The organism is Pseudoalteromonas sp. MMG010, from assembly GCF_018100905.1.
Lineage (GTDB): Bacteria > Pseudomonadota > Gammaproteobacteria > Enterobacterales > Alteromonadaceae > Pseudoalteromonas.
Window position 1 is genome coordinate 346,030 of sequence record NZ_JAGJEG010000001.1, and the last position, 57,671, is coordinate 403,700.

A 57,671-nucleotide genomic window follows, 5' to 3' on the forward strand; every position below is an offset into this window, starting at 1 on the left:
ATGTTTGAGGGATTTGACTCTTGTTTTAGCAATAGAATAACCGATTATTGCTCCAAAAATAGCCGCAATAATTTGCCACCCTTCACTTAATAGGCCAACTTGCGCCACAAATAAGGCACTTATTAAGCTCAAACAAAGAGGAAGCATATAAACCACGAATGCATGTTTTACCACATGGCTATCATCGAGAGACAAAGTGACTTTTTGTCCTATTTTTAGTGGTTGGGGAAATTTATATGGCAGTGTTTTTTTGGCTGTACCAAAGAGTTTGCTAAACACCTGAGAGCCGCATCGACCATTACAGCCTTCGCACGATTTTTTTTCGGGTGCTTCTAAAAAAGCAGTGAGGCCGTCAAGGGCCACCACAGTAAGAGTTTGCTCAATCATAATAAATACTTTTAAAGTGCAGGAGTAACTGATTCAGCTATCGTTTTTGCGGTTAAACTAGGGATGTTACCCACAACCGATACATCAAAGTTATTACCTTTATGCACATACACTGTTGAAGCACCTGAATTTAAAGCTCCGCTTAACGCGCCACCAGCTAATGGTCGCTGCACAAAAACAGAAATCTCTACAAAACCATCCGATAATAAGAAATAATCTGTTAATTCATTATTTAAATTAAGCTTATGGCGATCGGCTTTTAATAATTTGAACCCTTGAGGTAACCAGCCCATTTTCCAATTTGCCGTCGTTACGTGATCACTTTGCTCTATGCTGTTAGGTAGAGGTGTCGGAAACTCTTTTTTTAACATATCAACTAACATAGCCGCGGGCTTTTCTGACACGCTAATATGGGTTAACTGTAATTGTTCGATAGCTTCGCCTTGGTGATTAACATAAGCAGATTTTAAAATTAAGTGTGATTCCATATCAATCCACACCCAATAGTTATACTTATGCTCATCTTTAGATTCGATACGAACTAATTGAGCCGCTCTTCCTGCAATACGTCCTTTACCGCCTAAAACAAAATCATATTGTGGCGTTAGGCTTTCAATATTTTTAAAAAGTACTTCAGGAAATGGCCCTGCTATCGCATCGGTCTGTATTGAATAAGGTGCAGATTGGGGTTCGAAATAAGTAACTTGGTTATCGATTCGCACCATTTCGAGTCCAGCGCCGTTTAGCAAACTCAGATGTTCAAGTTCAGTGTCACCTTGTTTAGCATGAAGCCAACGATAAGGTTCCATACTGTTGCCTTTAACAACTACAAATGATGCATCAAAATTTCGTGAATGAACGGCATCAGCCATTTTGAGCATAAGATCTTTGGCGGGGGTTACGTCGTTAGCATAAGCAGAGGTGCTTAATACTAACGATAGAATAAAAGTTTTTACTTTCATTTAATTAGTTTTTTTCCTCATCATCGTTAGCCTCAGTTTGCGCTGTTGCTAACGAATGTGCAACCCTTGCTTGACGTTGATGTTCAAGTACAAGTGCACCAATGCGTTGTTGTTGTAATTCACGCAAACCTTTTTGGGCATTTTCAAGTGCTGGCTCTGTCGATAAACTCACCGGCGATGCTACACCTGTTAAAGGGGTAGATTGTAATTGCGGTATTTCGCTTTCTTGCTCACCATTACCCTGTGGTAATGTGTTTACACCAACAATAGCAAACATAGCGACACTTGCTGCAATAGCTAATTGCGCTACAGGTTTACGCCAATTAAACGCAACCACATTATCTTGTTGTGTAACGGGCTTATCAATGGTGTCGGAGTTATTTGTAAAGTCAGCGTATACTGGTTCTTTATCAATTGCTAAAGCAATGTTTTGGCTAATATCTATAGCAATATCATTGTTATTTTTTTGAGCACGCATTGCATCACCAATTAATGCATAACGACCAAACGTATCTACGTTTTGTTGCGCTATTACATCATCATGTAATGATTGTTCGCCGTCAAGAAGTGCTGATAATGCTTCATTATCTAGCTTGTTAACGTGTGCATTTGTCATACTAAGACTCGCCTATTAATGGGTTTAATTTATTATCGATTGCTTCGCGGGCACGAAATATACGCGAACGTACAGTACCAACAGGGCAATCCATTACCACAGCTATTTCTTCATAGCTCATCCCTTCAATTTCTCTTAGGGTAATTGCGGTTTTTAAATCTTCTGGCAAACTATCAATTGTGTTAAAAATTACCGCACGAACTTCGTCGCTTAATAATAAATTTTCAGGTGATGCATTAGAACGCATAGAATCTGCACCATCGTAAAACTCTGCCTCATCGGCATCTATATCATTTGCTGGCGGCTTTCGCCCCTGAGCAACTAAATAATTTTTCGCACAATTAACGGCAATACGGTATAACCAAGTATAAAAGGCACTATCACCTCTAAAGTTAGGAAGCGCACGATAAGCTTTAATAAAAGCTTCTTGTGCTACATCTGCAATATCACCTTGGTTCGAGACATAACGAGATATCAAACCGGCAATCTTGTTTTGGTATTTCTTAACTAAAAGGTTAAAAGCATTTTTATCGCCTTGCTGGACCCTTTTTACTAATGCTAAATCCAATTCCTGCTCGCTCATTCGAGCCGGTACTCCTATGTCTGATTTTGCTTGTTATTCATAATGTCGTTATTGCTTACAGGTACTGAGACTAACAAATGAATAAAAAGTTCTATTAAATATTAATTTTTTATAAAATAGTTGATAAATAACACCTTAAAGCTAGTAAAATCACTACAGGGTGTTACGCCAAATATGGTACAACTAACACTATTAAAAATATATATTGCTTATATATAGGCATTGTAACCGCAAAGTATCATTACATGAACCAAAATAAACACCATATTGCTGATGTCGCTATCATTGGAAGTGGCGCAGCCGGATTGTCTCTTGCACTTTCTTTAGCTAATCATTGCCATGTTACTGTTATTAGTAAAGGCGCATTAACCGAAGGCTCTACTTTATATGCCCAAGGTGGGATTGCTGCCGTTTTTGATAAAAAAAATGACAGTATTGAATCTCACGTTCAAGATACCTTAGATGCAGGCGGCGGATTATGTGATAAAGATGCGGTACATTATACCGCCAGTAATGCTAAAGATTGTTTACAGTGGTTGATCAGTCAAGGGGTTCCATTTGATATGGAATTTGATAGCAAAGGTAAAGAACGCTTTCACTTAACCCGCGAAGGTGGACACAGCCATCGGCGTATTTTGCATGCTGCCGATGCAACAGGCAAAGCAGTACAAACAACGTTAATTAGCCAAGTACAAGCACATAAAAATATCACCTTGTTAGAGCAATATAACGCGATTGATTTAATCAGTGATAAAAACCTAAATAAAGCCGGTTCGCATATCCATGGTATGTATGTATGGAATAAAAAGGCGAAAAAAGTTGAAACAATTTCCGCTAAGTTTGTTGCTTTAGCAACCGGTGGCGCTAGTAAAGTGTATTTATATACTTCTAACCCAGATGTGTCATCAGGTGACGGTATTGCAATGGCATGGCGAGCCGGGTGTCGTGTCGCTAATATGGAGTTTAATCAGTTTCATCCAACGAGCCTATATCACCCTGAACTACAAAACTTTTTGATTACCGAGGCCATGCGCGGTGAAGGCGCTTATCTGCGCCGCTCTGACGGTACTCGATTTATGAAAGACTTTGATGCGCGTGAAGAACTGGCACCACGTGATATTGTGGCCAGAGCTATCGACTTTGAAATGAAGCGCTTAGGCGATAACTGTGTTTATTTAGATATTAGCCATAAAGATAAAGACTTTATTATTGAACACTTTCCAACTATTTATGCTAAGTGCTTAAGTGTAGGTCTTGATATAACAAAAGAAGCGATTCCGGTAGTTCCTGCGGCTCATTATACCTGCGGTGGAGTCATGACCGACTTTAATGGTAAAACTGATTTAGATAACCTATATGCTATAGGCGAAGTAGCCTACACGGGTCTTCATGGTGCTAATCGTATGGCGAGTAATTCACTATTAGAATGTATTGTGTTTGCCCATGCTGCCGCTAAAGATATTTTGAGTAAAATAGATAAAGCTCCCGATACTCTCTCTTTACCCCCTTGGGATGAAAGTCGTGTTTCTAATTCAGATGAAGAAATTGTGATCACTCATAATTGGCATGAGCTAAGGTTATTCATGTGGGACTATGTCGGGATTGTGCGTTCAACTAAGCGTTTAGAACGGGCTTTACACCGGGTCGAACTGCTACAACAAGAAATCCATGATTACTATGCTAATTTTAGAGTGAGTAATAACCTATTAGAACTAAGAAACTTAGTACAAGTAGCAGAATTAATCATTCGTAGTGCGATGCAAAGAAAGGAAAGTCGTGGATTACACTACACTATTGATTACCCTGAACTGAGTGACAATCCAAGTCCAACTATTTTAAAGCCTGCTTAATAGTAACAATCGTACGTTTTAATCTTACAAAGCTTTGGCTATCAATCCCATTGGCCGAAATAATTAACCAGTGGGTGTGGCTAAAGCCTTGAAGGTTAAGTAAAACATAGGCGTTAAACACCCAACTCTTTTTTGTTATTTCACCCTGTAAATTTGATTGCTGATTACTAAAGCGTAATAAATTGGCATCAAGGACAATAATCCCATTGCGAGGAGTTATTGTATGTATTTTTTGCCAAACCCACCAAGCAGCAAATCCATTAATGATAAAAATAACAAATAAGGTTTTCCACGAAGGCGCCAATATCCCAGTCAGTAAGCAAATCAATAAAAAGAAGACCACGACAGGTTGGTGATCTACTTTATTATTTAAAACACTAAACCTATACACGAACTCGGTCTAAAATAAGTTGTACCATGGTATTTAATTCTTCATCTTTACACACTTCATGGCCCATAAACCAAGCAAATAAATCAGGGTCTTCTTCGGTCAATAAGCGTTGAAAAATAGCTTGTTGCTTTTCGTTTAACGCATCATAAGCTTCTTCAACAAATGGCATAAATAAAACATCAAGCTCTAACATACCTCTGCGACAAGCCCAACGAATACGTGCTTTACTATGAATTTCAGTCATTTTAAACCTCATAATTAATTGCCTTGAGTTTAGCAAATACAGTCTCACTTAGCAGCAATTAATGAATAATAAAACTCAGTGATACACAACCTGTACCCTAGCCTTTAACTGAGTTATTATGTTGACTCATTTGTATTGTACAGAAGGTTATTATGTCACGCATTTATGCTTGTCCGTTATCTCATCAGGTTATAAGCCTTACAGGGGCTGATAAACTCTCTTACCTTCACGGACAAATTACCCAAGATCTTAATAAACTATCACCGACACAATTTTTATGGGCTGGGCACTGTAACCCCAAGGGAAAATTATGGGGTGTTTTCAAATTATTTTCTTACCAAGACAGTTATTTTTTAACCGGTTCTCAAGATGAGATTGAACAATCTCTTAGCGAACTAAAAAAATATGCTGTTTTTGCAAACGTTGATATAACCATTTCAAGCAATCGCTTAATTGGCTTACTCGGTGATGACTTACTCTCGACACTCAATGAGCTTAACATTACCTTTGATAATGACGACACAGCGGCTGACTTTGCCAATGGTAAAGCATTAAAGCTGTCAGAAAATCGTGTTTTATTAATGGTCGATAACCAATTCTCGATGCCCGATGACGTGTCGATGTTAGATAATGATGCTTTATGGCAAAGCGCCGCTATCACTGCTGGTGAACCTCAATTAAATGCCCTTGCAATAGGCGAATATGTACCACAAATGGTAAATTTGCAGGCTATTGGAGGGATTAGTTTTAAAAAAGGCTGTTATACAGGTCAAGAAACCGTTGCGAGAATGAAATACCTTGGCAAAAATAAACGCGCCATGTATATCGTCAGTGCCCACTGTAACGGCGTATTATCAGAACCTGAATTAGAACTTCAATTAGGCGAAAATTGGCGCAGAGCCGGAAAATTAATTGCACAAAGTTATAATGAGCAAACAAATACCTTAACTGGCCTTATTGTGTTGCCAAACGATACTGATGCCAGTGCATCATTTCGTGCAAAACACGATCCAACGGTAGAGTTTAAAACTCTACCTTTACCCTACTCTCTAGAAGATGAATAAATAGGAATAAGTATGATTGTTGCAGCCAATACAGTTGTAAAAATGCATTATTCAGTAATGGATAACAATGATAACACCATAGATAACTCTTTTGATGGCGAACCCCTCATTTTTATAGTTGGTACTGGCTATTTAATTCCAGGACTTGAAGATGCACTACAAGGTAAAGCCGCGGGTGATACGTTAAGTGTAACTGTCGAACCTGAAAATGGTTACGGTGAACGCCATGAAAATTTAATGCAAGCTGTACCTAAATCTATGTTTGACGATATGGAGATTGAAGTAGGTATGCAGTTTCGCGCCTCGACTGATGATGGTGACCAATCGGTAATGATTATCGATATTCAAGATGAAGAAGTCATTGTTGACGGTAACCATCCCCTTTCAGGTATCACCTTAAACTTTGACGTTGAAATACTTGAAGTACGAGAAGCAACTGCACAGGAGCTTGCTCATGGCCATGTACATGGTGAAGGCGGCTGTGGCCACGATCATTAAGTACAAAAAAAGCGCTTTATAAAGCGCTTTTTTATTATAAGTAATTAACCTGCTGATTTTTCTCTGGTTGTTACAGGGGTTAAAATATGATTTTGTAATACATCTACTAAACCGGCTTGGTCGTTGGTGCCAATTCGGTAAAGAGTGCCATCTTGCAAAGTAATTTTTACAGCACTAAAACCCGAAACAGAATATACCCACCCATCGTGTGTTATACGGATCCCGATACCATGTCGGTATGAGTTTTGTACGGCTTCAACGGCGGTAATATCAGACAGTTGAAGTGTCTGCCCAGCAACACCAGGACCAAACTTCCAACTTAGCGTATCGCCATCTACTTTTACGGTTAAGCCATGAAATAAAAAACCCACTAAAACTAAAATTGCAGCAAATACCATTAAAGGGACATCGGCACCGATTAAATACCAAGCAAGTGCAACAAAACCGCCAATCCAAGCTAAAACAAAAAAGATAAAAGTCGCATACTGTTTATGCTTATACATATATTTCTCTATATTAAATAAATGACACTGATGAACGCGAAACGCGATGCGCAATAGTGCTTATTAGTTAAAACTGTAAACTAAGGTCGCACTTAGCTCGGTATCGTATTTTAAGTTGTCGTCTTCAGGTTTAGAGTTGTAACGATACATATACGAAAATTTAAGCGACACCGCGCCCATAACTTGGCTAATTAATGCCGTTTCTGACTTGAAACGTGAGTTAAGACCTGAAAGCGATTGCTCTAAACTCAGATCTTGATTAAATCGAGTGCGCTTTGATATTAGCCGCTCCCATTGCATGGCTATACGTAACAAATACCCTGCTTCGGTAACACCACTGACTATCTCGCTATCTTCACTGTCTTCGCTTTCTGGCTCAGCAACAGAGCGGTAGAGACCGGGGCCGATATCTATATCTACTTTATTTTTTATACCTTGAAAAACGCGCGTTCCATAACCGGTTGCTAATGTGCTTTTATAATCTAGCCCACTAAACTCATCATCTTCGTAATCACCATAAATAAAAAAAGACATATTTTTTAGACCAATCTTATAGTTACCTTGAGCTGAGATAAAAATACGATCTGCTGATACGTCTGATTCTCCGGTGTCGCTATCTGAATCACGTTTATATAATGAGTCGATTTTAAATTGGTTACGCCATTTGTCAAAATCTTGGTATAAATTGCCTCTTAGCTTGTAAGTAGATGAGTTTGTATTTCCTTTATTTAAAATAAACCCGAATTCAGTATCGCCATACAGCATATCGCCTTTATGTAATATATGTATTTCTTCTTCAGAAAGCTCGCCGTACTCTGTAAAATCTTCAAATGGATCTACAGCCCAGCAATGGGTACTCATTATTATAGAAAATAACAATAAATACTTACGCACAGTGAATACTCCGAAAACGGTTCATAAAAGCCTCATACCTACTTAATTTGGTTGTTTCCACAAAATATGGCAAAAAGGAGCATCTTTATCACGACTTATTAATATTTTAGCAAATAACACATCTTCGTTATCAAACTCTAAACCGACTAAAACCTGAATAAAGTGGTCTGATTCTATTTCTAAAGCAACAAACTCTTGCCACTGTTCATCAGGCTCATCTTCTTCGATAAAACCAAGCTCTTCACGATATTGATTAAAGTCTTCAACATCTTGTTCTGTTAAATTATTCGGCGCTAACTCTAAAAATATATCGTATGCCTGGTGAGTTGCCTCTTCTATACTAAATAAACGTGGACCGCTCATAGTTAACCCTTGTTATAATTGAGTTGCACATCATAGCAAACCTAAATACTTATTTGATAAAAAACATAAGCTAGGCAACATTTATTTTTAAAATCTTAAAGTTTCCCTTTCACCTTAGTCAACATCAAAATGAAATGATTCCTTTTTTTCGCCACTTTACTTAAATTTAATTCCAGCATAAGCTCGAAAAAATAAAAATGGAGTATGCCATGATTAAATTTACAGCAGAGCAAGGTATCGCCCGAGTAACATTAGCACGAGTAGACAAGCAAAATGCTCTGAATATGCTTATGTTTATGCAATTAAACAAAATAATTAAAACCATAAAAAAAGATAAATCTATCAAGCTTGTTGTGATCACGGGTGAAGGCGAGCACTTTAGCTCTGGCTTAGATATTAAATCGGTTATGGACAAGCCAATTAATATTTTTAAATTACTCTTTAAATGGTTACCAGGAAACCAAAACCTTGCACAAACCGTGGTACTTGGTTGGCAGTCTATTCAAGTGCCGGTGATCGCACATATTAAAGGCAATTGTTTAGGGGCGGGTTTACAAATTGCTTTAGGGGCAGATTATCGCATTGCTCATAGTGAGGCTAAATTAGCAATTATGGAAGCACGTTGGGGCTTATGTCCCGACATGGGAGCAAACGTTTTACTATCGGGTTTGATGAAACGCGACCAAGCACTTTGGCTGGCAAGTCATGCAACCACTGTTAGTGCAAATGAGGCGCTAAAACTGGGGTTAATTACACAAGTAAGTGACAACTCAAATGAGAGTGTTGATCGCATGATCACGACGCTTTTATCACGTTCACCCGATACATTAGCTGCAATCAAACGAGTTACTCAACTGAGTTTTAAATCTCAAACAAGAAAAATTTTAGCCACAGAAACATACTCTCAAATTAGATTATTGCTTAATCCAAATACTAAAAAAGCCATTGCCAACGCGAAAAACAAAAATTTGCAAAAATACGCAAATGCGAAAACCTGGTGAATCACACTATCTAGGTTACCTTAAGCAATCTTGTTAGTTTATATACGGCTAAAGCCTATTTTTACTCTAGCTTAACTAGCTCAGTGGCTGATAAACTAAATACTTCATTTTATTGAAGGTATAGTAATGAAATATCTTATTAGTAGCGCCATTATTTTATTTTCGTTAGCCTGTGCGAAAATGGTTTTATATGTCATTAACATTCAGTTTCCAGCGCCATTATTAGGCATGGTTTTTTTATTACTTTTCTTGTTAACGGGGTTAGTAAAAGAGCATCAAGTTAAACCATCCGCTTCTCCTTTATTAAATATAATGCCAATATTTTTCATACCTGCAGGTGTTGGTTTTATCGAACATCTAAATTTAATTGCTGAGCATGCTTCATTTTTAATGACCGTGGTGATATTAGTTCCTTTAACCACAATCATTTTGTTAAGCCAACTGGTTGGATCTTTTATTGGCCGGGAGAATAACGATGACTGCGAATGAGGGAGTAAGTTTGATTTGGTGGTTAAGTATACCGGCCATTAGTGCACTCTTTTTCTTCCTGCGCTTTTTAAACCAAAAAATAGATCACCCGATAATAAAACCGCTATCAAATCCCGTATTTTTAAGCATTGCAATCATTGCCTGCTTTTTATTGTTTTTCCAGTTGCCATATAAATCGTTTGCAGAACATAGCAAAGTGTTAACCTGGCTGCTTGAGCCCGCTATCGTTGCCCTTGCCTTACCTTTATATCAGCAATTTATACATGTTAAAAAACACTTTTTACTCATTCTATGTAGCTGTAGTTTAGGAGTTATTAATGCGACTGTAGTTGCCACCTTATTAGCCAAACTATTTAATGCTCCTGCTGAATTAAGTGCTTCAGTTGCGGCTTTATCGGTTACGACTCCTATTTCTCTGATTGTTACCAATTCTATTGGCGGGATCAGTGCTCTTGCTGCAGTTCTTGTTATTTGCATTGGGCTATTAGGTGCTTTGTTTGGTTTTTTATTATTTAAATTTATACGAATTTATAATCATGAATCTCAAGGCATCGCAATTGGCACTGCATGCCATGCCATAGGCACTGCTGCGGCCCTTAGTGAACACCCTAAAGCCGGTGCTTTTTCATCTGTAGCAATGGCAATAACGGCATTATTAACAGCATTAATAGTGCCGTTGGTATATCCGCTTTTAGCGTCATTTTTGTTATAGTTATTAACGTAAAATTCTAACTAAAAAGAGTAAAGCATGATCAGTTCAGAAATAGAACAGTTTGAAAAGTATTACACTATGCTCACAGAGTATTTAGTCACTTACAGTATGCAAATAGTCGGTGCCATATTTATTTTATGCATCGGCTTGTGGATAGCTAAAAAAATATCAAACATCGTCGCTAACTTAATGCAGCGCCATAATGTAGACATTACATTAACTAATTTTATTAGTAACGTAGTTAAAGTGTTACTAATCGTCATGGTTGTTATTATCGCACTAGGAAAAATAGGCATTAGTGTCACTCCGTTTGTCGCGGCAATAGGTGCAGCGTCGTTAGGGGCCGGTTTAGCACTACAGGGAATGCTATCTAACTATGGCGCAGGTTTAGCAATTATTGCCACTCGTCCATTTGTAGTCGGCGATACTATCGAGGTAAAAAATGTCAGTGGACAAGTTAAAACTATCGAATTAGGTCACACTGTACTTATTAATGAAGAAAAAGTTGAGATTACCATTCCTAATAAACACATTGTTGGAGAAATTTTACATAATTCATTTAGTTATTCATTAGTGAAAGGTGAAATTGATGTTGCTTACAGCGCCTGTACCGATACCGCTATCCGTTTAATTGAAGAGCAAATAAGTAATCACGAGTTGGTTGCAAGTTCACCTCATGCACAAATAGGAATAGAGAAATTTGCTGAAAGTGGGGTCACAATAAGTTATCGTTATTGGGTACCTACTACAAAAATAATTGAAACAAAGTTAGCTATTAATTCCCTGGTCTATAAAGCATTAAACCAAGCTGACATAGCAATTCCTTTCCCTCAACGAGTGATTACAATAAATAAGCCAGGTAACGATATTTAAATACTAAAAAACCGCAACATTATATGTTGCGGTTTAATTTTTGGTTTGCTTATTTCTAAATTTTAAATTGTCCAACTAACCCAGCTAAATTATCGCCTCGCCCAGCTAAATGCTGGCTCACTGACGACGTCGCTTTACTTGAGTGTGTTAATTCATTCACGATTTGCTGGATCGCTAACACATTTCGGTTAATTTCTTCTGTTGTGCTGCTTTGCTCTGTGGCGGCTGTCGCTATTTGTGTACTCATATCATTTATGGTTGTCACCGAGGTTGTCACGGCCCCTAAGCTTTCTGAAATAGCACGTGATGACTCAACTGAACGATTACAACTTTTTTGACTAGCGTACATAGCATCAACGGCTGCAGTTACTAAGTTATGAAGTTCGTTTAACATTTCACTTATTTCTAGTGTGCTATCTTGTGTACGGCTTGCTAAGCTTCTTACTTCATCAGCGACCACAGCAAAACCTCTTCCTTGCTCCCCTGCTCTAGCGGCTTCGATTGCTGCATTTAATGCTAATAAATTTGTTTGCTCTGCAATACCACCAATGACACTTAAAACACTATTAATTTTTTTCGACTGCTCGCTTAATGAGTCAACCTGCTCTGTTGCAGTATTTATTTCTGCCATTAAGTTTGAGACTTCACTTAAAGAAATATCAACACACTCTTGCGCTTTTACAACTTGTTCAGTTGCTGTGTGAGTTGATGCGGCCACTTGTGTTGTATTTTGTGCAACTTCATGTGATGTTGCTGACATTTCGGTTACCGCAGTCGCCACCAAATCGGTTTCGAGGTTATGATTAAGCAGTTGTTCTTCAATTAAATTTGTTTGTGACTTAATATCACTTGATGCTGTTTTTACATCCTCTGTAACCTCGGCAACATTACCAATAATACCATGCAGTTTACTAACAAAAACGTTAAAAGACTCACCAAGCTGACCAATTTCATCATTAGTATGAACGGTTAAACGCTTAGTTAAATCGCCTTCACCTTTAGCAATATCATCGAGGTTTTGTACCATGCTATGTATAGGTGTAATCATTTTTTTAGCTGCAATAAATACACATACGATCGTTAAAACGAGCCAAAATAAAGCAATTAAACAAAGTGTCGTTAATTTACTTTGCATATTTTCTTTCATCGTCATTTCATATTGCATTAACTCTGCATCAATATCATCCATATATGCACCAGTTCCCACCATCCAGTTAGTACTAGGAACCATAGCCGCATACCCCATTTTCTCGACTAAACCAGTGGTATTTGGTTTTTGAAAATGGTAATTAAATGCGCCACCACCTTGCTGTGCTTGTTGCAATAGCCCAACTATAATTTTTTTACCGTTAGGGTCTGTCATCGCAATTTTATTTTGCCCCTCTATTGCATCACCTAACAGAGCATGGAAAATATTGACTCCTTTTGTATCGTAAATAAAGAAATATCCCCCTTCACCAAATGTGATATTACGTAAAGCATTTTTCACATCTTCCTCACTACCTTGAGATAGTTCTGTTTGTATAATCTTAGACGCTATTTCAATTTCAGTTTTCAACAACGTTTTTTTATCATAAATAAGCTTTTCTTTAAGTGAAGCGAAACTCTCTTTTTGGGTTTTTGACTCCAAATAATAAGAGCTGACCATTAAACTTACGAGCAATAACGTAAGCGGTAAAACAGCCAATAATAGAAGTTTATTTTTTAAACTAAAATTGTTCATTACTTTTCCTTGTCGGTAAAATAAGTAATTAGACAGGTATCAATTAAATATAGTATGGGTGAGGTTTAGTGCAAGGCAGGTATATTCTCTCCACGGTATTAACGAATATTATATATGGGACGTTATAAATTAACTATCGGGAAAAAATATCGTTTTATTACCTAATAAAAGTACAAACCAACAACAAAAATACGTTTTTGCCAATTACATCGTCTCTTGCGCGCTAAAGCGACTTTGCCCGGTACTAATTAAGATGATTTATTTTGTATTAGGCTATAATTCCCCTTGCTTTGTTTAATAAACACTAAATAATAACGTAAAACAATTTAATGAGTACTATTAATAAATATGAACTATATTCTCACAACTCAATGCGCTGACGATACTGGCTTAATAGCTAAAATCACGGGTCTTTGTCATCAAAATAACTTAAATATTACGCGAAACAATGAGTTTGTAGATAAAGATGCACAACGCTTTTTTATGCGTACCGAATTAGAGGGTAAACCACACAGTGAGTTTTTATCACAATTACGTGCTGTATTACCCAAAGGCGCAAAAGTAGCCTTACATGATGGCGCAAAAACTAAAGTTGTTTTATTAGCCACGAAAGAAGCCCACTGTTTAGGGGGCGTACTCCTAAAGCAGTTCGAGCAGGCCCTTAATATTGAAATATTAGCCGTTATTGCTAATTATCCTGACTTAGAACCACTGGTAAAAGGCTTTAATGTGCCATTTCATGTTATTTCTCATGAAGGACTGACTCGAAGTGAGCACGATAAGAAAGTAGGCGATTTAATTGCAAGCTATACCCCAGACATTATTGGCTTAGCAAAATATATGCGTATTTTAAGCCCTGAATTTGTTGGCCGCTTCGATGGACAAATCATTAATATTCATCACTCTTTTTTACCAGCATTTATTGGTGCAAAACCGTATCATCAAGCTTTTGAACGTGGTGTAAAAATTATTGGTGCAACTGCCCACTTTGTTAATAACGAATTAGACGAAGGCCCCATTATTTTACAAGATGTTACTGGGGTTACTCACGCAAATACTGCCCAAATGATGGCTAAAATGGGGAAGGATGTTGAAAAAACCGTTTTTTGTAAGGCGCTACAATTAGCTTCAGAGCAAAAGCTGTTTATTAATGGTAATAAAACGGTGGTTTTTTCATAATTAAAATGATTTAAGGGCAGCGCTATAATTACTTTCTGCCCTTAGATTTTATTTTATCTAACACGCTGTCCAGGTATTGTTAGCATAACAAACGTAGTGATTATTATGCAGTACTGCTTTATGGCCTTTAAAACCTGTCACCGTTACTCCATCATAAGTTAAAGTGGCCCAAGCGATTTCATCTCGATTCATATCCCAACGACTTTCGGAATCTCCGGCATAAGTAAAGCCATCGTTTGGTAATGTCTTTTGTGCAATTAACCGATTAGCAATATAAAAGCGAATCGTTGTGCCTTGAGGTGCCCCAGGGAAGAAACCTTTTATTCCAGCAATGCTCTGACAATCGTAAGGGTTTTGTCCTTCACACCCAATCGATCCATTCCAATTAACAACCCCTCCTTCTGCGGCTTTTGTTAACTTAGTGGCGTTATCTTCATCGTTTTCTAAAATACTCCCTAACTGGCTGTCTTCGCCTGTCGCGTTTTCAATGCCCTTTGCATGTAAGGTGAGCGTTTTATCTTCTTCATACTCTGTATTATCTATTGTCGGGATCGATATCACTGCATTATTATCACCGGCCTCAATAGTGACTTGTTGAGCTTCGAAATCATAATCAGATTCATCAGCAGTGCCGTTATCAACAGCTAATAATATCGTGCTTGGTAAAGATGATACCGTTGATAAATTGACCTGATAACTCAGTGTTCCGCCCTCTTCTACACTGCCTTGGATTGCCGACAAAGTAATTGTAGGCGTATCTTCTACACTACATAACGGCACCTCATAGCACCCTGTACTTTCGCGTGTATAAGCTAAATCATCAATACGCGCTGGTAATTCAGCAACCAAACAACTTTTACCCGAGTATTCGTTTACTTTATAAAGCGTCGATGAGTTACTATTGCCATAATCAGACAGTTTAGTTCTGCTAAGCAACAAGTTACCTTGTTTATCTAACGCAGCCCCCGTCACTGGCGTTAAACCATGATCAGAGAGCTTCGTCGCCGATAAATTAGCAAGATTAATATTATAAATACTGGTTGAACTTACAAAAAGTAGCTGACTATCTTTAAAGACTAAATCACCCCGCCACAAACCAATATTTCCTAAACCAGATATCTCACCAACGTCTTCACTTTCCCCTGTACTAGGGTCAATCGAATAAATTTTGTTATAAGCCGAACCAATCAAACGTTGATTTTCGTTATCGAACACTAAACGGTGCACCAATTTAGTGTAACCAACAACGGTGTGTTCATTTGTTGCTAAATCAACATAGGCTAGTCGAGTGTAATATAAGTTACTTGCTGCAAGAGGTAATGAGGCTTGTTCGGTTGTATTTAGATCAAGGTGATCCGTTTCGACCTGATATTTATAAGCTCTAGGAGCCGATACATAATATAAACGATTTGTTTTTTCATCGTAAGCTAATGCTGCCGAACTAAATTCAGCTTTTGAGTCGGCCACTACATATTGTGAAAACTCATCTATTTTAAGAATGAGTCCTGTCTCCCCTCGCCCTGCATTAATACCATATAACTGCCCATGGCATTGTTGCGCTGCAACTTGTTGTGAATTGCAAAATAAGGTCGCTGATAATATAGATAGATATAACGTTGCTTTTTTCATTAATTACCTCATTTAGCCTTATTTAATAAGCTTCCTTGCGAAGTTATCTTAAATAAAGCGCTTTCCATTAGAGACACAGTTTAAAAATTAAACGGTGATATAAATTCCATTGCTTTATAATAAACAACCTTAATGAACCAAACAATTGTAAATTGATACATATTTTAAACATAAATATAATGATAAAGAACCGCTTTTTAGCTTTATCTTTGCACATTGCTCTTCTTTAAGTATTTCAAGAGTAGGAAAAGGGAAAGTAATATTAAATTTGAATAACCGTACTTAAGTTTTCTAAGATTGTGTCGCTGAGGAAGGTAATGAGGTGAAATCACAAAACGTTAATGTAGTTTGTGATTTCTTAGTTAGTTAAGGTTGCTCAATAGGTTCTAATTGTAGTTTTGCGGCAATCAACACGGCTTGAGTTCGGTTATATACGCCTAGTTTTCTAAATATAGCCGTAATGTGTGCTTTAACAGTTGCTTCTGAAATATTCAGTTCATACGCAATTTGTTTATTAAGTAAGCCTTCATGCAAATATTGTAAAACACGATATTGCTGTGGTGTTAAAGAAGCAACTTGCACCGCGATTTCTTTATCTTCACCTTCTATTGCCGCTACTTTATTTTTTAATTCACTAGGTAACCAACTATCACCTTCTAATATATGGTTAATAGCACTGGCTATATCATCTGATGATGAAGATTTAGGGATAAACCCCATAGCACCATAGCCCATTACTTTTGATACAATTGTTAGGTCTTCATTTCCAGATACCACTGCAATAGGTAAACTTGGATATTGTTCACGAATGCGAATTAACCCATATAAATCACCACTGCCTGGCATATGTAAATCAAGCAGTAAGATATCAAGCTCTTCTTCGGCATTTAACACTTGTAAGGTTGTTTCAAAGTCTGCTGATTCAAAAATTTCCAAACTATCAAACTTTGAAGCTAAAGCTCCTTTGAGTGCCTCACGAAATAACGGATGATCATCCGCTATTAAAAACTGGCTCATGCTTTACTCCTAATAAAATCGGCTGTTACTTTAATAAGTAACAGCCGATATACTACGTTTAGAATCAACTTGTGATCAAGTTTTTAACCTGTAATTATCGATTTAATCTGTTTTCTATTAACTCTTCGACAACACTTGGGTCGGCTAGCGTGGATGTATCACCTAACTGTTGGTGCTCATTTGCTGCGATTTTTCTTAATATACGACGCATTATTTTGCCAGAGCGTGTTTTAGGTAAGCCTACAGACCATTGGATCATATCGGGGGAGGCTATCGGGCTTAATTCTTTTCGTACCCAATTACGTACATCTTTAGTCAGTTCTTCACTTACTACAACACCTTCATTTGGCGTAAGATAAACATAAATACCTTGTCCTTTTATATCGTGCGCAAAACCAACAACCGCTGCTTCAGCAACAGCTTCATGTGCCACTAATGCACTTTCAATTTCGGCAGTACCTAAACGATGCCCTGAAACATTAAGCACATCATCAACGCGACCTGTGATCCAATAGTACCCGTCTTCATCACGGCGACAACCATCTCCGGTAAAATATACACCCGGATAAGCAGAGAAATACGTTTGTTCAAAACGCTCGTGATCACCGTATACCGTGCGAGCTTGTGATGGCCAGCTATCTAAAATAACCAAATTACCATCAACCGCCCCTTCTAGTGTATTCCCTTGTGCATCATACAGTGCTGGAGAAATACCAAAGAAAGGATGCGTAGCAGAACCAGGCTTAGTTTCTGTAGCCCCAGGTAATGGCGTGATCATAATACCACCCGTTTCTGTTTGCCACCAAGTATCAACAATTGGACAATTTGATTTACCAATGCTTTCGTAATACCAAGTCCACGCTTCAGGATTAATTGGCTCCCCAACTGATCCTAATATTCGTAAACTATTTCGATGAGAAGTTGCGGTTGGTTCATCGCCCTTAGCCATCAGTGCTCTAATTGCAGTCGGTGCGGTGTATAATATAGTCACATTATGTTTATCAATCACTTCACCCATACGTCCTGCAGTTGGGTAAGTAGGTACGCCTTCAAAAACAACCTGCGTACAACCATTAACTAATGGTCCGTAGGCAATATAACTATGGCCTGTGATCCACCCTACATCGGCACTACACCAATATATATCATCTTCTTTTAAATCAAATACATATTCATGTGTCATAGACGCATAAACGAGATAACCCCCGGTAGTATGTACAACACCTTTAGGTTGTCCTGTTGAACCTGATGTATATAAAATAAACAAAGGATCTTCTGCATTCATTGGCTCTGGTTCGCATTGAGCAGGTAAATTAACCACTAAGTCATGCCACCAAATATCATGCGAATGCCAATCGATTTCACCGCCAGTTAACTGATGTACAACTACATGTTCAACCGTCGTTACTGAGTCTTGTAATACAGCTTCATCTACATTCGCTTTAAGAGGCACGCAATTGCCCGCTCTTCGTCCTTCATCCGATGTTATGACTACTTTTGCACCAGAATCTTTAATCCTATCTGCGATTGCTGACGGCGAAAAGCCACCAAAAACCACCGAATGTATAGCACCAATACGTGCACATGCCTGCATGGCATAAATAGCTTGTGGTGTCATTGGCATATAAATCGCCACTCGGTCACCTTTTTGTACACCTAGCTTTTTAAGCCCATTGGCAAATTTAGCTACTTCATCATGTAATTGTTGATAGGTAATATTTTCACTTTGTGATGGGTCATCACCTTCCCATATTAATGCCGTTTTATTCGCTTTTGTTTTTAAGTGGCGATCTATACAGTTGTATGATGCATTTAAAAAACCATCTTCATACCATTTAATGCTTATATGGCCTTTATCAAACGATGTGTTTTTTACTTTTGTATAAGGTGTTGACCAATCAAGGCGTTGTCCATGCTCACGCCAAAAGCTTTCTGGATCTTCGATAGAGTGTTTATAAAGCGTTTTATATTTAGTGCTATCAATAAGTGCTGCATCTTTTACACTAGCAGGTATTGGGTAGATACTTTTTGACATCTTTAGTCTCCATTAAAATTACTGGCTTTTAGCTTATGACTAAGCATTACTCAGCGCAGGTTGTTTAAGTATTAGACCTTAGTTGTAAACTATAATTTTTTTTCCATTTATAGTTTATAATTCATTTAAGATTAAGTTAATAAACGTTATTTGCCGTGAAGTATAAGTTTAAATCTTTGACCATGACGGTTTAAACATAACAATAATTGTATTTTTATGGCCCATAGCAATACCATACTTAATATGCACTTTTTAGTAGAAATAAATAATCACAATAAGTAGCACGATAAAGGACACAACAATGAAAATTACCCCATTACATACACTTTCAGCCGTATTTGTTGCACTTTCGAGTTCAAGTTATGCAGCAAGCATTGGCGATACCGAATTTAACTACGGTGGTTATATAAAACTAGACAGTATGTGGAGCGATTACTCTGCAGGCGCACCCGCTGGAAGCAGTGTAAGCCGTGACTTTTATGTACCAAGTACAACAACTGTCGGGGATGATAATGACTCCGATACTGTATTTGATATGCACGCTCGCCAATCACGCTTTAATTTTGGCACAGCTACGGCATTAGATAACGGTAAACAAATTAAAACAAAAATCGAAATAGATTTTTTAGCCTCTGCAGCCGGGGGGAATGAACGAGTTTCAAATTCTTATGCGCCACGAGTTCGCCATGCATTTGTAACCTATGATGGTTGGCTATTTGGCCAAACTTGGTCTAACTTCCAAAATGTTGCCGCACTGCCTGAAACACTTGATTTTGTAGGCCCAGCCGAGGGGACTGTGTTTGTTCGCCAATCACAAATAAAATACACCACCGGGGCGTGGTCATTTTCATTAGAAAACCCTGAAAGTACAATAACCACAACAGGTGGAGTACGCGTTGCCACAGATGATGCATCATTACCTGATTTTACTGCTCGTTATACACATAAGGCAGACTGGGGGCATGTTGTTGTCGCTGCACTTGCTCGTCAATTAACCTATAAAGTAGGTGATGTTGACGCCAATGAAAGCTCATTTGGTGTAAGTGCTTCAGGCTCTGTAAATTTAGGAGAAGACAACCTTAAATTTATGCTAACACAAGGTAAAGGTTTAGGTCGTTATGTTGGCTTAAATGTTGCCCATGGTGCGGTATTAAACAATGACGAGCTCGATGCTATCGATTCAACTTCAGGGTTTGTGGCATACCAACATAAATGGAATCGCCAATGGCGTTCAACCGCATTATATTCATTTTTCTCAGCTGATAATAATACTGATTTACTCGCTGTAAGTGGTGATCCAACCGAATCAAGCCAAAGCTACAGTGCAAATATTTTATATTCACCTGTTAAGCGCTTAACGTTTGGTGCCGAAATAAAACATGCCACACTTGAACTTGAAAGTGGTAATGATGGCGATATGACTCGTTTACAGTTTTCAGCAAAATACGCATTTTAATCTTTTTGATTATCGCTATATTTAGCTAAAACAATTATCTAGAACTGCATTATAAAAAACGGCGAAAGCCGTTTTTTTATGCCCTACAATATACCCAGCTTTGTAAATACCTAATAAGCTGTAAAGCATTTAAAACCTTATCAAGTGCACACTTTTTAATTTTCTGATCTCAGTTGTAACGAAACGTCTACAAATCAATTATCACGATTGCAAATCAATCTCATTTGTATTAGATTATGCGAAATTATTATTACATTGAATTACTCAGGAAATATTATGTCATCTATTCCAGTTTCTAAGTTGTCTAAACTAAGCTTAATGACCTCTTTAATATTATCTTCGCATGCCTTTGCTGCACAAAATGAAGATAAAGAGGACGACGTTGAAAAAATTGCAGTTTATGGACAGCATCATAAAAATTACATTACCGAAGTTGCTGATTCGGCAACAAAGCTTGGTTTAACGATAAAAGAAACCCCGCAGTCAATTTCTGTTGTATCACGTGCATTAATGGATGACTTTTCACTAGATGATATAAATGCAGTCCTTGAAAGCACCCCAGGCGTAACTGTTGAACAAATTGAAACTGATCGTACTTATTTTAAATCTCGTGGCTTTGATATTACTAACTTCCAAATAGATGGGTTAGGATTACCGCAAGCAATTGGTTCTATACAAGGTACTTTAGATACCTCTATTTACGATCGTGTTGAAATCGTGCGCGGAGCGAATGGTCTGATGACTGGTGCGGGTACGCCTGCTGCAACCGTAAATATGGTATTAAAAAAGCCAACTGCAGTTCGTAAAATCAGTGCTTCGGCTTCATATGGTTCTTGGAACAATAAGCGCTTTGATGTAGATGTTTCAACACCTATAAATGAAGATCATGCCGTACGTGTTGTACTGACTAAGCAAGATGCTGAGTCATATTTAGATCGTTATGAAACAGATAAAACAATTATTTATTTAACATACGAAGGACAATTAAGCGAGCAAACAAAGCTAAATGTATCTTATGTTAATCAACAAAAAAATGCGGATAGTCCACTGTGGGGTGCGTTACCACTTTATTATACTGATGGAAGTGCGACAGATTATGATAGCTCTACTAGCACTGCAGCCGATTGGTCGTATTGGGATAATAGCTTAGAGCAAGTGTATGTAGATGTTGAGCATACGTTTGCTGAAACATGGGTCGCAAAAGCACGCCTAGCTCATATTACAAATGAACAAGACTCTAATCTTTTCTATGTTTATGGTACACCCGATCCAGACACAGAATTAGGATTAACAGGTTACGCCAGTGAATATGGTTACGAAGATGAGCATTTATTATTTGATTTATATGCTGCAGGTAAATTTGAATTATTAGGTAACGAACATGATTTAGCGTTTGGTATCAGTAGCTCTAAAATGGATTATACCGAGTATTCATTATATGACTTTACAACAGGCAATGGTTTTCCTGCTTTAGAATCGTTAAAAACATGGGATGGCGTTGCGCCCCTACCTACACTAGCCGATGGCTTAACTGGCAGTGATATAGAAAACCAACAAAAATCAGCTTATGTTTCTACTCGCCTAAAACTAATAGACTCGTTGAGTTTGTTAGCCGGTGTTCGTTATACGAAATGGGAAACTGAAGGTACTGCATACAGTGTTGATCAACAAAGAGATGACTCAGAATTAATCCCATACATAGGTACCGTGTTTGATTTTAATGAAACACTTTCTGCTTATGCAAGTTACACTGAAACTTTTGAACCACAAAATGAGCTTGATGTTAACGCAAATCAATTAGACCCTGTTACAGGTAAAAGCAGCGAGATAGGCTTAAAAGCCCAGCTATTTGATGAGAATTTATTCGTAACACTTGCCTATTTTGATGTTAAACAAGAGAATTTAGCCGTTGCTATTGCAAGCTCTTTGCCAAATGATCAACGATACTATGGTGCTGATGGCATTAACAGTGATGGTTTTGAAGTCGAATTAAGTGGTCAAATAACTGAAGATCTAAGTGCAAGTGTGAGCTTTAGTAATTTAAATATTGAAGGGGATGAATTAGTTGAAAATTACACCCCAAAAAATCAACTTAAGCTTGCAGCCACTTATACCGTTCCATTTTTTGAAGGTTTAACTGTTGGTGCAAATTACCGCTGGCAAGACGACACTAGCCGTGTTCAAGTCTCTGATACAAATGGCAACCCACTTGTAACAACAGAGCAAGATGCTTATGGTTTACTTGATTTAATGGCTAATTACAAACTAAATGAACAAGTTAGCGTTAATTTTAACATTAATAACACGACTGACGAAAAATACTTAAATAGTTTATATTGGTCTCAAGGTTATTATGGAGCTCCACGTAATTACTCTTTATCTGTAAACTGGGAGCTATAATATTTAGCATTCATGTTATATCGTTAATAAGCTTTATCGGTACTTAAATTACAGCTAAAGCTTAAAATACAAAAAGGCGCTAACCAAATGGTTAGCGCCTTTTTAAAAGCTCGGGTCAAATCAAGCTTTGTAACGTGTCACTATTTAAAGATCTTCTGCATCACCTAATGTATCTGCACCATCTTCTGGTTCAATGGTTGCTTTTAAAAGCAACATTTCACGTAACTTACCTTCAATCTCATCAGCAATTTCAGGGTTCTCTTTTAAGAACTTAATAGAGTTTGATTTACCTTGCCCTACTTTACTGCCATTGTAGCTGTACCATGCGCCGGCTTTCTCAACAATTTTATGTTTAACACCTAGGTCAATTAACTCACCTTGTTTAGAAATACCTTGGCCGTACATAATAATAAATTCAGCTTGTTTAAACGGAGGCGCAACTTTGTTTTTAACCACTTTCACACGGGTTTCATTACCAACCACTTCATCGCCTTCTTTAACAGAACCAATACGACGAATATCAATACGCACTGATGCGTAAAACTTAAGTGCGTTACCACCTGTGGTTGTTTCAGGGTTGCCAAACATAACACCAATTTTCATACGAATTTGGTTAATGAAAATACATAAGGTATTAGAACGTTTAATATTACCTGTAAGTTTACGCAGTGCTTGCGACATTAAGCGTGCTTGTAAGCCCATATGAGAGTCGCCCATATCGCCTTCAATCTCAGCTTTAGGTGTTAATGCCGCAACAGAATCGACAATCACAACATCAACAGCACTAGAGCGTACTAACATGTCACAAATTTCAAGTGCTTGTTCACCAGTGTCTGGTTGAGACACTAAAAGCTCATCTATATTTACACCTAATTTTTGTGCATACACAGGATCAAGAGCATGCTCTGCATCAACGAAGGCACATGTTTTACCTTCTTTTTGAGCTTGCGCGATAACTTGTAAAGTTAACGTTGTTTTACCTGATGATTCAGGACCGTATACTTCAACAATACGTCCCATAGGTAAACCACCTATGCCTAACGCTATATCTATACCTAGTGAACCAGTTGATACGGCTTCAATATCTAACGCTTTGTTATCGCCCAATTTCATAATTGAACCTTTACCAAATTGACGTTCAATTTGTGATAATGCAGCATCTAACGCTTTTTGTTTGTTATCGTTCATTTTGCTCTCCAAATCCAGCTAATGCGAACAGTATACTGTATAAAACAACAGTATCAAGTAATTTTATTACTTTATCTTTTCGATAATTTTTTTTATCGATAAAACAATAGCTTGCATTCTAACTTGTGTTCTATCTCCACTAAATACACGATAAAAAGCCCATTGTTCATCGTATATTTGTACAGTAAACCACACTAAACCAACGGGCTTATCTTTACTTGCTCCGCCAGGTCCTGCAATACCAGAAATAGACACCGCTATATCTGCACCACTTGCAGCAATAGCTCCTTTTGCCATTTCTCTTACGGTTTGCTCACTTACCGCACCAAATTGCGCTAAAGTAGTTTCGCTAACTTTAAGTAAATCTTGTTTAGATTGATTACTATACGTAACAAATGCTCGGTCAATATAATGTGAACTGCCAGGGGTATTTGTTAATGCAAAACTAACACCACCACCAGTACATGATTCAGCAGTAGTGATCCATAAGCGTTTATCCGTTAAAATAGCACCCAATTGTGCAGCAAGGGTTGTAATCTCTTGATGTAATTCCATATTCAGCCTTAGGTAAATACATGTCGTTTGATCTTTTTGCACCACACACTATAAAACAACAAACACCGATGATGCAGCAATATCTAAAAATAAAAGCAGATCATCGTGATATTTTATTGTTTTACAGAATGGGCGATTTTTATGAGCTATTTTTTGACGATGCCAAACGCGCAGCGCAACTTCTTGATATTTCACAAACTCATAGAGGTAAAGCCGGTGGCGACCCGATCCCAATGGCCGGGGTGCCTTATCATGCAGTAGAAAACTATTTAGCACGTTTAGTGCAAATGGGAGAATCGGTTGCAATATGTGAGCAAGTTGGCGATCCGGCCACCAGCAAAGGACCGGTTGAGCGTAAAGTCGTGCGTATTGTTACTCCAGGTACTATTTCGGATGAAGCACTATTACAAGAACGCCAAGATAATTTGCTCACCAGTGTTTGGCAAAATAAAAAAGGCGTGTACGGCATTGCTTATCTCGATATTAATTCTGGACGCTTTAATATTGTACAAGTAACGACTGACGAAGCATTTAGTTCTACTTTACAGCGTTTGGCCCCTGCAGAATTACTGTACAGTGAAAGCTTTGTAAATATGCATTTAATTGAGCATATTAAAGGCACTCGCCGCCGCCCTGAATGGGAGTTTGATTTAGACACCGCAGAGCACTTATTATGTAGTCAATTTGGCACTAAAGATTTAGTTGGCTTTGGTGTTGATAAAGCCCATGCAGCGCTTGTTGCAGCCGGTTGTTTAATGCAATATGTTAAAGACACCCAGCGCATTGCTTTACCCCATATTCGTGCCATTACGCTTGAGCATAACGAACACGCAGTGATCCTTGATGGCGCAACCCGAAAAAATTTAGAGTTAACAACCAATTTATCAGGTGGCACCGACAATACACTTGCTCAAGTACTTGATAAGACAGCAACAGCAATGGGGTCTCGGCTTTTAAAGCGACGAATTCATACCCCCATCAGAAATAAACAAGAATTAAATTCTCGTCTTAATGCAATCACAGCAGTCATCGACACTCAATTATATACAGAGCTACATGATGCACTAAAAGAGATTGGTGATATAGAACGAGTAATTGCTCGCTTAGCTTTATGCACTGCTCGCCCTCGTGATTTAACCCGTTTACGAAGCGCTTTACAAGCCTTAGCGCCGTTGCATGTTTTACTCAACGAGACAAGTGACTCACGCATAAAAGCGATTATAGAAAACAGTCCACAGTTGCCTCAGTTACAATCTTTACTTGAAAAGGCCGTGATAGATAACCCACCTGTTCTTATTCGAGATGGCGGCGTTATTGCCCCAGGTTATAACAGCGAACTTGATGAATGGCGCAATTTATCAAAAGGCGCAACCGATATACTTGATCAACTTGAGATACGTGAACGAGAACGTACAGGCATCAGCACGCTTAAAATTGGTTATAATAAAGTTCATGGTTTTTTCATCGAAGTGAGTCGTGCCAATGCGCACTTAGTGCCAGCAGATTACATTCGTCGTCAAACATTAAAAAATAACGAACGTTACATTATTCCTGAACTAAAAGAGCATGAAGATAAGGTATTAGGTAGTCAATCAAAAGCTCTTGCCCTTGAAAAGCAGCTTTACGAAGCATTATTTGACTACATTGCTCCGCATATTGAACAGCTACAAATAATGGCTGCTGCATTAGCTGATTTAGATGTCATTAACAATCTTGCTGAACGAGCTCAAACGCTCAACTATGCCAAACCCATACTATGCGATAACGACAACATCAGTATTAAACAAGGACGTCACCCGGTTGTTGAACAAGTCATGAAAGACCCGTTTATTGCCAACCCCGTGGAGCTTAACAGCCAACGTAAAATGTTGATTATCACGGGGCCTAATATGGGGGGTAAATCAACCTATATGCGACAAACAGCTTTGATCGTACTTATGACGCACATAGGAAGCTTTGTTCCCGCTGATAGCGCAGAAATTGGCAATATAGACCGTATTTTCACCCGTATTGGAGCAAGTGATGATTTAGCTTCGGGGCGCTCAACATTTATGGTTGAAATGACCGAGACGGCCACAATTTTAAATAATGCAACAGCACAATCATTGGTGTTAATGGATGAAATTGGGCGTGGTACCAGTACTTACGACGGGCTTTCGTTAGCTTATGCAACTGCGAATCACCTAGCTGATAAAATTTCTGCTAAAACATTATTTGCCACCCACTACTTTGAACTCACCGAACTTGCAGAGCAAACAACAGGATTAGTCAATGTGCACTTAGATGCCATAGAGCATAACGATAATATTGCATTTATGCATACCGTACTAGATGGAGCCGCAAGTAAGAGTTTTGGTTTGCAAGTGGCAGCACTGGCCGGTGTACCTAAGGCAGTTATTACACAAGCTAAACAAAAGTTAAAACGACTGGAAAATCACCAAAGTGTTAACCCAGCGAGCTCAGAGCAGCAAGCGTTTAGTTTTGATGAAAAAAGTGACAATACACCTTCTGAAATAGAACAACAGTTAGAGGCCATTGAGCCTGACAATCTAACACCGCGCCAAGCTCACGAATTACTTTATAAGTTAAAAGCTTTATTATGAACAAAAAAACCGGCTAGTCAGTAGCCGGTTTTTTTTAATACATAGTAAAACTAAGAAAACTGATCAAACAAGCTTTCTATGCTTAACCCCTCTTGCTTTAAAATATCTTTTAAGCGGCGTAGTGCCTCTACCTGTATTTGTCTTACACGTTCGCGAGTTAAACCGATTTCTCTGCCAACATCTTCAAGTGTTGATGGCTCGTAACCTAATAAACCAAAACGTCGTGCTAGTACTTCGCGTTGTTTAGGGTTTAATTCACCAAGCCAATCAATAATATGTTTATTTATATCATTATTTTGTACTTCACCTTCAGGCCCCGTACTTTTTTCATCGGCTATAATATCTAATAAAGCACTGTCATTTTCGCCGCCTATTGGCGTATCAACAGAGGTAATACGCTCATTTAAACGTAATATTTTTGTTACATCTTCAACGGGTTTATCTAAACGTTGTGCTATTTCTTCAGCGGTAGGTTCGTGGTCAAGTTTTTGTGTTAACTCGCGGGCGGTACGTAAATAAACGTTAAGCTCTTTTACAACATGAATAGGTAAGCGAATAGTGCGGGTTTGGTTCATTATTGCACGTTCAATAGTTTGACGTATCCACCAAGTAGCATATGTTGAAAAACGAAAACCACGTTCAGGATCAAATTTTTCAACCGCTCTTATTAACCCTAAATTGCCTTCCTCTACTAAATCTAGTAAAGCTAATCCGCGGTTATTGTATCTACGCGCTATTTTTACTACCAATCGTAAATTGCTTTCAATCATACGCTTACGAGAGGCTTCACAGCCTTTTAATGACTTTCTTGCAAAAAATACTTCTTCTTCGGCACTTAGTAGAGGAGAAAAACCAATTTCACCTAAATACATTTGTGTAGCATCGAGGTTTTTAACTACCTCTTCTTTAACCACCGTATCTTCAGTTTCGGTTTCATCTAGCAAGCCAACATCTTGCGTTACAATATTGTCGTCAACATTGTCGTGTGTTTTTTGTTTACGTGTACTTTGTGCTACGTTAGCCATAAGCCTTCTCCCAAGCGAGATATCAATACCAGTGATCAGGGTAGATATTTAGCAGGGTTTACAGCCTTTCCTCTATAACGTATTTCAAAACGAAGAGCTGTTACTGGTGATTCCGAATTACCAATCTCTGCTATTTTCTGACCTGCATTTATTTCCTGTTTTTCTTTAACCAATAATTTAGAGTTGTGAGCATAGGCGCTTAAGTAATCATCATTATGTTTTAGAATAATTAAATTACCATAGCCCCTTAATGCATTACCTGCATATACAACAGTCCCTTTTGCAGCAGCTAAAACAGGCGCTCCTTTTTTATTAGTAATTTGTAAACCTTTGTACCCATTTTCTTTATTAGAAAAGTGCTTGGCAATCTTTCCTTTAGCTGGCCAAATCCACTTTATTTTATTATTTGATAAATGCTTTGAATGACTAACTTTATTACTAACTTTAGGTTTAACATACTCTCGTTGTTTTGGCTTATCAAGCTCTTTATTTAATTTTTTGTTATTTTTTTGTTTAATTATATTGGTCTTTTTAGGTGTTTTTTTAACATTTTGTTTCGCTATTATTTTATTACTTGAAGGGATTAATGAAATAACTTGGCCGGGGTAAATAACGTAAGGTGCTGATATTGAATTAATTTTAGCTAACTCTCTAAAATCAACACCTGAACTGAATGAAATAGAATAAAGAGTATCATGCTTTCTTACGGTATAATCACCATTATAAATGTTAAAACTATGTATCGAATCATTAACATTACTATTTAGGCTACTGACAGGGGCAGGGGCATTACGCGATGAGCAGCCAAGTAATAATAAATTAAAAAAGAATATAACATGCAATATGCAGTGTTTTTTCATCGTAATGAGCTCCTAAGCGCCTTAAAGCATTCCTTTAATCTATTAACGAAGTAATAAATAAACTATTGCGATTAAAGCCACCATCCCCCAACCAAGGATTTCTATATACTGTCGTAATTTTGCCTCCATTTTCACTCCTCCCCATTTCATCAATGCTGACACTAAAAAAAAGCGTGCTCCACGACCAATCGCTGAAGCAATTAAAAAGGGAAAAAAGGCCATATGCATTACCCCAGCTCCAATAGTAAACACTTTATAGGGAATAGGAGAAAAGCCCGCTAAAAACACAACCCAAACACCATATTCTTTGAACCAATTAAGTGCAGTGTCAAACTTATCTTGCCAGTGCATCTGCGCTATTAAAGGCTCGACCACAGGTTCAAATAACCAAAAACCGAGAAAATAACCTAAAATACCGCCAATCACAGAGGCAACCGTAGCAAAGGTTGCAAAACGCCACGCCTTACTAGGCTGAGCAAGCGACATAGGAGCTAACATAACATCAGGTGGAACAGGGAAAATAACCGACTCAGCAAAACTCATACCCGCTAAGTAGCGTTCAGCATGACGGTGTTTAGCCCATACTAAGGCCATATCGTACAACTTTGTAAATAACTTCAATGTGAATTCCTATTCAATATCACCAGGTACCAAGGGTACAAAACGCACAGGCGCAATGACATGCTCTGAAAATTCAGTTCCTTTGCGAATGATCATAACTAATTTTTGTTCTTGTTCGCCAATAGGTGCTAATAACACACCGCCATCGGTTAATTGGTTAAGTAGCTCTGCCGGTAGTTTTGCAGCTGCCGCCGTCACTATTATTCCATCAAAAGGAGCTTGCGACTGCCACCCTTGCCAACCATCACCATGTTTCATAGATACATTATATAAATCGAGTTGATGTAACCGACGCTTAGCTTGCCATTGTAAAGCTTTGATGCGCTCAACGGAGTATATTTTGTTAAACGTTTTAGCCAGAACTGCGGTTTGATACCCAGAACCAGTGCCTATTTCAAGTACTTTGTCTCGCACTCCTGCTAAGTGTAAAAGCTCTGTCATACGGGCAACAATATAAGGCTGTGAAATCGTTTGCCCTTGCCCTATTGGTAATGCGGTATTCTCATACGCTTTATGCTTGAGCACATCATCAATAAAAAGGTGGCGTGGTATCTGTGCTATCGCACTTAACACTTTTGTATCTTCTACGCCTTCACGTGATAATAAATCGGCAAGGGCTTGTGCACTGCGAGAGTAATTAGCCAACACGATTTATCTCCAGATCGGATAACCAGTTTGACACCGCTTCAATACTTTCATTTGCTGTCATATCAACACTTAAAGGTGTCACTGATGCATAACCATTATTAATCGCATTAAAGTCTGTGCCTTCCCCTGCATCACTTTCGCTGCCTAATGAACCATACCAATATATATCTCGCCCCCATGGATCGGTTTGCTTTGTCATTGTTTCGGCTTTATGACGAGCCCCTAAACGCGTCACTTTTACTCCTTTTAAATCATCATAAGGAATATCAGGCACGTTTAAATTTAATATTTGATCTTTTGGTAACGGGTGTGAAGCTAAGCCTTTAATTATATTAACGGTAACTTGTGCTGCAGTTTCAAAATACGTCCCGTCATGCGAGCACAATGACACAGCAATAGCCGGTAAACCTAAATGCCGCCCTTCAGTTGCTGCAGCAACGGTTCCGGAATATAAGGTGTCGTCACCGAGATTAGCCCCATGATTAATACCAGCAACGACGAGGTCGGGTTTTTCATCGACCAGTTGATTTACACCTAAGTGGACACAATCAGTCGGTGTGCCGTTAACAGATATAAAACCATTTTCAAGCGTTGTACTTCGTAATGGGTTAATTAACGTGAGTGAATTACTGGCACCACTACAATTACGATCTGGTGCAACTAATGTCACATCGGCTATTTTTGTCAGTGCCGAGTATAAAACAGCAATCCCTTTTGCATTTACGCCATCGTCATTGCTCAGAAGTATCTTCATTTTTGCTGTCCTTTTCTTTTTTATCTTTTGGGCTAGCATCGGTGTAATTTACCAACTCTCGTAATAATGCGGTAGCAAAGCACCCTTTTGGTAAGCTAAAGCTTAGTTTTAACGTTGTTTCGTTTAGTGTTTCTACAGCTAAATTTTGCGGTATTAAACGAAGCATTCGGCGCTCGTTTTTCAGTCCTAACTCACCTAATCCATCACACCAATTTTGATAAGGCTTTAACCAGTCTTTTTCTATTTCGGTCAGGCCTTTTTCACTTGTTCCAGCCATTGGAGCCGACATAACAATATCGCCGGAAGCCAATCGTGCGATGTTTTCATCACTAATCGCATCTTCAAAAAAGGCGTTACTACCACTGAGCATAAAGACTTCGCGGTGCATTGTTTTAGCCAAACCATGTTCATGCACTCGTTTGCTGACAATTTGATTAAAAATATGAGAGCGGGCAGCTGAAATGATAATACCGCGTAACTTCTTATCGCGAATACGTTCACCTGCAAACATTTTTTCGGCCATCACTAAGTTATGACCATCACGACCAAAGCGCTGCTCGCCAAAGTAGTTAGGCACCCCACTTCGTACTGCGTTAATTCTACACAGTATGTCTAATGGCTGAGTAACATTACGCAAAGTAATAGTAAATTTATTACCTTTATGGCACCCCGTTCTTAACTTTCTTTCATGGCGCTGTTGCGAAAGTACAAAAAGACTATCGCTGTTAAGTTCACTAAAATCGATATGCTTTTTTATTGGCACCTTAACACTAAACCACTGACTACAAACGCCATGACGGTCTTTCATCCCAGAGTAACTAACTTCTCGTACTGGTACATTCGCTTTTTGCGCAATTAATTTAGCAACATATTGTGTGTTTTCGCCTTTTTTAACCACTTGTAAGCATACATGCTCGCCCTTACCGGTAAAATCAATCCCAAGTTCTTCATCAACAACAAAGTCTTCAGCTATTGTTTTAAAGTCGGCACTGGCAAGGGGAACCCCATAAAGATAATTTAAATCACTCATAACGTTGCTTTACTCATAATCACAACAGCATGGCTAGAAATCCCTTCTTTACGTCCTTCAAAACCAAGCTTTTCGGTGGTGGTTGCTTTGATATTTATTTGTTCAAGATCACAGTTTAAATCACTTGCAAGGTTTTTACGCATAGCGTGTATATGTGGCAACATTTTAGGCGCTTGTGCAACAATAGTCACATCACCATTCCCTAATGTGTAGCCTTTTTGCTTTGCTAAATCAACAACATGGCGCAATAAAATACGGCTATCAATGTTTTCGTACTCACTCGCGGTATCTGGAAAGTGCTTCCCTATATCACCTAACGCTAATGCCCCTAAAATGGCATCGCATAAAGCATGAATAGCAACATCACCATCTGAATGTGCTAAAAAACCTTGCGGGTAATCTATTTTCTCACCACAAATGGTTATCGGCCCTTCGCCGCCAAATTTATGCACGTCGAAACCATGACCAATTCGCATCATAAAGCACTCTCATTTTTTTGTTTTTGAAGTAAAAATCCCGCTAAATCTAAATCCTCGGGAGTGGTTATTTTAATATTATCACTGCGCCCAGAAACAAGTTGCACTGGTTTATTAGCCCACTCTATTGCCGATGCCTCATCAGTAATTGCAACATTATTTGCCAACGCATTTTGCAAAGCGTGTGTTAAATCATCGTATTTAAAAAGTTGCGGCGTAAGAGCTTGCCATAAATCATCACGGGGGACTGTTTGTTTACTATGGCTAATTCCGCGTTTAATCGTATCTTTTACCTTACTCGCTAAAATCCCCCCTTCGCTTACCCGCATGCATTGCTCTATTAAACGGGTGATATCATTAAGCTCAACAAGTGGACGGGCAGCATCATGTACTAGCACCCAATCAGGTGGATTATCGGCTAACGATAACAGCGCATTGAGCACCGAGTCAGCACGCTCTTTTCCACCACTAACCCTGTTAATTCGTTTATCGGAAAAAGTAAGTTGCTCATAAAATGGATCATCATCACTAACGGCAACAACAATACGGCTTAATTGCTCTAAGCAGCTAAGTTTAGCTAAGGTATGCTCTAAGATAGTTTGGCCAGCTAATTGAATATACTGCTTAGGCGCGCTGTGTTTCATACGCGAGCCAACACCCGCGGCTGGAACAATTGCTGAAATTGTTTGCTTAATTGTCATAGTGGGTTTGCGCAGGTAAAACACGAATAAATGTTTCACCCGGCTTAATCATTCCTAGTTCGTTACGTGCACGCTCTTCTACGCCTTCTTGACCTAGTTTTAAATCGTCAATATCGGCTTTTAATACTTTGTTTCTTTTTATTAATTTATCGTTTGTTTGTTCATGTAACTCTACCGCTGTTTTTAAACGGTTGTAGTCGTTAGCGCCATTGTGGCCAAACCAAAATCGATATTGTATAAACAGCGCCAAGCACAATAAAGTAAATTGAAAAAGTCGCATTGAACACCCCAGTGTTTTATTTAAATTAAACTAATGTTTGCTTGAGATTACGCCAATTAATATTGGTAGCCAGTAGCATCTCTCTAAGCGATAACACTCTTGGCGAACAACGTTTAGTGTGCTGCCACTGATGCCCGCAACACCCCGCAGCCATTAAGCTTTTATTGGGCTTTAGTGCAAAAAATGGTTGCTGCTCAAGCGATATTCCTTGGTAATCAAACCAGCCTAATTCGTTGCAATGTATTTGGTTATCAGCAATTTGGTCTACACAATCTAGTTTTATTTTAACTAAACCATATGCATTTATTAACACAGGTATTATTAACCCAACCTTGGCATAAACACTAAAAAAAGCATAATTAGTCTGTGGCTCTGACTGTGGTACTGTTGGCTTTTGCTTTGCCAACCAAGTGCCATTTTGTGCATCTAGTTCCAGTGGAGAGCCTCCATTAACAACTAATGACGCTGCTCGCTCTATATAAAACGGCAAACTTTTTAATTGCCTACGCAGCCGCTCAGGGCTTGGTTCAGCGACTAAACGCTGTACCTCTCGCTGATAAAATGCATTACATAAATGGGCATACACCACTTTTTGCAAATCAGTTTGCCAAATTTCACTTTGTTGATGCCCATCAATTAATTGTTTGCTTGCTGCCAATCGGACTACTCAAAACCATTTAGATACGTATTTTATAACACAGTACTGACTGATTTTTAAGCTAAACTAGCCTTTTGGCTTTTCGCCTAACTTAGCGTTACCTGTTTCTAAAAACTGCGCAACCGTTGTGCGCTTTTTGCCAATTAATAAACTACCGTCAGCTAAAAACATAAAACTTTGCCAATTGCGCTTAAATACATCAAAGGTTGTTTCTATAATGTTGTCACGCGCCATACAAAAATACACCGTAGTGTTAGCTTCCCACCCTAGATGAGTGATGATTTCTTCAGGAAGAGCAGCTCCTGACACTTCCCATACATCTTGCCAATTAATATCGTGCGAGAAATTTTCTTCGAGCCCACACCAATCACTGGTATCAAAAAAATCTGGGTGGTCGTGAACACGGCTTACCATTGTGCTCCACAATACAGCGGCACGTTCTTTAGCCATAGGCTTAATACGCTTTGCATCTTCAGCAGAAACAGGCATGTCTTTATGACGAAATACCCACGCTTTTTTGTAATCATCTAACGAAATATAATTCATAGTATTGGTGTAATCTTTGGCATAATAAAAGCAAATCATATTATACAAGAGAACGCAGCATGACTACAGCAATAAAACCGGGTTTATATCATCATTACAAAGGCGCAAAATATAAAGTGCTTCACCTTGCTACCCATAGCGAAACTGAAGAACAATTAGTTATTTATCAAGCCCTTTACGGCGAGTTTGGTATATGGGCTAGACCATTAAGCATGTTTACAGAAGCGGTAGAAAAAAATGGCGAAACGATTCCAAGATTTGCCTATATTGGCGATGAAGAATAACTGTGGCATTATAGCAAAACAAACAACTGCTCTGACCAGATGGAGAATATTGTGCACTTTACTTCTACCGAAAATTACATCGCCACCGAGGCATTAAAGCAAGCGGTTAATGCTGCCATCATGCTCGAAAAACCACTTTTAATAAAAGGTGAACCGGGGACAGGTAAAACCATGCTGGCACAAGAACTTGCCAATAGTTTAGATACTGAGCTTATTCAATGGCACATTAAATCTACAACCAAAGCTCAACAAGGTTTGTACGAGTATGATGCGGTTTCGCGCCTACGAGATAGCCAACTTGGTGACGAGCGTGTACATAATATTGGTAACTACATTGTTAAAGGTAAACTGTGGCAAGCATTTAACTATGCAGAACTGAACGGCAAACGCCCTGTTTTGTTAATTGATGAGATAGACAAAGCCGATATTGAATTTCCTAACGACTTACTGCTTGAGCTCGATAAAATGGAATTTCATGTTTACGAAACAAACGAGCGTGTTGTCGCTAAAGAGCGCCCTATTGTGATTATCACTTCAAACAATGAAAAAGAGTTGCCGGATGCATTTTTACGCCGCTGCTTTTTTCATTATATTGATTTTCCAAGTACAGATGAAATGCAGCAAATTATCGATGTGCACTATCCCGATGTAAAACAAGAGTTAGTTCGCCAAGCGCTCGACGTATTCTTTAACCTACGCGATGCAAATGGCCTTAAAAAGAAACCCTCAACCAGCGAACTGTTAGATTGGTTAAAGCTACTCATGGCTGAAGACATCGACGCTAAAACCCTGCACGATAAAAGTCAAAAAGGCGGCTTAATGCCAATGTTTGGTGCGCTTTTAAAAAATGAGCAAGATATAAGCTTAATCGAAAAACTGGCGTTAATGAGCCGCTAGGACTTGTTGAGCTTTCAGGCAGCGCGTGTTTGGTATCTATGCTGTGTAATCGCCTATTTATGCCAAATATCCACACTACTAGGCTCTGCCTTGCCTAAACACCAAACATACTGCTGCAAATTTAACCTTGAAAGATAAACAGGCCTTAACATGTTAGTACAGTTTTTTTTCACGCTGCGTAAATACCGTTTACCCGTGAGTTTACGCGAACTTCTCGATTTAATTAACGCCTTAAAAAAAGGGGTTATATTTGCTGATATAGACGGCTTTTACCACCTTGCACGTACTATCATGGTTAAAGATGAAACTCACTTTGATCGTTTTGACAAAGCATTTAGTGACTATTTTAGTGGCATTGCCGACATCGACTTATTAGAAAGCTTAAAACAGCAGCACAACCTACCTGAAGATTGGCTACGTAAAGAGTTTGAAAAACACCTAAGTGATGAAGAAAAAGCCCAGCTTAAAGCGATGGGCGGACTTGATGAGCTCATGAAAACCCTTAAAGCGCGCCTCGAAGAGCAACAAAAGCGTCACGCTGGTGGTAATAAATGGGTCGGTACTGGTGGCACATCTCCCTTTGGTGCCTATGGGTATAATCCTGAAGGTGTCCGTATCGGGCAAAATGGTAACCGCAACCGCCAAGCAGTTAAAGTGTGGGACAAACGTGAATATCGTAATTTAGATTCTGATCGAGAAATTGGCTCACGCACAATTAAACTCGCTCTTAAAAAACTACGTAAATTTGCTCGTACGGGCGCAAGCGACATACTAGATTTAAACGAAACTATTCGCGCGACCGCCAAGCAAGGTGGCATGCTAGATGTAAAAATGGCCCCCGAGCGCCATAATGCCGTTAAGGTATTGATGCTTTTTGATATCGGCGGTTCAATGGATGACTACATTCACACCTGCGAAGAGTTATTTAGTGCAGCCCACAGCGAGTTTAAGCATTTGGAGTTCTACTACTTTCATAACTGTTTATACGAGCACGTGTGGCAGGACAACCAGCGCCGCCATTCTAATGTGATTGATACTATGTCACTGCTTAATAAATTTACCAGCGACTACAAAGTGATCTTTGTCGGTGATGCCACGATGGGCCCATACGAAATAGCCTACCCCGGCGGCTCGGTAGAGCATTACAACGAGGAGCCCGGCAGTGTATGGTTACAACGTGTCACCCACCACTTTGATAAAGTTGCGTGGCTAAATCCTCAACCGGTGACGCATTGGCCGTACTATCAGTCAATTGATTTTATAAAGCAGTTGATGAATAACAGAATGTACCCCCTCACGTTAGATGGGATAAGTAAGGCAATAAAAGAATTGAGTTAAAATCTTAAAAAGGTGTTAAATACACACTGTCATTAACACCTTTTTGAAAATAAAATTGTTATAGATTAAATTATAAAACTTGTTAATCAAATTTAGGAATTGGCCATACTTGTTGCATCCCATCACTGGTGTTAGTGATTGCTTTATTGCCTGCAAAAAATGACACAGCGAGTACTGATGCTCTATCGCGACCCGCCTTTTTATAAGTCTCCCATTCAGCCATTAGCTGTCCATCTGACACTTGCCAAAGCCTTGCTTTTCTATTGGGTGAGCCCGTTAAAAGCCATTTGTTATCTTTAGAGAATACAGAATCATTAATTTCTAAAAACCGTGCGTTAATTTGCAAAGATGCAAGCTCTTCACCGTTTTCACTGTTGAACAACATACGTTCGCCTAACGCATCAATCGCCAATCCCAATTTACCATCGGGGCTAATATCGACATGGTTCACACGTGTCGGTAACTTAACACTTTGTAGTACTTCGCCTGTATCAGTACGCCATACTTTTACAAACTTATCACTAGAGCCACTAATAACTATATTTTCGGCTTTAGTTAACGCAATAGAGTTAATATCTAAACGATGGATTTTAAAGGTATTTACCTTGTTTTTGTCGATATCAATAATACTTGCACTGCCAGTTTTGTAGCCTAATGCAATTAACTTCCCATCTGCTGAAATAGTTAAATCACCAATAATATTATGTCCAGTGGACCAACTACCAAGTTGCTGCCCTGTCTTCAAATTATAAAGATCAACTTGTATGCGGTTAGAGGTAAAAAATACAGCGTTATTATCAGCAATGCCTAACATTTCACGTGGTTTAGAGGAATCTAAAGGAATACATGCGTACAGTTTTTGATTTGTTTTATTATCCCAAACACAAACCCCTTTTTGATCTGAGAGTATGGTGTAACGACCATCAGTTGAAATATCAATAGCTTGTACAATTGAATCACTGTAACTGGTTTGGCTTTGAGCCAATGAGGTTTTAACATTAAAATTACCACACCCTGCAATAATTAATATAAAGCACAGTAAGGTGAATTGTTTGAGTAACATACTATTTCCTTTTAGTTTTTTTAATGTATCTTACATGAGGCCCCCTCATAAAAGCTAATTATTATTTACCTATAAACTTACACATACCTAACCCTAAAGCGCTACCATCACGCTTTAAATAACCGTATTGTTCATAAAAGCTTTCTTTACCATGCGCACTTAATAAACCGACTGTCGTGCCATTAGAGCAGGTGTTGCTTAGGTAGTTTTCAATGTGGGTCATAATTAAATGGCCAATACCTTGGTTTTGATAGTTTGGAGCAACAATAATATCTTGAATATAAAAATACATTGCGCCATCACCAATTACTCTACCCACCCCTATTAACTTGTTAGTATCGTATACGGTGACCCAAAATAATGAATTTCGAATGCTTACTTTTAGTGTTTTATCATCAGGATTTTGCCATTTTACTTGTGAGCGTAAAATTGTAAATTCATCCAATGCTGGCGCTGTATGCTTAACTTTATATTTCATTGTCGCTCTAATGTTTCTTCAAAGCTCTTTACTCATAAACAGACTATACGGATCGAGCTCATAATCACCAAACGGTTCACACGCTTTAAAACCAAATTGAGTGTAGAGCTTTTGTGCGGGCAGAAATGCCTCAGCAGTGCCTGTTTCTAAGCTTAGCTTGTTGTAACCTCGCAAGGTCGATTGCTCAATAATATGCATAAGTAATTTGGCGGCTATGCCTTGGCGTAAATAGTCGCTTGATGTACGCATCGATTTAATTTCGCCATGAGTTGCATTTAGTGCGTTTAATGCGCCAACACCCGCTAAATTATTATCAATCCACAAACTATAAAAAGTGATACTTGGTTTTTCTAATTGACTGACATCCAGTGCATGCACACTTTCAATCGGTGAATGCTTTAACATATCATTATGATGCACTTGCAGCAGTTCAACAACTTGTGTACTTGCCAGCTCGCCTGTTCGAATATCCATGTATTCCTCTTATAATTTAAACGTTAATTAAGGTGTATTAAATAGAATGCTTAATAAGATAACACTAGGCTGTAAGCTTCCATACAACAAAAGCCACAGCAAATCCGACTAAATACACTAAGCCAAGCCAACTTAACCCTTGCAGCAACAGGCTGTGTTTAATATCAGATTCAGAACGAACTAAACTAAAGTTTAGCCATGCAAAAATTGGGGTCGTTATAAATGCCAAAGTCATAGCAAAGGTTAGCATCGGCCCTAAAGCAGATTTAAAAAACAAAATAACTAACATGCCACTTAATGCTTGTAATCCAAGCCAAATATTTAAACTATGTTTAGATTGTTTAAAGCCTAATAGTTTATAGGATTCATTAAGCGTGCGGGCATAACCATCAAGTACCGTCAAAGTGGTGCCAAACATACATAAAAATGCAATGGCAGACACCAGCGGCCTTGCCCATTCGCCAATGGTAAAGGCATACATATCGATTAGTTGTTTAGCAAATGCAACACCGCCCATAGCAATTTCATTACTTTGCCCATACTGTACCAGAACACCTAAACTAAAAAATATTAATGCCAATACCGCTGTTAACCAATATCCTAAATTAAAATCTAGTAAACCTTGTTTTTTTGTTACAACTTGTTGAGATGTCTGTTCTTTTAACCATAATGAGCTAATTGCTGAGATTTCTATTGGGGCTGGCATCCAGCCCATTAATGCCACCATAAAACTAAGCATGGCCAGTTCATATGGTGATGGTCCTATATAATTATCAGGGGCAACCATGCCGTTATTTAAGGCAACTCCCAAAGCGATGACTGTCGTAATAGTTAATACTAGCATTATGCCTTTGGCTACATTATCAAGCGCTTTAAAATGACCTAATAATAAAATAACTAAACAACTTGCTAATAAAATCCAGCAAAGCAAAGTGACTTCAATAACGACCGGCAAAGCGTAGTGTAATAAGCTTGCGGTAAGCAATAATACGCCTGCGGTATTAACCACAGCGGCAATAATATTAAGGCCAATAAAGCTATATAAATAAACGGGTCCCTTATTTTTATATCCTTGTATTAAACTGTTTTTAGTTGTTAACGTGTATTCGATACCAAATCTGAAAAATGGATATTTTAAAATATTCACCGCAAGAATTAGCCAAAATAACTGCCAGCCAAATAATGCACCGGCTTGTGTTGAGGCAACCAGGTGAGAGCCACCGATTGCGGCTGTTGCCATTAATATGCCAGGCCCAAAGGCACCCAAGCGAGCTTTTATAGAAGAGTGTGTAAACTGCATTAATTTCTCAAATTCAGTGTGTAATAAAATATTTTTATTAATATTTTGCTTAACTTATTTATTTAATGCATAACTTACCTAAAATGCGGGCAATAAAAAAGAGCCGTTAGGCTCTTTTTTATTGTGCTTTTAAGCTATTTTACTTTAAGTCCATTTCTTGGATTTTTTCGTGGGCTATTTCTGGAGTAGTCACTTCAGGCTTATCGTGTAAATGTGCTTTTATCTGACCTTTACGATGCTTTAGTGCCGCATCAAGTTTTTTAGATGCGCTGGCTATTGCTGGGTACATAACTTCGTTTTCCCCTTTTACCGATATTCGCGCACCTTCATAAATTGTACTAATTTCAACTTGGATTTTGTGATGTTCTTTAGACAAAATAATATCGAGTGAAATTAACGATGGAAAATGATTTGCAATTTTTGAAAATTTTTCGTTGATATGTTCTCTGATAGAGTCATTAACGTCTACATGGTGTCCGGAAAGATTAATTTTCATAGGGTATCCTTTTTAGTATTACCTCATAAATAGTATTGGGGGCTATTTAGATTTACACAAGCTAAAAAAGCATTATTTTGTAATTTTTTTGCCTTAATGTAGGGGTAAAATAAAAGTTCGAACAAAGTTTATGCAAAATCAGTGATGTACCGATTTTGCATATCATGTATTAATCAGTATAAGAACAGCAATAATCAGCAAAGTCGCTTACTTTTACATCAAAGCTAACGCCTGCATCAACATAAAATGACTCACCTGCGGTGTATGTTTTCCATTGTGTTTCACCTGGCAGTAAAATTTCCCACTCACCACCTAATAACTCCATTTGTTCTTTTTTAGAGGTATCAAACACAAACTCACCGGGTTGCATAAAACCAAGCGTTTTTGTTGTGCCATCATTAAACACAACGGTACGACTTGAAACTTTACCGTCAAAATATACATTTGCTTTTTTAATTACACTGACATTTTTAAATTCAGACATACTCATTCCTATTGTTCTATTTTCATTAAAATAATCTGCCACCACACTGCCTGATTGCATTGCCTCTTGCAACAAAAGTCATGGATTTGAAAATGAAATACTCTCACTTGCCAACGGTTAAGGCATAAAAAAACCCGCATTATATGCGGGTTTTTATATTTATTGGTTTAATCTAATACGATTAAAACAATGCGTTTGCTTTTGCCACAATATTATCAACGGTAAAGCCAAAGTGCTCAAACAGTTCGTTTGCCGGTGCAGACTCACCAAAGGTCGTCATACCCACTACAGCACCATTAAGGCCAACATATTTATACCAGTAATCAGCAATGCCTGCTTCTACAGCTACACGGCGTGAAACACTAGCAGGTAATACGCTTTCTTTGTATTGTGCGCTTTGATCTTCAAATGCATCAGTACATGGCATAGATACTACACGCACCTTTTTACCTTGTGAACGAAGCTGCGCTGCAGAGTCTTGTGCAAGCTGAACTTCAGAACCTGTCGCAATTAAAATAAGCTCAGGTTCACCATCACAACTTAATACATAACCGCCTTTTTTCACATCAGCTAATTGCTGTGCATCACGCGGTTGTTGCTCTAAACCTTGGCGAGTAAATATAAGCGATGTTGGGCCATCTTTACGCTCAATGGCTTGTTGCCATGCAATAGCCGATTCAACTTGGTCACACGGGCGCCAGTTATAAAGGTTAGGTGTTAAACGCATGCTCGCTATTTGCTCTACTGGTTGGTGAGTTGGACCATCTTCACCTAAACCAATTGAATCGTGCGTATATACAAAAATGCTGGGTTGCTTCATTAATGCGGCCATACGTACTGCATTACGTGCGTATTCCATAAACATTAAGAACGTAGCACCATAAGGAATAAAGCCTTTATGTAATGCAATACCATTCATAATTGCCGACATACCAAATTCACGTACACCGTAATACACGTAGTTACCACTTGCATCGTCAGCGGTTAAGCCCTTAGAGCCTTCCCAAATTGTTAGATTTGAGCCAGCTAAATCGGCTGATCCACCCATAAATTCGGGTAATAATGGGCCAAATACATTCAACGCATTTTGCGAGGCTTTACGCGATGCTGGATTTGCAGGGTTTGCTTGCAACTGCTCAATGTATTCTTGCGATTTTTGTGTCCACTCGGCTGGTAACTCACCTGCGGTACGACGTTTATATTCGGCTGCTAACTCTGGGTATGCTTTTGCGTATGCTGCAAATTTATCATCCCAGTTTGCTTCTAGTTTTTGACCTTTGTCTTTGTTATCCCATTCGCTGTATATATCAGCAGGGATTTCAAATGCATCGCCCGTCCATCCTAAAAACTCACGAGATGCTTTAATTTCATCATCGCCCAGAGGTGCACCATGACAATCATGGCTACCCGATTTATTTGGTGAACCATAACCAATAATTGTTTTACAACAAATAAGTGTTGGTTTGTCGGTTACACTTTTAGCTTCGCTAATTGCGGCACTGATCGCATCGCTATCATGGCCATCTACGCCACTAATAACATGCCAGCCGTATGCTTTAAAACGCGCAGGAGTATCATCGCTAAACCAACCTTCTACTTCACCATCAATAGAAATGCCGTTGTCATCCCAAAATGCAACCAGCTTACCTAGACCTAAGGTACCAGCTAGTGAACATGCTTCATGGGAAATACCTTCCATTAAACAACCGTCACCCATAAAGGCATAAGTATGGTGATCAACAATATCATGGCCTTCACGGTTAAATTGCGCTGCTAAGGCTTTTTCAGCAATAGCCATACCCACAGCATTTGTGATCCCTTGTCCAAGTGGACCCGTAGTGGTCTCTATACCCGGTGCATATCCATATTCTGGATGGCCTGGGGTTTTTGAGTGCATTTGACGGAAGTTTTTAATTTCATCTAATGGTAAGTCGTATCCACTTAAATGCAGTAAAGAATAGATAAGCATTGAACCGTGACCATTAGAAAGTATAAATCGGTCTCTATCGGCCCACTCTGGATTAGTTGGATTATGTTTTAGATAATCGCGCCATAAGACTTCGGCAATATCTGCCATGCCCATTGGGGCTCCAGGGTGACCAGATTTGGCCTTTTGTACAGCGTCCATTGATAAGACGCGAATAGCATTTGCAAGTTCTTTGCGAGATGGCATGAATTCTCCTACCTTTATATGTATTTGCGCGGGTATTTAGTGTGTTTTTATTAATATACCCATTCTTACTTATTGTTGGGGTAGTGTGCAATTAAAAACCCATAAAAATGAGGCATTATGAAAATTTTTTAAGAAGCAAAAACGATTACATATTTTATTTAGACGTCTAGGCGTAAAAACACTATGCAAGAAGAATTGTTTTAGATAAAATACGCCCCTTAATTTTTTAGCGCTAATACCGACGTTTGTGAAGCGCAATATTTGTGAGCAGCAATACAATGGCAAAACATTTATTTACTTCTGAATCAGTTTCTGAAGGTCATCCGGATAAAATCGCCGATCAAATCTCTGATGCGGTACTTGATGCAATACTAGAGCAAGACTCTCATGCACGTGTTGCGTGTGAAACATACGTAAAAACAGGTATGGTCATGGTCGGTGGCGAAATCACCACTAGCGCATGGGTTGATATTGAAGAAATCACCCGTAAAACAGTGCGTGAAATTGGCTACACCCATTCAGATATGGGTTTTGATGCAGACTCATGTGCTATTTTAAATACCATCGGTAAGCAATCACCTGATATTAACCAAGGTGTTGACCGCACAAGCCCTGAAGAACAAGGTGCTGGTGACCAAGGCCTAATGTTTGGTTATGCTTGTAACGAAACAGAAGTATTAATGCCTGCACCGATCACCTATTCTCACCGTTTAGTTCAGCGCCAAGCGCAAGTTCGTAAAAGTGGTGAACTAAACTGGTTACGTCCAGATGCTAAATCACAGGTTACTTTTGCATACGAAAACGGTAAACCGGTAGGTATTGATGCTGTGGTACTTTCTACTCAGCATTGTGATTCTATTTCGCAAAACGATTTAGTAGAAGCCGTAATGGAAACCATCATAAAACCGGTACTTCCTGCAGAGCTTATTACTAGCGCAACTAAATTTTTCATTAACCCAACAGGTCGCTTTGTAATTGGCGGACCTATGGGTGACTGTGGTTTAACAGGTCGTAAAATCATCGTAGATACATACGGTGGTATGGCGCGTCATGGTGGTGGTGCTTTCTCTGGTAAAGATCCATCAAAAGTTGACCGTAGTGCTGCTTATGCTGCTCGTTATGTTGCTAAAAATATTGTAGCAGCAGGACTTGCCGATAAATGTGAGTTACAAGTATCTTACGCAATTGGTGTGGCAGAGCCGACTTCTATCAGCGTTGAAACATTTGGCACAAGTAAATTAGAAGAAGCGCGTTTAATCGAACTAATTCGTCAACACTTTGACTTACGTCCATATGGTTTAATTCAAATGCTTGATCTTGAGCGCCCTATTTACCAACCAACAGCGGCTTATGGTCACTTTGGTCGTGATGAATTCCCATGGGAACGTACTGATAAAGCCGAAGCACTTCGTGCTGCAGCGGGTCTTTAATGATAACCTGCTAATTAGTGTTAATTAAAAAGCGCCGTTTTATACGGCGCTTTTTTTGTACGCATAACAAATTGAATAATTTACGTTTAAAAAATAAATGCTACTATATACTCAATTAATTGATATAAAGCATAAGTGAATAATTCATGCCTGAACAATATCGTGTAACGTTTTTATCCTTAGCTGATAATACAGATAGTGAAATAGCATGCGCTAATTTAGCTGCTAAACTGAAGGTTTCTGAAGATAAAATCACTGCCTTTTTAAATGGTAAACCACTTTTTTCTCCCTGTGCAAAAGACAAAGCATTTAAACAAGTAAAGTTGCTAAAAAGTATGGGAATAGAAACAAAAATTCAAACGTTTAGTAAGCCATCAAACAGCTTTTCTGCTCCCGCCACATCTGACTCTCAGCGTGATAAAAAAATATTTGATGCGCTTGACTACATCACCAGTAGCTTAATTCGTTTAGAAGAAAAACTTGACGAATTAGAGCAACGACTACCCGCTGATGAAAATAAGCAACTTACAAAGCAAGATGAGCAATGGGACGATACTGAGCTGTTAATAGATGATGATTTCATAACACCACAAAAAAAGAAGAACCCTTTACTTTATACCTTAATCGCAGGGGTCATTATCCTGTGTATTATCTTAGGTATTGATTTAGCATTCCCAGAGTTATTTTATTTTTTAAACTAAGCCACACTCTAAAATGAACAAAAATAGAGCAGAAATAAGATCAAATATACGAAGCGCACGTAATAAGCTAACTAAATCACAACAAAAATCAGCGGCGTCTTCACTAAAAGTGAATTTTACTCAACACTTAAAACAGCTAAAAACAGCCCCTAACCTTAATGTTGGGATTTATTTAACTAACGATGGAGAATTAGATACATCTTTGTTAATTAAAGAGTTATGGAACAAAAACCATCTCTTACACTTACCTATAATCCACCCTTTTAATGGCACTACACTGCTATTTCAACGTTATGAAAAAAACTCACCCATGAGAGTAAATCGCTATGGTATCTTTGAGCCTAAATTGAACTGTGCTCAAATTTGCCCCGTGGCCGAATTAGATATGCTACTCATGCCGTTAGTCGCTTTTGATGACAATGGTAATAGGTTAGGGATGGGAGGCGGCTATTATGATAAAACGTTGGCAAGTTTATACCAACAAAATAGTTATTCACCCCAGCTTATTGGTTTAGCACATGATTGCCAAAAAGTAGATAGATTACCCATTGAGGCCTGGGATGTGCCATTAACAACAATTATAACACCCAGTAAAACCTATCAATGGTAAATAAACACCGTTAAAAAGAGCACACAGATATGACACAAGATGAATTAAAAAAAGCTGCTGCATGGGCCGCTCTAGAGTTTGTACAAGAAAATACCATCGTAGGTGTTGGTACAGGCTCTACTGTTAACCACTTTATTGATGCGCTTGGCACAATAAAAGATACCATTGCAGGGGCTGTATCAAGTTCTGAAGCTTCTACCGAGCGTTTAAAAACATTAGGTATAGAAGTTTTTGAATTAAATAATGTTGATAAACTAGATATTTATATCGATGGCGCAGATGAAATAAATGCTCACAACGAGATGATCAAAGGCGGCGGTGCCGCTTTAACTCGTGAAAAAATTGTTGCTGCGGTTGCTAAACAATTTGTATGTATTGTTGATGACACAAAAATAGTAGATACATTAGGGGAATTTCCATTACCGGTTGAAGTGATCCCAATGGCCCGCAGCTATGTTGCCCGAGAGTTACTAAAGCTAGGTGCTGATCCGGTATACCGCCAAGGCGTAGTTACCGATAACGGCAACGTTATTATTGATGTACATAATTTAAAAATTAATGATGCAAAACAACTTGAAACACAAATCAATCAAATTGTTGGCGTAGTTACCAATGGTCTGTTTGCACAGCGAGGTGCTGATAAAGTCATTATTGGCACTCAAAACGGCCCCCAAATTAAATAGGATAAGGTTATGAGTAAGGTATCGTTAGCAAAAGATAAAATTAAAATTCTTCTGCTTGAAGGTGTTCATCAAAGTGCTGTAGAAACGTTAAAACGTAATGGCTATAGTAATATCGATTACGTAAAAACATCGCTACCTGAGGAGGAACTAAAAGAACGTATTAAAGATGTTCATTTTGTTGGCCTTCGCTCTCGTACCCATATTAATGAGTCAGTACTCGCATCTGCTGACAAATTAGTGGCGATTGGTTGTTTCTGTATCGGGACAAATCAAGTGGATTTAAGTGCGGCTCGCGAACGTGGTATTGCTGTATTTAATGCCCCTTTTTCAAATACTCGTTCAGTTGCTGAGCTTGTATTAGGTGAAATTTTACTACTGTTACGCGGTATTCCTGAGCGTAATGCCGCAGCACACCGTGGTGGTTGGTTAAAAACAGCTACGGGCTCATTTGAAGCACGTGGAAAAACCTTAGGTATTATCGGTTACGGTCACATTGGTACACAGTTGAGTATTATGGCCGAAAATATAGGTATGAACGTTGAGTTTTATGATATTGAAGATAAGTTAACGTTAGGGAATGCTAAACAAGTTCATAACCTTACTCAGTTATTACAACGTGCCGATATTATAAGCTTACATGTTCCTGAAACACCGCAAACTAAAAATCTTATCGGCTCTGCCGAGATATCAGTGATGAAGCAAGGAGCGATTCTTATTAATGCATCTCGTGGAACGGTAGTTGACATTGATGCCTTAGCTGAAGCCTTAGGTGAAAATAAATTAAGCGGTGCTGCTATTGATGTTTTCCCAGTAGAACCGAAATCAAATGATGAAGAGTTTGTTTCACCTCTGCGTGAATTTGATAACGTTATTTTAACGCCGCATATTGGTGGTTCTACCCAAGAAGCACAAGAAAATATAGGTATTGAAGTAGCAGGTAAACTTGCTAAATACTCAGACAACGGCTCTACGATCACCGCGGTTAACTTCCCTGAAGTATCGCTTCCTGAGCTTGCAAACCGTAGTCGTTTATTACACGTTCATCATAACCGACCAGGTGTATTAACCCAGATAAACCAAGCATTTGCACAGCATGGGATTAATATTGCTGCACAATACTTACAAACTGATGAAGCAATCGGTTATGTCGTTATCGACGTAGATACTGATCACTCTGAGGTCGCTTTAAAAGAGCTAAGTGCTGTTGAGGGCACGATTAGAGCACGTATACTTCACTAATTACTGTTCTATATACAGCATTTTTTTAAAACCGTGTTTTTACAAACACGGTTTTTTTAATTTAACTGCTTAGCTATTTCTTTAAGTAAAAATGTTTCGCGGATAATCGATAATCCCTGTTTTTCACTATTCGCTAATGTACGTTCGTTATGCTCAATCGCATCCTGTATTTTAACCCACTTTGCTTGCATACCATTTTGTATTTCGTAACTTTCTAATGTCGCGACTCCTAACTCTTGGGCAATATCACAAAAATAACAATACGATTTTATATGAATAATATCGGCATCGTCTTTATACCAAGGTCGATACTCTTCATACAAACCAAATGCTTTACCTATTGAGATGTGCTGTGCGCCGGTTTCTTCTCTTAGCTCTCGAACAAGTCCTTGTTCAATAGTTTCGTGCGCATCAACCCCACCGCCGGGTAAGCTAAAATCATCATAACGCGCGGTATACATTAATAAAATTTTATCTGCATGGAACACAATAGCGCGTGCAGTGAGTCGTGTCATGATTTCGCCACTCTCTATTGATATACCCGCGTGCACTAACGTTTTTAATTTTTGCATATGACTATTTTCGTTCCTTTTAACATTAATATTTAAGGCAATTTTTAATACTTAGAAAATAAAAAAGCGCAAGAAACCTTGCGCTTAAAAAACTATTTTGTTGTTAAACTATTCTGTTAAATAGCAGAGCTTAACTACCCGATACTTTTAAATTAATAAACTTAACAAGCTCTTCAGGTTGACCTAATAACATCGTTAATTCTTGGCTAAGTTCCATCGTTGTTTTACCTTCAGGTAAACTTGCTGAAACTGTTAGCTCATTTAAGCCCATAATAAAATCATTTAACTGTTGTACAAGATCTTCAGGAATGGGTAATTGCTGAAGTTGCTGTTGAGCCATTTGTTGCATTTGCTCAAGTGTCATACCTTGTGATTCTAACTCAGTATTAATAATCTCTTTTAAATCACCTTGGTTAATTAAAGCAAATTTAGCGCTTCTAGGCTGTATTTTACTTAACGCTTGCATCAGTTTAGTTTGCTGCTGTAGCTCTTGCTCAACCGTCAGCGGTGTCTCTGAGTTTTGTAACTTATTTATTTCAAGTGATAAATCCATAAGCTCTTTCGTATTCGCAAGCTCAATATCTATTCCCATATCAGCAATTTCACTGGTATTAAGCTTCAAGACGATGTCACTTTCACCGGAGCTATCATCAAAATAAACAGCTGAGTGTAAATCATAGCTTGCACTTAATAATTTTGGATTTACATCCCTTAAAAGCGCAGATTGAGTTTCTTGAGTAAACGTGAAGTTTTCAATATCAAATGATGTATGTTCAGATATTTTGTCCGTTTCGTAACCTTTCACTTTAATACTGTCGATCATTGCAAAAGGCTGCCCCTCTGGGCTGGTTACAACCATATCAACAATACTCATTGAATTACTAAACATGTTTGCTGATAAGCTACCATATTCAAAAATAGCACCGGTTTCTTGCGTCAAAAGTGCCAACTGTTTATCAACTTCTGTTTTTACTTTTTCGCTAGCAACATGATTAGCATAACTAAATCCACCAATACCCGCAGCAACTAGCGCTGTAACTATCATTAATTTTTTCATTTTATTTCCTTATTACAGATAATATTAAAATACTTAAAACAATGCCTCTAAGGCATCAGCTAAGCTACTTACGGCAGTGATTTCCATGCCATCTATTTTTTCTTTTGGCTTGTTCGCAATAGGCACAATGGCACGTTTAAACCCATGCTTTGCCGCTTCTTTTAAGCGCTCTTGGCCGCTCGGTACAGGCCTTATTTCTCCACCTAACCCAACTTCACCAAACACAACAAGCTCGCGTGCTAAAGAGTAATTTTTAAAGCTTGATACTAAAGCAACAATCAGTGCTAAATCGGCACTTGTTTCTGTCACTTTAACACCCCCAACCACATTTACAAATACATCTTGGTCAGCAACTTGTAAACCACCATGGCGGTGTAAAACAGCAAGTAACATTGCTAAACGGTTTTGATCAAGTCCAACCGTTACACGTCTTGGGTTACTTAACTGTGAATAATCGACTAAAGCTTGAACTTCCACTAATAAAGGTCTTGTGCCTTCCCAAATGACCATCACTAACGAACCAGGTGTTTGTTCTTCGGCTCTATTTAAAAATATGGCAGAAGGATTATTTACTTCTTTTAATCCTTGCTCTGTCATAGCAAATACGCCAAGCTCATTAACCGCACCAAAGCGATTTTTATTACCGCGTAACGTTCTAAATCGACTATCACTACTGCCTTCCAGTAAAATAGAGCAATCTATGCAGTGTTCAAGTACTTTAGGGCCGGCTAATGACCCATCTTTAGTTACATGACCAACCATTATAATGGCCACTTGGTTTTGTTTAGCAAAGCGGGTTAAGTACGCAGCACTTTCTCTCACCTGAGATACGCTGCCTGGTGCCGATTGCACGTCACTCATATGCACAACTTGAATTGAATCAATCACCATTATTTGTGGCTTTTCTTGTAAGGCAAGCTGGCAAATTGTTTCTACATTTGTTTCAGCAAGCATACGCAATTTATCTGTTGGCAGTTTTAAGCGCTTAGCGCGCATAGCAACTTGCTGCAACGACTCTTCGCCGGTGACATATAATGTATTCATATTTTGGGCAAGTAGACACATTGTTTGCAATAAAACCGTACTTTTACCGGCACCAGGTGAACCACCGATCAGTATTGCACTACCGGGAACCACTCCCCCACCTAAAACACGATCAAACTCTTTAAACCCAGTTGAAAATCTGGGTAATTGTTCTAAATTCACCTCATCAAGGGTTTGCACTTTAGCATCGGTTAAACCCGCATAACCTGCCATTCCCCCTGTCCGCGCAGGGGCTTTAGCCGATGAAACCCTAAATTCAGTTACCGTGTTCCATGCTTTACATTCGCCACATTGACCTTGCCAACGTGGGAACTCAGCGCCACAATCGCTACAAACAAATGCCGTTTTCTTTTTTACCATAAGTTTAGGTATACTTTTTGCTTTAATTTTAATGTTATGTAATTTGCCATAAAGTTGACTTAGATACCCGTCATTATTACTAAGTGGCTGTTACGAGAATAATCGTGTTATATTAACAATATTAGAAAGTTTATTGGAGTGTAAATTTTCTGATAACCATATTCAACTTTATACCTAAAGTTGGAATAATACTCCTTAATTTCTTTTAGGATGAAGACGTTTTAATGGCTGAAGATATTTTACTCAAGCACGAGCATCTTGTTGATGAGCTAAAACAGTATTTAGGGACTCCTAAGTTTGATGCTATTTTCAAATCAAAAACCGCTAGTTTAACAAAACCAGAGCAGTTTTTAATGAAAATGGAAATGACCCGTCTTTCTCAACCTGTTGCCCGCTTTATTGATTTAAGAGGCTTAGTGACAGGCCAAGTTAAGCCTTATATCCATAACAATAAGCAACACTTTATGGATGCTATGGCCGTTGAAGTATTCGAAAAAGCAATTAAGCAACATGGTGGTTACACTTTAGCCGTATACGAAGCGGTAATGAATACCGAAAATAACCACCGAGTATTACAAAAACAAGCAGAGAAACAGCTCGCAAATCCCACCTTAAAAAAAGCACAAGAACTGCCAACGGAAGTGATAAAATTTGCTTCTTATGAAAGTCGTAGTGAAGAACGAATGAATTATTCCATTAAAATCACAATTGATTTTAATGACAAAAAAAATATTGCAGCCACCACATCTGATATCTCTTTAAGCGGCAGTAAAATTAAGCTCAGCTATAAACATAATATTAAAAAAGGCCAGCTTATTGCACTTCGATTAGTCGGTCTTGAGCAAGATTTTGAACTAGGGCTAAAAAGTGGAATTCAATATGAAGTGGTTGCGGTAGAACCATCGACTGCTGAGTATAATTATGTAAGATTAAAACGCACATTTATTGAAAACAACGAAGCTTTTGATAATTTTTTATCTAACTTTATTCATGGTAATAAGCGCCGCTATAAAGTTAATTTAGATAACACTCTCGATGCTGTAGTCTCTAAAGGTTATGAGCAATATTATATTCCACGCGTTACATCACTTTTTTTATTCTTAAGTGAAAAAGAAAGCATCTTATACCCAAGTATTAGCTTAACAACCGAAAACAATATTTTTATTCAACGCTATTTTAACGATGAAATGAAAATTTCAAATCTATATTGCGTACTTAATCACACGCGAATGACGCGCTTGCTAGAGCAAGAGAGCGCGGTAAAAGAGGATTACTTATATACTTTCACTCATATTTCAGGGGGAAAAATATATTATTACTCTGCCACACGCTCTGAATTAAATGCCACCCCTGCCCTAGCTCCGCTTTTCTTTGGTTTTGGTAGTCATAAAGACAGCTGGCAATGTTTTAAAATTCAAGTCATGCCTAGCCATCCTGAAGATTCATTTATCCCACTATCACTGCCAAACAGCGCAGGTAAAGAAGTGGAGAAACTAAATAAGCCGCCTTCACCTCGAGTCGAAGGCATTATTAAAGATGTTAAATATATTGTGGTATTAACTAGCGTTAGTAACGCTGTAGAACAAAAAAATTATCAACAAGTTAGTTATGATAAATCACAATTAAATCAGCTCAAAGCTTTTGGTCATACCAAGAAAAAAACGCCTCCTTATCTAGAGGTTGTTGCACTTGAATATGTCAATTTACGCTCTCATAAACGCTATTTATATAAAACAAATACTATTGTTAGTTTATCAGATCAGAAAATATTAGGCTCTACACGTGACTTTTCAGTAATGGGGTTACAAATTGAGTGTGAAGCCCCTGTTCCTTTTAAGAAAGGCGACATAGTTCATTTAGCATTTCCTGATTTACAAAAAATCACTAAAAAACATAAGTTAATAGATTTAAAATACGAAGTAATGGCCATTTCTAAATCATTAACTACGTTAAACTTAAAAGCACATCGGATAGCAGATTCAGCTCATATTGGCGTTAAGTTTTTTGATCAGTTAATTGAGGGGAATAAAGATAAGCTACATGCATGTGAAGAATCACCAAAAGTACCAGGGCTGTCTACCGCTTTACGTAATATGATCACTAAAAGCGTCTGCCAGTTCCCATTATATCTTCATAAAGATGCGTCGCATTTTAGCTGTGGTGCCATTGGCTATGGTTTATACCCAAGCCCAATCCATTTATTATTACATAGTTTTAATCTACTTAACGACAAAACAACTTTAGATTCAATTCTTACAATAAAACAAATTAATCAGGTAATAACCCCTGCAATTAAAGATCATAAACGCCAAGATCCTCCCCTTGCCTTTACACAAGTAATTTATTTTGATCCTCGAAAGAATAAAATTGATGAAGCAATAAAGTCAGATTGCCTGCTAGGCGATGATTATTCATCTTTAAAAGATAAAATTTTATTAAGAGTAAATTCAAAAATTATTTTTGTTACCCGATTATACATTTCTCGAACAGGGCGACCAGATACTGATTACCTGGCCAATGAACTCAAGTATGTTAGTAATTATGCATTACACAAAGCTAAAAACTTACAAGAAGCATTATGGTCTGTCGCAGGAGTCGGTGATCTAGTCGATATCACACAAGAAGCATTAAATCATCTATCACTCGACCCTAAAGCAGTTAAGGAAATGGAGCAGCGTAAATTACGTTGGGTAAACCGCACTCGTTAATATTTACTCCACAGGCAGTGTTAACATATATAGCAGTTGTAATAACGAGCCTTGGCAAATTGCCGCATCGGCTTGCTCAACGACTTTAGGTTTTCCGTGCACAGCAACACCTAAACCCGCTTCAGCCATCATTTTTAAATCATTTGCGCCATCACCAATTGCCACTGTTTGTGCTTTTGATAACCCCAGTTTATTTTGAATAGCCGTTAGCACAACCGCTTTTTGTTTTGCATCAACGATTGTACCTAAAACCTTACCGGTGAGTTTGTTATCGGCAAATTCGAGTACGTTAGCATGTACCTCATCTAAATTAATTAACTTTTGTACTTGCTCTGCAAACGGGACAAACCCACCCGAGGCAATAACTAAATACCAGTTATGCTGCTTTAATATTTCACATAAAGCTTTTATACCAGGCATTAACGGTAATGAGTTTTTAAGTTCATTAATTAAATTTTCTTCGATGCCTTCAAGCTTTGCGACTCTTTGGTATAAACTTTCACTAAAATCAAGCTTGCCTGCCATTGCTTGAGCGGTCACGCCAGCCACTTCATCATATACATTGGCTAATCGCGCTATTTCATCAATGCACTCAATGGTGATGGCTGTCGAGTCCATATCCATAACCAACAAACCTTTCGCGTATAAATTTGGTAACCCTGTTATTTGTACTAGCTGCAAGTCGTGCTTTGCAGCGAAGTCTTTAAGTATTAACGGATTTAATTTAATCTCTTGCGCTGAATAAAAACACACTGCCGGTGTTAATGCAGGATCAGGTTGATATCGGCACATTGCGCTCACTGGCTGCTTATGTTCATTTAAAAACTGCGTTATTGCCGCTATATTTTCAGCTGAAACATCACCACCAAATGCAATTGAGAATACGCCCTTATTACGCTTCGGTACTTGTTCAAGTTCATTTATTGAACCTTGTTTGTAACTAAACCAACGGTTTAAAGGAAGCGGGTTAGCATCGCTTAACTGTGACATGTATTCTCCGATATTATTAATTTATCCCCAAAAAACAGACTTATGTTTGCGCTAAACTCGCCAATGGGTAGGGTTTAAGGTTATAGTGACAGTTGTAACATCAAAATAAATTGCTGTCAGTATCATTCATGGTGACTATGAGAAATATCCATATTAAAAGCCCGTTGTGGGCATCGCAAAAAAAACGACTTTTACGTCTAACCCTGGCTGCTGGGTGTTTTTTACTATTAACTTGGGTACTGGTTAATAGCAGTTTTCAAAGTCATCAACTTTTATATGATAGTGCCGACAATACAGCAAAAAGTCTTAGTAAATTTATGGCCTTAAGCGCTAAAAACCCACTAATAGACAAAAATAAGTTGCGATTAAGTGCCTTGTGTAACGATATAAGCCAAGATGAATTTGTTCTCTTTGCAACAATATACGATCAACAAGGGATACTCTTAGCCAGTAGTGATAACTGGCAGTCTCACGATATTTATGGCCAGCTACCAGATTCAACACCCGGTATTAGTAAACTAAAAACGCCTTTTGTTACACCGGTTATCGATGATAACGACCGCCCTATTGGCTTTGTTTCTATTACTTATTTAACTCGTTCGGCGATAGCTGATAGCCATAATCATTTTCATGATCTGGGAAGACAAGTACTATTAATGTTGGTTATTGCGAGTATTTTATTTTGGCAATTAGGACGTGGTGTAAAACGCTGGCAAGTAGAACGTTACATTAAAAAGACTGCTAAACTGGAGTCATAAACAGCCTGAGCTAACTTATCTTCTTTTATCTGTGGTTTGAGCGAGCTTAATGTTTTAAATACAATGGGAATATGTAAAGGCGTATTAATTTCACCTTGAAAACCGTTTAATGGCATGGACGGAGAGTCGGTTTCTAACACTAAGTATTGCGGGGCAATTTGTGCAATAACAGCACGTGTTTTTACTGCACGCGGATAAGTTATAACGCCCCCAACTCCTAGTTTAAAGCCCTGTTTAATATAATAATTGGCCTGCTGTATCGATCCAGAAAAAGCATGTATAACCCCCCCTGTTTTTGGCCGACAACGCTTAAACGATTGGGCAATTAAATCATGACTTTGTCGATGATGAATGATCAACGGCAAATCTAAGGTATTCGCGATCTCTATTTGCTGCTCAAATAAATGAGTTTGCTTAGGTAAGTTTTCAATACTACGGTCTAAGCCACACTCACCGATTGCCACTAATTCATTTTTATTGCGCTTAACAAGCTCAAATAGTTTGTCAATATCATCAGATTCATGTTGCGATAAAAAGTAAGGGTGTAAGCCCATGGCTATTTTTATTGGTGGATATTGTTTTTGTAAATCTAACAAGCGTTTCGATTGTAATAAACTAATACCTGGCACAATAAAACGCTCAATCCCATCTTGCATACACTGGCGTATTAGCTTTGACCTATTATCATCAAATTCACTAAAATCAAGGTGACAATGAGTATCGATAAACTTCATGTTAATGGGCTTATTAAGGGTTTAAACGCGTTATTTGCCAGCGATTATCAGCCTGACGCTGATATATAAAACGATCGTGTAAACGATGCTCACCACCTTGCCAAAACTCTATTTTAGTTGGTACGACACAATATCCTCCCCAAAAGTCAGGTAAGGGTATTTCGCCATTAGCAAACTTGTTTTTCATAGCTGCAAAGGTTTCCATCAGTACTTTACGTGATGAAATTGGACGGCTTTGTGCTGAAGCCCATGCGGCTAACTGACTTTGTTTAGGACGTGACAAAAAGTATTTAGCAACATCTGATGTTGGTAACGGCTTTGCCTCACCATATACAATAACTTGGCGCTCCATATGGTGCCAAGGAAAGTGAAGTGATATTTTATTATTGTTTTTTAATTCTTGTGCTTTGCGCGAACCCGTATTGGTAAAAAATACAAAACCATTATCATCAAGGTGTTTTAACAATACAATACGCTGCGAAGGTTGACCCGTTTCATCAACCGTAGCGACTACCATCGCCGTAGGATCGGGGATATTACTGCCTACGGCATGCTCAAGCCAAGTTTCAAATTGTTTAAATGGATCATCAAGCAAATTATCTTCGCTAAGTGCATTTTGCAGGTATTCACGGCGGATATCTTCGAGTTTCATAAACAAATCCTTTAAATAAAGCCTTAGAAAAGAGCTTAGAGTAGCGAGCTTAAAACAATAGATGTTGAGTCGTAACAAATATTAAGATTCAGGTGTATCCGATAGCAATAAACACAGAGTCTCAGGTGTATCATTAGGTTTTGTTTCACTCAACCTACAATGTAAAACATGATATCTGCAAGTGTAGAAGTGCTAGCAAGGCAAGAAGTTCATTTATGCCAAGAAACATACGCCCTTATATGTGACTTTGGCTAAATAAACTTCTTAACGCAGCTAAAGCGAACTACACGCAGCAGATTACATTTGCTCCATGACTTCAATGCCTAATAGAT

At 38.4% G+C, this 57,671-nt stretch carries 61 protein-coding genes (2 of these 61 only partly in view); 21 read left to right on the plus strand and 40 right to left on the minus strand.

Annotated elements, in window-relative coordinates:
• The 4 genes in view from J8L70_RS01620 to rpoE are tightly spaced (at most 11 nt apart) and all read right to left on the minus strand, a layout consistent with a single transcriptional unit that may run on beyond the window.
• Positions 1–387: the 5' portion of a SoxR reducing system RseC family protein gene (locus J8L70_RS01620; protein ID WP_211053720.1), read on the minus strand. It extends 63 nt beyond the left edge of the window; 387 of the gene's 450 nt are visible here — the first part of the coding sequence; the start codon lies at positions 385–387; its stop codon lies beyond the left edge, outside the window.
• Between the two features lie 11 nt (positions 388–398).
• Positions 399–1,349: a MucB/RseB C-terminal domain-containing protein gene (locus tag J8L70_RS01625; protein WP_211053721.1), complete on the minus strand. Its 951-nt coding sequence runs from the start codon at positions 1,347–1,349 to the stop codon at positions 399–401.
• A gap of 4 nt (positions 1,350–1,353) precedes the next feature.
• On the minus strand, positions 1,354–1,965 hold the full coding sequence (locus J8L70_RS01630) for an RseA family anti-sigma factor (RefSeq protein ID WP_211053722.1): 612 nt from the start codon (positions 1,963–1,965) through the stop codon (positions 1,354–1,356).
• 1 nt (position 1,966) lies between these two features.
• Positions 1,967–2,548, minus strand: a complete 582-nt coding sequence (rpoE, locus tag J8L70_RS01635) for an RNA polymerase sigma factor RpoE (protein WP_211053723.1) — start codon at positions 2,546–2,548, stop codon at positions 1,967–1,969.
• Between the two features lie 245 nt (positions 2,549–2,793).
• On the opposite strand from rpoE, the gene nadB reads away from it, so the two are divergent.
• Entirely contained in the window at positions 2,794–4,398 is a 1,605-nt protein-coding gene (gene nadB, locus J8L70_RS01640) for an L-aspartate oxidase (protein WP_211053724.1), read from the plus strand.
• On the opposite strand, the gene J8L70_RS01645 is transcribed toward nadB, so the two are convergent.
• Both J8L70_RS01645 and J8L70_RS01650 read right to left on the minus strand, forming a co-directional pair.
• Positions 4,379–4,789: a protein YgfX gene (locus J8L70_RS01645; protein ID WP_211053725.1), complete on the minus strand. Its 411-nt coding sequence runs from the start codon at positions 4,787–4,789 to the stop codon at positions 4,379–4,381. The genes nadB and J8L70_RS01645 overlap by 20 nt on opposite strands.
• A complete protein-coding gene (locus J8L70_RS01650) occupies positions 4,782–5,033 on the minus strand; it encodes a succinate dehydrogenase assembly factor 2 (RefSeq protein WP_211053726.1) in 252 nt (83 codons plus the stop codon). The genes J8L70_RS01645 and J8L70_RS01650 overlap by 8 nt, the downstream gene beginning before the upstream one ends.
• 152 nt (positions 5,034–5,185) lie before the next feature.
• Here J8L70_RS01650 and J8L70_RS01655 point away from each other — a divergent pair, with 152 nt between their 5' ends.
• Both J8L70_RS01655 and J8L70_RS01660 read left to right on the plus strand, forming a co-directional pair.
• A complete protein-coding gene (locus tag J8L70_RS01655; protein WP_211053727.1) occupies positions 5,186–6,097 on the plus strand; it encodes a transcriptional regulator in 912 nt (303 codons plus the stop codon).
• 12 nt (positions 6,098–6,109) lie between these two features.
• Positions 6,110–6,595 carry a peptidylprolyl isomerase gene (locus J8L70_RS01660; RefSeq protein ID WP_211053728.1) on the plus strand — a complete coding sequence of 162 codons (486 nt, stop codon included), beginning with the start codon at positions 6,110–6,112 and terminating at the stop codon, positions 6,593–6,595.
• A gap of 44 nt (positions 6,596–6,639) precedes the next feature.
• On the opposite strand, the gene J8L70_RS01665 is transcribed toward J8L70_RS01660, so the two are convergent.
• The 3 genes from J8L70_RS01665 to J8L70_RS01675 form a co-directional block, all read right to left on the minus strand.
• Positions 6,640–7,098: a hypothetical protein gene (locus J8L70_RS01665; RefSeq protein WP_211053729.1), complete on the minus strand. Its 459-nt coding sequence runs from the start codon at positions 7,096–7,098 to the stop codon at positions 6,640–6,642.
• Positions 7,099–7,161: 63 nt separating this feature from the next.
• Positions 7,162–7,992, minus strand: coding sequence for a DUF481 domain-containing protein (locus J8L70_RS01670; RefSeq protein ID WP_211053730.1), 831 nt, complete (start codon positions 7,990–7,992; stop codon positions 7,162–7,164).
• A gap of 42 nt (positions 7,993–8,034) precedes the next feature.
• Complete coding sequence (locus J8L70_RS01675; protein WP_211053731.1) at positions 8,035–8,355, minus strand: HI1450 family dsDNA-mimic protein; 321 nt, start codon at positions 8,353–8,355, stop codon at positions 8,035–8,037.
• Positions 8,356–8,564: 209 nt separating this feature from the next.
• Here J8L70_RS01675 and J8L70_RS01680 point away from each other — a divergent pair, with 209 nt between their 5' ends.
• From J8L70_RS01680 to J8L70_RS01695, 4 genes are all read left to right on the plus strand, one after another.
• Complete coding sequence (locus J8L70_RS01680) at positions 8,565–9,356, plus strand: crotonase/enoyl-CoA hydratase family protein (RefSeq protein WP_211053732.1); 792 nt, start codon at positions 8,565–8,567, stop codon at positions 9,354–9,356.
• Between the two features lie 126 nt (positions 9,357–9,482).
• Positions 9,483–9,845 carry a CidA/LrgA family protein gene (locus tag J8L70_RS01685; RefSeq protein ID WP_211053733.1) on the plus strand — a complete coding sequence of 121 codons (363 nt, stop codon included), beginning with the start codon at positions 9,483–9,485 and terminating at the stop codon, positions 9,843–9,845.
• Positions 9,832–10,557 carry an LrgB family protein gene (locus J8L70_RS01690; protein WP_211053734.1) on the plus strand — a complete coding sequence of 242 codons (726 nt, stop codon included), beginning with the start codon at positions 9,832–9,834 and terminating at the stop codon, positions 10,555–10,557. Before J8L70_RS01685 ends, J8L70_RS01690 begins: the two co-directional genes overlap by 14 nt.
• A 36-nt stretch (positions 10,558–10,593) precedes the next feature.
• Positions 10,594–11,430 (plus strand): mechanosensitive ion channel family protein, encoded by an 837-nt coding sequence (locus J8L70_RS01695; protein ID WP_211053735.1) that lies wholly within the window; start codon positions 10,594–10,596, stop codon positions 11,428–11,430.
• A 55-nt stretch (positions 11,431–11,485) separates the two neighbouring features.
• Here the strand turns inward: J8L70_RS01695 and J8L70_RS01700 are convergent, their stop codons facing one another.
• The gene (locus J8L70_RS01700; protein ID WP_211053736.1) at positions 11,486–13,153 is read right to left on the minus strand and encodes a methyl-accepting chemotaxis protein; all 1,668 of its coding nucleotides are present in this window, start codon (positions 13,151–13,153) and stop codon (positions 11,486–11,488) included.
• Between the two features lie 348 nt (positions 13,154–13,501).
• On the opposite strand from J8L70_RS01700, the gene purU reads away from it, so the two are divergent.
• Positions 13,502–14,332, plus strand: coding sequence for a formyltetrahydrofolate deformylase (purU, locus tag J8L70_RS01705; RefSeq protein WP_211053737.1), 831 nt, complete (start codon positions 13,502–13,504; stop codon positions 14,330–14,332).
• A 57-nt stretch (positions 14,333–14,389) separates the two neighbouring features.
• On the opposite strand, the gene J8L70_RS01710 is transcribed toward purU, so the two are convergent.
• The 3 genes from J8L70_RS01710 to acs all read right to left on the minus strand — a co-directional run bounded on the left by J8L70_RS01710 (position 14,390) and on the right by acs (position 19,013).
• Positions 14,390–15,961: a hemolysin gene (locus J8L70_RS01710; protein ID WP_211053738.1), complete on the minus strand. Its 1,572-nt coding sequence runs from the start codon at positions 15,959–15,961 to the stop codon at positions 14,390–14,392.
• A gap of 366 nt (positions 15,962–16,327) precedes the next feature.
• Complete coding sequence (locus J8L70_RS01715) at positions 16,328–16,978, minus strand: response regulator transcription factor (RefSeq protein WP_211053739.1); 651 nt, start codon at positions 16,976–16,978, stop codon at positions 16,328–16,330.
• A 94-nt stretch (positions 16,979–17,072) separates the two neighbouring features.
• A complete protein-coding gene (acs, locus tag J8L70_RS01720) occupies positions 17,073–19,013 on the minus strand; it encodes an acetate--CoA ligase (protein ID WP_211053740.1) in 1,941 nt (646 codons plus the stop codon).
• A 301-nt stretch (positions 19,014–19,314) separates the two neighbouring features.
• Between acs and J8L70_RS01725 the strand changes: the two genes are divergently transcribed.
• Positions 19,315–20,469: a DcaP family trimeric outer membrane transporter gene (locus tag J8L70_RS01725; RefSeq protein WP_211053741.1), complete on the plus strand. Its 1,155-nt coding sequence runs from the start codon at positions 19,315–19,317 to the stop codon at positions 20,467–20,469.
• Between the two features lie 276 nt (positions 20,470–20,745).
• Positions 20,746–22,869 carry a TonB-dependent siderophore receptor gene (locus J8L70_RS01730; protein WP_211053742.1) on the plus strand — a complete coding sequence of 708 codons (2,124 nt, stop codon included), beginning with the start codon at positions 20,746–20,748 and terminating at the stop codon, positions 22,867–22,869.
• Positions 22,870–23,013: 144 nt separating this feature from the next.
• Here J8L70_RS01730 and recA read toward each other — a convergent pair whose 3' ends face one another.
• Both recA and J8L70_RS01740 read right to left on the minus strand, forming a co-directional pair.
• Complete coding sequence (gene recA, locus J8L70_RS01735) at positions 23,014–24,057, minus strand: recombinase RecA (protein WP_211053743.1); 1,044 nt, start codon at positions 24,055–24,057, stop codon at positions 23,014–23,016.
• A 66-nt stretch (positions 24,058–24,123) separates the two neighbouring features.
• Entirely contained in the window at positions 24,124–24,612 is a 489-nt protein-coding gene (locus J8L70_RS01740; protein WP_211053744.1) for a CinA family protein, read from the minus strand.
• A gap of 20 nt (positions 24,613–24,632) precedes the next feature.
• On the opposite strand from J8L70_RS01740, the gene mutS reads away from it, so the two are divergent.
• Positions 24,633–27,215: a DNA mismatch repair protein MutS gene (gene mutS, locus J8L70_RS01745; RefSeq protein ID WP_211053745.1), complete on the plus strand. Its 2,583-nt coding sequence runs from the start codon at positions 24,633–24,635 to the stop codon at positions 27,213–27,215.
• Between the two features lie 50 nt (positions 27,216–27,265).
• Here mutS and rpoS read toward each other — a convergent pair whose 3' ends face one another.
• From rpoS to J8L70_RS01800, 11 genes are all read right to left on the minus strand, one after another.
• Positions 27,266–28,240 carry an RNA polymerase sigma factor RpoS gene (rpoS, locus tag J8L70_RS01750; RefSeq protein ID WP_211053746.1) on the minus strand — a complete coding sequence of 325 codons (975 nt, stop codon included), beginning with the start codon at positions 28,238–28,240 and terminating at the stop codon, positions 27,266–27,268.
• Positions 28,241–28,275: 35 nt separating this feature from the next.
• Positions 28,276–29,100, minus strand: coding sequence for a peptidoglycan DD-metalloendopeptidase family protein (locus J8L70_RS01755; protein WP_211053747.1), 825 nt, complete (start codon positions 29,098–29,100; stop codon positions 28,276–28,278).
• A 42-nt stretch (positions 29,101–29,142) separates the two neighbouring features.
• Positions 29,143–29,721 (minus strand): YqaA family protein, encoded by a 579-nt coding sequence (locus J8L70_RS01760; RefSeq protein WP_211053748.1) that lies wholly within the window; start codon positions 29,719–29,721, stop codon positions 29,143–29,145.
• Between the two features lie 9 nt (positions 29,722–29,730).
• The gene (locus tag J8L70_RS01765) at positions 29,731–30,369 is read right to left on the minus strand and encodes a protein-L-isoaspartate(D-aspartate) O-methyltransferase (RefSeq protein WP_211053749.1); all 639 of its coding nucleotides are present in this window, start codon (positions 30,367–30,369) and stop codon (positions 29,731–29,733) included.
• Positions 30,359–31,123, minus strand: coding sequence for a 5'/3'-nucleotidase SurE (gene surE, locus J8L70_RS01770; RefSeq protein WP_211053750.1), 765 nt, complete (start codon positions 31,121–31,123; stop codon positions 30,359–30,361). Before surE ends, J8L70_RS01765 begins: the two co-directional genes overlap by 11 nt.
• The gene (locus J8L70_RS01775; protein ID WP_211053751.1) at positions 31,101–32,153 is read right to left on the minus strand and encodes a tRNA pseudouridine(13) synthase TruD; all 1,053 of its coding nucleotides are present in this window, start codon (positions 32,151–32,153) and stop codon (positions 31,101–31,103) included. Before J8L70_RS01775 ends, surE begins: the two co-directional genes overlap by 23 nt.
• The gene (gene ispF / locus J8L70_RS01780; RefSeq protein ID WP_211053752.1) at positions 32,150–32,632 is read right to left on the minus strand and encodes a 2-C-methyl-D-erythritol 2,4-cyclodiphosphate synthase; all 483 of its coding nucleotides are present in this window, start codon (positions 32,630–32,632) and stop codon (positions 32,150–32,152) included. The genes J8L70_RS01775 and ispF overlap by 4 nt, the downstream gene beginning before the upstream one ends.
• The gene (gene ispD, locus J8L70_RS01785; RefSeq protein WP_211053753.1) at positions 32,629–33,330 is read right to left on the minus strand and encodes a 2-C-methyl-D-erythritol 4-phosphate cytidylyltransferase; all 702 of its coding nucleotides are present in this window, start codon (positions 33,328–33,330) and stop codon (positions 32,629–32,631) included. Before ispD ends, ispF begins: the two co-directional genes overlap by 4 nt.
• Positions 33,320–33,610, minus strand: a complete 291-nt coding sequence (gene ftsB / locus J8L70_RS01790; RefSeq protein ID WP_211053754.1) for a cell division protein FtsB — start codon at positions 33,608–33,610, stop codon at positions 33,320–33,322. Before ftsB ends, ispD begins: the two co-directional genes overlap by 11 nt.
• Before the next feature lie 25 nt (positions 33,611–33,635).
• Positions 33,636–34,268 (minus strand): hypothetical protein, encoded by a 633-nt coding sequence (locus J8L70_RS01795; protein ID WP_211053755.1) that lies wholly within the window; start codon positions 34,266–34,268, stop codon positions 33,636–33,638.
• A gap of 66 nt (positions 34,269–34,334) precedes the next feature.
• A complete protein-coding gene (locus tag J8L70_RS01800; protein WP_211053756.1) occupies positions 34,335–34,814 on the minus strand; it encodes a DUF2947 domain-containing protein in 480 nt (159 codons plus the stop codon).
• 59 nt (positions 34,815–34,873) lie between these two features.
• Between J8L70_RS01800 and J8L70_RS01805 the strand changes: the two genes are divergently transcribed.
• The 3 genes from J8L70_RS01805 to J8L70_RS01815 all read left to right on the plus strand — a co-directional run bounded on the left by J8L70_RS01805 (position 34,874) and on the right by J8L70_RS01815 (position 37,333).
• Positions 34,874–35,098, plus strand: coding sequence for a DUF1653 domain-containing protein (locus tag J8L70_RS01805; protein WP_211053757.1), 225 nt, complete (start codon positions 34,874–34,876; stop codon positions 35,096–35,098).
• A gap of 51 nt (positions 35,099–35,149) precedes the next feature.
• Positions 35,150–35,995, plus strand: a complete 846-nt coding sequence (locus tag J8L70_RS01810; protein WP_211053758.1) for a MoxR family ATPase — start codon at positions 35,150–35,152, stop codon at positions 35,993–35,995.
• 150 nt (positions 35,996–36,145) lie between these two features.
• Entirely contained in the window at positions 36,146–37,333 is a 1,188-nt protein-coding gene (locus tag J8L70_RS01815) for a VWA domain-containing protein (RefSeq protein ID WP_211053759.1), read from the plus strand.
• A gap of 82 nt (positions 37,334–37,415) precedes the next feature.
• Here J8L70_RS01815 and J8L70_RS01820 read toward each other — a convergent pair whose 3' ends face one another.
• The 7 genes from J8L70_RS01820 to tkt all read right to left on the minus strand — a co-directional run bounded on the left by J8L70_RS01820 (position 37,416) and on the right by tkt (position 43,801).
• Positions 37,416–38,396, minus strand: a complete 981-nt coding sequence (locus J8L70_RS01820) for a hypothetical protein (protein WP_211053760.1) — start codon at positions 38,394–38,396, stop codon at positions 37,416–37,418.
• Positions 38,397–38,457: 61 nt separating this feature from the next.
• Complete coding sequence (locus J8L70_RS01825; RefSeq protein ID WP_211053761.1) at positions 38,458–38,874, minus strand: GNAT family N-acetyltransferase; 417 nt, start codon at positions 38,872–38,874, stop codon at positions 38,458–38,460.
• Between the two features lie 18 nt (positions 38,875–38,892).
• On the minus strand, positions 38,893–39,348 hold the full coding sequence (locus J8L70_RS01830; protein ID WP_211053762.1) for a GNAT family N-acetyltransferase: 456 nt from the start codon (positions 39,346–39,348) through the stop codon (positions 38,893–38,895).
• Between the two features lie 64 nt (positions 39,349–39,412).
• On the minus strand, positions 39,413–40,648 hold the full coding sequence (locus J8L70_RS01835) for a divalent metal cation transporter (RefSeq protein ID WP_211053763.1): 1,236 nt from the start codon (positions 40,646–40,648) through the stop codon (positions 39,413–39,415).
• A 139-nt stretch (positions 40,649–40,787) separates the two neighbouring features.
• On the minus strand, positions 40,788–41,144 hold the full coding sequence (gene raiA, locus J8L70_RS01840) for a ribosome-associated translation inhibitor RaiA (protein ID WP_211053764.1): 357 nt from the start codon (positions 41,142–41,144) through the stop codon (positions 40,788–40,790).
• 169 nt (positions 41,145–41,313) lie between these two features.
• The gene (locus tag J8L70_RS01845; protein ID WP_211053765.1) at positions 41,314–41,628 is read right to left on the minus strand and encodes a pyrimidine/purine nucleoside phosphorylase; all 315 of its coding nucleotides are present in this window, start codon (positions 41,626–41,628) and stop codon (positions 41,314–41,316) included.
• A gap of 181 nt (positions 41,629–41,809) precedes the next feature.
• Complete coding sequence (gene tkt / locus J8L70_RS01850; protein ID WP_211053766.1) at positions 41,810–43,801, minus strand: transketolase; 1,992 nt, start codon at positions 43,799–43,801, stop codon at positions 41,810–41,812.
• 278 nt (positions 43,802–44,079) lie between these two features.
• Between tkt and metK the strand changes: the two genes are divergently transcribed.
• From metK to serA, 5 genes are all read left to right on the plus strand, one after another.
• Positions 44,080–45,231 (plus strand): methionine adenosyltransferase, encoded by a 1,152-nt coding sequence (gene metK / locus J8L70_RS01855; protein WP_211053767.1) that lies wholly within the window; start codon positions 44,080–44,082, stop codon positions 45,229–45,231.
• Positions 45,232–45,377: 146 nt separating this feature from the next.
• The gene (locus J8L70_RS01860; protein ID WP_211053768.1) at positions 45,378–45,932 is read left to right on the plus strand and encodes a hypothetical protein; all 555 of its coding nucleotides are present in this window, start codon (positions 45,378–45,380) and stop codon (positions 45,930–45,932) included.
• Between the two features lie 13 nt (positions 45,933–45,945).
• Positions 45,946–46,542: a 5-formyltetrahydrofolate cyclo-ligase gene (locus tag J8L70_RS01865; protein ID WP_211053769.1), complete on the plus strand. Its 597-nt coding sequence runs from the start codon at positions 45,946–45,948 to the stop codon at positions 46,540–46,542.
• A 29-nt stretch (positions 46,543–46,571) separates the two neighbouring features.
• Entirely contained in the window at positions 46,572–47,225 is a 654-nt protein-coding gene (gene rpiA, locus J8L70_RS01870; RefSeq protein ID WP_211053770.1) for a ribose-5-phosphate isomerase RpiA, read from the plus strand.
• Positions 47,226–47,234: 9 nt separating this feature from the next.
• Positions 47,235–48,464, plus strand: coding sequence for a phosphoglycerate dehydrogenase (gene serA, locus J8L70_RS01875; RefSeq protein ID WP_211053771.1), 1,230 nt, complete (start codon positions 47,235–47,237; stop codon positions 48,462–48,464).
• Between the two features lie 56 nt (positions 48,465–48,520).
• On the opposite strand, the gene J8L70_RS01880 is transcribed toward serA, so the two are convergent.
• The 3 genes from J8L70_RS01880 to radA all read right to left on the minus strand — a co-directional run bounded on the left by J8L70_RS01880 (position 48,521) and on the right by radA (position 51,497).
• Entirely contained in the window at positions 48,521–49,036 is a 516-nt protein-coding gene (locus J8L70_RS01880; protein ID WP_211053772.1) for an NUDIX domain-containing protein, read from the minus strand.
• Between the two features lie 130 nt (positions 49,037–49,166).
• Positions 49,167–50,093 carry a hypothetical protein gene (locus tag J8L70_RS01885; protein WP_211053773.1) on the minus strand — a complete coding sequence of 309 codons (927 nt, stop codon included), beginning with the start codon at positions 50,091–50,093 and terminating at the stop codon, positions 49,167–49,169.
• Between the two features lie 33 nt (positions 50,094–50,126).
• Positions 50,127–51,497 (minus strand): DNA repair protein RadA, encoded by a 1,371-nt coding sequence (radA, locus tag J8L70_RS01890; RefSeq protein WP_211053774.1) that lies wholly within the window; start codon positions 51,495–51,497, stop codon positions 50,127–50,129.
• A 224-nt stretch (positions 51,498–51,721) separates the two neighbouring features.
• Between radA and J8L70_RS01895 the strand changes: the two genes are divergently transcribed.
• Complete coding sequence (locus tag J8L70_RS01895) at positions 51,722–54,205, plus strand: PilZ domain-containing protein (protein ID WP_211053775.1); 2,484 nt, start codon at positions 51,722–51,724, stop codon at positions 54,203–54,205.
• A gap of 3 nt (positions 54,206–54,208) precedes the next feature.
• Here J8L70_RS01895 and serB read toward each other — a convergent pair whose 3' ends face one another.
• Entirely contained in the window at positions 54,209–55,195 is a 987-nt protein-coding gene (serB, locus tag J8L70_RS01900) for a phosphoserine phosphatase SerB (protein WP_211053776.1), read from the minus strand.
• A 137-nt stretch (positions 55,196–55,332) separates the two neighbouring features.
• Between serB and J8L70_RS01905 the strand changes: the two genes are divergently transcribed.
• Entirely contained in the window at positions 55,333–55,953 is a 621-nt protein-coding gene (locus tag J8L70_RS01905) for an AhpA/YtjB family protein (protein ID WP_211053777.1), read from the plus strand.
• Here J8L70_RS01905 and J8L70_RS01910 read toward each other — a convergent pair.
• The 3 genes from J8L70_RS01910 to argS all read right to left on the minus strand — a co-directional run.
• Complete coding sequence (locus J8L70_RS01910; protein ID WP_211053778.1) at positions 55,920–56,687, minus strand: TatD family hydrolase; 768 nt, start codon at positions 56,685–56,687, stop codon at positions 55,920–55,922. The two genes, J8L70_RS01905 and J8L70_RS01910, sit on opposite strands and share 34 nt — an antisense overlap.
• A gap of 13 nt (positions 56,688–56,700) precedes the next feature.
• Entirely contained in the window at positions 56,701–57,339 is a 639-nt protein-coding gene (gene pdxH / locus J8L70_RS01915) for a pyridoxamine 5'-phosphate oxidase (RefSeq protein WP_211053779.1), read from the minus strand.
• A 297-nt stretch (positions 57,340–57,636) separates the two neighbouring features.
• Positions 57,637–57,671 carry the end of an arginine--tRNA ligase gene (argS, locus tag J8L70_RS01920; RefSeq protein ID WP_211053780.1) on the minus strand. It continues 1,717 nt past the right edge of the window, so 35 of the gene's 1,752 nt are visible here — the last part of the coding sequence; its start codon lies beyond the right edge, outside the window; it ends in the stop codon at positions 57,637–57,639.

What these genes read in the sequence shown, in the direction of transcription:
- J8L70_RS01800 (WP_211053756.1), bottom strand. Translation starts at nt 34,814, where the DNA reads ATGAATTATATTTCGTTAGATGATTACAAAAAAGCGTGGGTATTTCGT.
- raiA (WP_211053764.1), bottom strand. Translation starts at nt 41,144, where the DNA reads ATGAAAATTAATCTTTCCGGACACCATGTAGACGTTAATGACTCTATC.
- J8L70_RS01715 (WP_211053739.1), bottom strand. Translation starts at nt 16,978, where the DNA reads ATGAGCCAGTTTTTAATAGCGGATGATCATCCGTTATTTCGTGAGGCA.
- metK (WP_211053767.1), top strand. Translation starts at nt 44,080, where the DNA reads ATGGCAAAACATTTATTTACTTCTGAATCAGTTTCTGAAGGTCATCCG.
- J8L70_RS01815 (WP_211053759.1), top strand. Translation starts at nt 36,146, where the DNA reads ATGTTAGTACAGTTTTTTTTCACGCTGCGTAAATACCGTTTACCCGTG.
- J8L70_RS01625 (WP_211053721.1), bottom strand. Translation starts at nt 1,349, where the DNA reads ATGAAAGTAAAAACTTTTATTCTATCGTTAGTATTAAGCACCTCTGCT.
- acs (WP_211053740.1), bottom strand. Translation starts at nt 19,013, where the DNA reads ATGTCAAAAAGTATCTACCCAATACCTGCTAGTGTAAAAGATGCAGCA.
- tkt (WP_211053766.1), bottom strand. Translation starts at nt 43,801, where the DNA reads ATGCCATCTCGCAAAGAACTTGCAAATGCTATTCGCGTCTTATCAATG.
- J8L70_RS01895 (WP_211053775.1), top strand. Translation starts at nt 51,722, where the DNA reads ATGGCTGAAGATATTTTACTCAAGCACGAGCATCTTGTTGATGAGCTA.
- J8L70_RS01685 (WP_211053733.1), top strand. Translation starts at nt 9,483, where the DNA reads ATGAAATATCTTATTAGTAGCGCCATTATTTTATTTTCGTTAGCCTGT.
- J8L70_RS01805 (WP_211053757.1), top strand. Translation starts at nt 34,874, where the DNA reads ATGACTACAGCAATAAAACCGGGTTTATATCATCATTACAAAGGCGCA.
- serB (WP_211053776.1), bottom strand. Translation starts at nt 55,195, where the DNA reads ATGTCACAGTTAAGCGATGCTAACCCGCTTCCTTTAAACCGTTGGTTT.
- J8L70_RS01830 (WP_211053762.1), bottom strand. Translation starts at nt 39,348, where the DNA reads ATGGATATTCGAACAGGCGAGCTGGCAAGTACACAAGTTGTTGAACTG.
- mutS (WP_211053745.1), top strand. Translation starts at nt 24,633, where the DNA reads ATGTCGTTTGATCTTTTTGCACCACACACTATAAAACAACAAACACCG.
- J8L70_RS01835 (WP_211053763.1), bottom strand. Translation starts at nt 40,648, where the DNA reads ATGCAGTTTACACACTCTTCTATAAAAGCTCGCTTGGGTGCCTTTGGG.
- rpoE (WP_211053723.1), bottom strand. Translation starts at nt 2,548, where the DNA reads ATGAGCGAGCAGGAATTGGATTTAGCATTAGTAAAAAGGGTCCAGCAA.
- J8L70_RS01860 (WP_211053768.1), top strand. Translation starts at nt 45,378, where the DNA reads ATGCCTGAACAATATCGTGTAACGTTTTTATCCTTAGCTGATAATACA.
- ispF (WP_211053752.1), bottom strand. Translation starts at nt 32,632, where the DNA reads ATGATGCGAATTGGTCATGGTTTCGACGTGCATAAATTTGGCGGCGAA.
- J8L70_RS01755 (WP_211053747.1), bottom strand. Translation starts at nt 29,100, where the DNA reads ATGAAAAAACACTGCATATTGCATGTTATATTCTTTTTTAATTTATTA.
- J8L70_RS01725 (WP_211053741.1), top strand. Translation starts at nt 19,315, where the DNA reads ATGAAAATTACCCCATTACATACACTTTCAGCCGTATTTGTTGCACTT.
- J8L70_RS01845 (WP_211053765.1), bottom strand. Translation starts at nt 41,628, where the DNA reads ATGTCTGAATTTAAAAATGTCAGTGTAATTAAAAAAGCAAATGTATAT.
- J8L70_RS01880 (WP_211053772.1), bottom strand. Translation starts at nt 49,036, where the DNA reads ATGCAAAAATTAAAAACGTTAGTGCACGCGGGTATATCAATAGAGAGT.
- J8L70_RS01680 (WP_211053732.1), top strand. Translation starts at nt 8,565, where the DNA reads ATGATTAAATTTACAGCAGAGCAAGGTATCGCCCGAGTAACATTAGCA.
- ftsB (WP_211053754.1), bottom strand. Translation starts at nt 33,610, where the DNA reads ATGCGACTTTTTCAATTTACTTTATTGTGCTTGGCGCTGTTTATACAA.
- surE (WP_211053750.1), bottom strand. Translation starts at nt 31,123, where the DNA reads ATGAAGATACTTCTGAGCAATGACGATGGCGTAAATGCAAAAGGGATT.
- J8L70_RS01730 (WP_211053742.1), top strand. Translation starts at nt 20,746, where the DNA reads ATGTCATCTATTCCAGTTTCTAAGTTGTCTAAACTAAGCTTAATGACC.
- J8L70_RS01655 (WP_211053727.1), top strand. Translation starts at nt 5,186, where the DNA reads ATGTCACGCATTTATGCTTGTCCGTTATCTCATCAGGTTATAAGCCTT.
- J8L70_RS01820 (WP_211053760.1), bottom strand. Translation starts at nt 38,396, where the DNA reads ATGTTACTCAAACAATTCACCTTACTGTGCTTTATATTAATTATTGCA.
- rpoS (WP_211053746.1), bottom strand. Translation starts at nt 28,240, where the DNA reads ATGGCTAACGTAGCACAAAGTACACGTAAACAAAAAACACACGACAAT.
- purU (WP_211053737.1), top strand. Translation starts at nt 13,502, where the DNA reads ATGAACTATATTCTCACAACTCAATGCGCTGACGATACTGGCTTAATA.
- J8L70_RS01885 (WP_211053773.1), bottom strand. Translation starts at nt 50,093, where the DNA reads ATGAAAAAATTAATGATAGTTACAGCGCTAGTTGCTGCGGGTATTGGT.
- serA (WP_211053771.1), top strand. Translation starts at nt 47,235, where the DNA reads ATGAGTAAGGTATCGTTAGCAAAAGATAAAATTAAAATTCTTCTGCTT.
- pdxH (WP_211053779.1), bottom strand. Translation starts at nt 57,339, where the DNA reads ATGAAACTCGAAGATATCCGCCGTGAATACCTGCAAAATGCACTTAGC.
- J8L70_RS01675 (WP_211053731.1), bottom strand. Translation starts at nt 8,355, where the DNA reads ATGAGCGGTCCACGTTTATTTAGTATAGAAGAGGCAACTCACCAGGCA.
- J8L70_RS01690 (WP_211053734.1), top strand. Translation starts at nt 9,832, where the DNA reads ATGACTGCGAATGAGGGAGTAAGTTTGATTTGGTGGTTAAGTATACCG.
- J8L70_RS01630 (WP_211053722.1), bottom strand. Translation starts at nt 1,965, where the DNA reads ATGACAAATGCACACGTTAACAAGCTAGATAATGAAGCATTATCAGCA.
- ispD (WP_211053753.1), bottom strand. Translation starts at nt 33,330, where the DNA reads ATGACAATTAAGCAAACAATTTCAGCAATTGTTCCAGCCGCGGGTGTT.
- radA (WP_211053774.1), bottom strand. Translation starts at nt 51,497, where the DNA reads ATGGTAAAAAAGAAAACGGCATTTGTTTGTAGCGATTGTGGCGCTGAG.
- rpiA (WP_211053770.1), top strand. Translation starts at nt 46,572, where the DNA reads ATGACACAAGATGAATTAAAAAAAGCTGCTGCATGGGCCGCTCTAGAG.
- J8L70_RS01650 (WP_211053726.1), bottom strand. Translation starts at nt 5,033, where the DNA reads ATGACTGAAATTCATAGTAAAGCACGTATTCGTTGGGCTTGTCGCAGA.
- J8L70_RS01665 (WP_211053729.1), bottom strand. Translation starts at nt 7,098, where the DNA reads ATGTATAAGCATAAACAGTATGCGACTTTTATCTTTTTTGTTTTAGCT.
- J8L70_RS01710 (WP_211053738.1), bottom strand. Translation starts at nt 15,961, where the DNA reads ATGAAAAAAGCAACGTTATATCTATCTATATTATCAGCGACCTTATTT.
- nadB (WP_211053724.1), top strand. Translation starts at nt 2,794, where the DNA reads ATGAACCAAAATAAACACCATATTGCTGATGTCGCTATCATTGGAAGT.
- recA (WP_211053743.1), bottom strand. Translation starts at nt 24,057, where the DNA reads ATGAACGATAACAAACAAAAAGCGTTAGATGCTGCATTATCACAAATT.
- J8L70_RS01740 (WP_211053744.1), bottom strand. Translation starts at nt 24,612, where the DNA reads ATGGAATTACATCAAGAGATTACAACCCTTGCTGCACAATTGGGTGCT.
- J8L70_RS01700 (WP_211053736.1), bottom strand. Translation starts at nt 13,153, where the DNA reads ATGAACAATTTTAGTTTAAAAAATAAACTTCTATTATTGGCTGTTTTA.
- J8L70_RS01825 (WP_211053761.1), bottom strand. Translation starts at nt 38,874, where the DNA reads ATGAAATATAAAGTTAAGCATACAGCGCCAGCATTGGATGAATTTACA.
- J8L70_RS01865 (WP_211053769.1), top strand. Translation starts at nt 45,946, where the DNA reads ATGAACAAAAATAGAGCAGAAATAAGATCAAATATACGAAGCGCACGT.
- J8L70_RS01660 (WP_211053728.1), top strand. Translation starts at nt 6,110, where the DNA reads ATGATTGTTGCAGCCAATACAGTTGTAAAAATGCATTATTCAGTAATG.
- J8L70_RS01695 (WP_211053735.1), top strand. Translation starts at nt 10,594, where the DNA reads ATGATCAGTTCAGAAATAGAACAGTTTGAAAAGTATTACACTATGCTC.
- J8L70_RS01905 (WP_211053777.1), top strand. Translation starts at nt 55,333, where the DNA reads ATGAGAAATATCCATATTAAAAGCCCGTTGTGGGCATCGCAAAAAAAA.
- J8L70_RS01775 (WP_211053751.1), bottom strand. Translation starts at nt 32,153, where the DNA reads ATGAGTGATTTAAATTATCTTTATGGGGTTCCCCTTGCCAGTGCCGAC.
- J8L70_RS01910 (WP_211053778.1), bottom strand. Translation starts at nt 56,687, where the DNA reads ATGAAGTTTATCGATACTCATTGTCACCTTGATTTTAGTGAATTTGAT.